This window comes from Mesorhizobium sp. LCM 4576 (assembly GCF_001854815.1).
Lineage (GTDB): Bacteria > Pseudomonadota > Alphaproteobacteria > Rhizobiales > Rhizobiaceae > Mesorhizobium > Mesorhizobium plurifarium.
The window spans coordinates 1-43,872 of record NZ_MDDT01000068.1 but is presented as its reverse complement, the minus strand read 5'-3'; the positions used below and the strand labels follow the sequence as shown (position 1 = coordinate 43,872).

The 43,872-nt window shown below is 63.4% G+C and carries 54 protein-coding genes, 1 pseudogene and 1 riboswitch; of the genes and pseudogenes, 31 read left to right on the top strand and 24 right to left on the bottom strand.

Translation table 11 applies throughout. From position 1 onward, the window contains the following. Positions 1-270 precede the first annotated feature (270 nt). Entirely contained in the window at positions 271-2,184 is a 1,914-nt protein-coding gene (locus tag LCM4576_RS31205; RefSeq protein WP_244510965.1) for a bifunctional diguanylate cyclase/phosphodiesterase, read from the bottom strand. Positions 2,185-2,623: 439 nt separating this feature from the next. Between LCM4576_RS31205 and LCM4576_RS31200 the strand changes: the two genes are divergently transcribed. The 3 genes from LCM4576_RS31200 (at position 2,624) to LCM4576_RS31190 (ending at position 4,857) form a co-directional block, all read left to right on the top strand. Next, positions 2,624-3,772, top strand: coding sequence for an amidohydrolase (locus tag LCM4576_RS31200; RefSeq protein WP_071036220.1), 1,149 nt, complete (start codon positions 2,624-2,626; stop codon positions 3,770-3,772). 37 nt (positions 3,773-3,809) lie between these two features. After that, positions 3,810-4,367 carry a DNA-3-methyladenine glycosylase gene (locus tag LCM4576_RS31195; RefSeq protein WP_071036219.1) on the top strand — a complete coding sequence of 186 codons (558 nt, stop codon included), beginning with the start codon at positions 3,810-3,812 and terminating at the stop codon, positions 4,365-4,367. A gap of 130 nt (positions 4,368-4,497) precedes the next feature. Continuing rightward, positions 4,498-4,857 (top strand): hypothetical protein, encoded by a 360-nt coding sequence (locus tag LCM4576_RS31190; protein ID WP_071036218.1) that lies wholly within the window; start codon positions 4,498-4,500, stop codon positions 4,855-4,857. Between the two features lie 21 nt (positions 4,858-4,878). Here LCM4576_RS31190 and LCM4576_RS31185 read toward each other — a convergent pair whose 3' ends face one another. Together LCM4576_RS31185 and LCM4576_RS31180 are read right to left on the bottom strand one after the other, a co-directional pair. Next, positions 4,879-5,490 (bottom strand): dihydrofolate reductase family protein, encoded by a 612-nt coding sequence (locus LCM4576_RS31185; RefSeq protein WP_071036217.1) that lies wholly within the window; start codon positions 5,488-5,490, stop codon positions 4,879-4,881. A gap of 1 nt (position 5,491) precedes the next feature. Further along, on the bottom strand, positions 5,492-6,022 hold the full coding sequence (locus LCM4576_RS31180; RefSeq protein WP_071036216.1) for a cupin: 531 nt from the start codon (positions 6,020-6,022) through the stop codon (positions 5,492-5,494). A gap of 79 nt (positions 6,023-6,101) precedes the next feature. Here LCM4576_RS31180 and LCM4576_RS31175 point away from each other — a divergent pair, with 79 nt between their 5' ends. Continuing rightward, positions 6,102-6,635 (top strand): hypothetical protein, encoded by a 534-nt coding sequence (locus LCM4576_RS31175; protein WP_071036215.1) that lies wholly within the window; start codon positions 6,102-6,104, stop codon positions 6,633-6,635. Here the strand turns inward: LCM4576_RS31175 and LCM4576_RS37860 are convergent. From LCM4576_RS37860 to LCM4576_RS31155, 5 genes are all read right to left on the bottom strand, one after another. Next, the gene (locus LCM4576_RS37860) at positions 6,609-6,863 is read right to left on the bottom strand and encodes a zinc-binding dehydrogenase (RefSeq protein ID WP_071073032.1); all 255 of its coding nucleotides are present in this window, start codon (positions 6,861-6,863) and stop codon (positions 6,609-6,611) included. The genes LCM4576_RS31175 and LCM4576_RS37860 overlap by 27 nt on opposite strands. A gap of 26 nt (positions 6,864-6,889) precedes the next feature. Next, positions 6,890-7,285: a cupin domain-containing protein gene (locus LCM4576_RS31170; RefSeq protein WP_071036214.1), complete on the bottom strand. Its 396-nt coding sequence runs from the start codon at positions 7,283-7,285 to the stop codon at positions 6,890-6,892. A gap of 349 nt (positions 7,286-7,634) precedes the next feature. After that, positions 7,635-7,967 carry a hypothetical protein gene (locus LCM4576_RS31165; RefSeq protein WP_127235462.1) on the bottom strand — a complete coding sequence of 111 codons (333 nt, stop codon included), beginning with the start codon at positions 7,965-7,967 and terminating at the stop codon, positions 7,635-7,637. 154 nt (positions 7,968-8,121) lie between these two features. Then, positions 8,122-8,868 (bottom strand): SDR family oxidoreductase, encoded by a 747-nt coding sequence (locus tag LCM4576_RS31160; protein ID WP_071036213.1) that lies wholly within the window; start codon positions 8,866-8,868, stop codon positions 8,122-8,124. A gap of 32 nt (positions 8,869-8,900) precedes the next feature. Beyond that, positions 8,901-9,362, bottom strand: a complete 462-nt coding sequence (locus LCM4576_RS31155) for a VOC family protein (RefSeq protein ID WP_071036212.1) — start codon at positions 9,360-9,362, stop codon at positions 8,901-8,903. Between the two features lie 132 nt (positions 9,363-9,494). Between LCM4576_RS31155 and LCM4576_RS31150 the strand changes: the two genes are divergently transcribed. The 13 genes from LCM4576_RS31150 (at position 9,495) to LCM4576_RS31090 (ending at position 20,456) form a co-directional block, all read left to right on the top strand. Continuing rightward, positions 9,495-10,382 carry a transcriptional regulator GcvA gene (locus tag LCM4576_RS31150; RefSeq protein ID WP_071036211.1) on the top strand — a complete coding sequence of 296 codons (888 nt, stop codon included), beginning with the start codon at positions 9,495-9,497 and terminating at the stop codon, positions 10,380-10,382. Positions 10,383-10,918: 536 nt separating this feature from the next. After that, positions 10,919-11,158, top strand: a complete 240-nt coding sequence (locus LCM4576_RS31145; RefSeq protein ID WP_041009317.1) for a hypothetical protein — start codon at positions 10,919-10,921, stop codon at positions 11,156-11,158. Positions 11,159-11,355: 197 nt separating this feature from the next. Continuing rightward, on the top strand, positions 11,356-11,658 hold the full coding sequence (locus LCM4576_RS31140) for a DUF982 domain-containing protein (RefSeq protein ID WP_071036210.1): 303 nt from the start codon (positions 11,356-11,358) through the stop codon (positions 11,656-11,658). A gap of 27 nt (positions 11,659-11,685) precedes the next feature. Continuing rightward, positions 11,686-11,970 (top strand): DUF982 domain-containing protein, encoded by a 285-nt coding sequence (locus LCM4576_RS31135; protein WP_071036209.1) that lies wholly within the window; start codon positions 11,686-11,688, stop codon positions 11,968-11,970. A 338-nt stretch (positions 11,971-12,308) separates the two neighbouring features. Continuing rightward, positions 12,309-13,307, top strand: coding sequence for a L,D-transpeptidase (locus LCM4576_RS31130; RefSeq protein ID WP_071036208.1), 999 nt, complete (start codon positions 12,309-12,311; stop codon positions 13,305-13,307). 144 nt (positions 13,308-13,451) lie between these two features. Then, positions 13,452-15,890: an FAD-dependent oxidoreductase gene (locus LCM4576_RS31125; protein ID WP_071036207.1), complete on the top strand. Its 2,439-nt coding sequence runs from the start codon at positions 13,452-13,454 to the stop codon at positions 15,888-15,890. 52 nt (positions 15,891-15,942) lie between these two features. After that, positions 15,943-17,052: a mandelate racemase/muconate lactonizing enzyme family protein gene (locus LCM4576_RS31120; RefSeq protein ID WP_071036206.1), complete on the top strand. Its 1,110-nt coding sequence runs from the start codon at positions 15,943-15,945 to the stop codon at positions 17,050-17,052. Positions 17,053-17,169: 117 nt separating this feature from the next. Continuing rightward, positions 17,170-17,493, top strand: a complete 324-nt coding sequence (locus LCM4576_RS31115; protein WP_041010895.1) for a DUF2934 domain-containing protein — start codon at positions 17,170-17,172, stop codon at positions 17,491-17,493. A gap of 138 nt (positions 17,494-17,631) precedes the next feature. Then, positions 17,632-17,949: a helix-turn-helix transcriptional regulator gene (locus tag LCM4576_RS31110; RefSeq protein ID WP_071036205.1), complete on the top strand. Its 318-nt coding sequence runs from the start codon at positions 17,632-17,634 to the stop codon at positions 17,947-17,949. Beyond that, complete coding sequence (locus LCM4576_RS31105; RefSeq protein ID WP_071036204.1) at positions 17,946-18,431, top strand: SRPBCC family protein; 486 nt, start codon at positions 17,946-17,948, stop codon at positions 18,429-18,431. Before LCM4576_RS31110 ends, LCM4576_RS31105 begins: the two co-directional genes overlap by 4 nt. Positions 18,432-18,515: 84 nt before the next feature. Next, positions 18,516-18,929, top strand: coding sequence for an MAPEG family protein (locus LCM4576_RS31100; protein ID WP_040980342.1), 414 nt, complete (start codon positions 18,516-18,518; stop codon positions 18,927-18,929). 82 nt (positions 18,930-19,011) lie between these two features. After that, positions 19,012-19,296, top strand: a complete 285-nt coding sequence (locus LCM4576_RS31095; protein WP_040980340.1) for a hypothetical protein — start codon at positions 19,012-19,014, stop codon at positions 19,294-19,296. Positions 19,297-19,508: 212 nt separating this feature from the next. After that, on the top strand, positions 19,509-20,456 hold the full coding sequence (locus LCM4576_RS31090; protein ID WP_157901250.1) for a S1/P1 nuclease: 948 nt from the start codon (positions 19,509-19,511) through the stop codon (positions 20,454-20,456). Between the two features lie 83 nt (positions 20,457-20,539). Here LCM4576_RS31090 and LCM4576_RS31085 read toward each other — a convergent pair whose 3' ends face one another. Next, the gene (locus LCM4576_RS31085) at positions 20,540-21,403 is read right to left on the bottom strand and encodes an AraC family transcriptional regulator (RefSeq protein WP_157901249.1); all 864 of its coding nucleotides are present in this window, start codon (positions 21,401-21,403) and stop codon (positions 20,540-20,542) included. Between the two features lie 505 nt (positions 21,404-21,908). Between LCM4576_RS31085 and LCM4576_RS31080 the strand changes: the two genes are divergently transcribed. Then, on the top strand, positions 21,909-22,634 hold the full coding sequence (locus tag LCM4576_RS31080) for an outer membrane protein (protein ID WP_083361586.1): 726 nt from the start codon (positions 21,909-21,911) through the stop codon (positions 22,632-22,634). Between the two features lie 190 nt (positions 22,635-22,824). On the opposite strand, the gene LCM4576_RS31075 is transcribed toward LCM4576_RS31080, so the two are convergent. Together LCM4576_RS31075 and LCM4576_RS31070 are read right to left on the bottom strand one after the other, a co-directional pair. Then, positions 22,825-23,046 (bottom strand): hypothetical protein, encoded by a 222-nt coding sequence (locus LCM4576_RS31075; RefSeq protein WP_040980336.1) that lies wholly within the window; start codon positions 23,044-23,046, stop codon positions 22,825-22,827. A 254-nt stretch (positions 23,047-23,300) separates the two neighbouring features. After that, on the bottom strand, positions 23,301-24,323 hold the full coding sequence (locus tag LCM4576_RS31070) for a permease (protein ID WP_083361589.1): 1,023 nt from the start codon (positions 24,321-24,323) through the stop codon (positions 23,301-23,303). Between the two features lie 104 nt (positions 24,324-24,427). On the opposite strand from LCM4576_RS31070, the gene LCM4576_RS31065 reads away from it, so the two are divergent. Then, a complete protein-coding gene (locus LCM4576_RS31065) occupies positions 24,428-25,270 on the top strand; it encodes a LysR family transcriptional regulator (protein WP_198540343.1) in 843 nt (280 codons plus the stop codon). 49 nt (positions 25,271-25,319) lie between these two features. On the opposite strand, the gene LCM4576_RS31060 is transcribed toward LCM4576_RS31065, so the two are convergent. Genes LCM4576_RS31060 through LCM4576_RS31045 form a run of 4 tightly spaced genes read right to left on the bottom strand, consistent with a single transcriptional unit; the run spans position 25,320 to position 28,002 of the window. Continuing rightward, complete coding sequence (locus LCM4576_RS31060) at positions 25,320-26,507, bottom strand: MFS transporter (protein ID WP_071036200.1); 1,188 nt, start codon at positions 26,505-26,507, stop codon at positions 25,320-25,322. After that, complete coding sequence (arsC, locus tag LCM4576_RS31055; RefSeq protein ID WP_071036199.1) at positions 26,508-26,921, bottom strand: arsenate reductase (glutaredoxin); 414 nt, start codon at positions 26,919-26,921, stop codon at positions 26,508-26,510. It abuts the gene before it with no gap. Next, positions 26,918-27,616, bottom strand: coding sequence for an MIP/aquaporin family protein (locus LCM4576_RS31050; protein ID WP_041009297.1), 699 nt, complete (start codon positions 27,614-27,616; stop codon positions 26,918-26,920). The genes arsC and LCM4576_RS31050 overlap by 4 nt, the downstream gene beginning before the upstream one ends. A gap of 35 nt (positions 27,617-27,651) precedes the next feature. Continuing rightward, on the bottom strand, positions 27,652-28,002 hold the full coding sequence (locus LCM4576_RS31045; protein ID WP_071036198.1) for a helix-turn-helix transcriptional regulator: 351 nt from the start codon (positions 28,000-28,002) through the stop codon (positions 27,652-27,654). 42 nt (positions 28,003-28,044) lie between these two features. Here LCM4576_RS31045 and LCM4576_RS31040 point away from each other — a divergent pair, with 42 nt between their 5' ends. Together LCM4576_RS31040 and LCM4576_RS31035 are read left to right on the top strand one after the other, a co-directional pair. Then, positions 28,045-28,566, top strand: a complete 522-nt coding sequence (locus LCM4576_RS31040) for a DUF6428 family protein (protein WP_071036197.1) — start codon at positions 28,045-28,047, stop codon at positions 28,564-28,566. A gap of 286 nt (positions 28,567-28,852) precedes the next feature. After that, positions 28,853-29,320, top strand: coding sequence for an isoprenylcysteine carboxylmethyltransferase family protein (locus LCM4576_RS31035; protein WP_071036196.1), 468 nt, complete (start codon positions 28,853-28,855; stop codon positions 29,318-29,320). A gap of 3 nt (positions 29,321-29,323) precedes the next feature. On the opposite strand, the gene LCM4576_RS31030 is transcribed toward LCM4576_RS31035, so the two are convergent. Both LCM4576_RS31030 and LCM4576_RS31025 read right to left on the bottom strand, forming a co-directional pair. Next, entirely contained in the window at positions 29,324-29,596 is a 273-nt protein-coding gene (locus LCM4576_RS31030; RefSeq protein ID WP_071036195.1) for a PilZ domain-containing protein, read from the bottom strand. Positions 29,597-29,742: 146 nt separating this feature from the next. Continuing rightward, positions 29,743-30,318: a histidine phosphatase family protein gene (locus LCM4576_RS31025; protein ID WP_071036194.1), complete on the bottom strand. Its 576-nt coding sequence runs from the start codon at positions 30,316-30,318 to the stop codon at positions 29,743-29,745. Positions 30,319-30,403: 85 nt separating this feature from the next. Then, positions 30,404-30,547: riboswitch (adenosylcobalamin (AdoCbl) riboswitch) on the top strand. Between the two features lies 1 nt (position 30,548). Here LCM4576_RS31025 and LCM4576_RS31020 point away from each other — a divergent pair. The 5 genes from LCM4576_RS31020 (at position 30,549) to LCM4576_RS31000 (ending at position 34,243) form a co-directional block, all read left to right on the top strand. Further along, positions 30,549-30,758 (top strand): CbtB domain-containing protein, encoded by a 210-nt coding sequence (locus LCM4576_RS31020; protein ID WP_040980324.1) that lies wholly within the window; start codon positions 30,549-30,551, stop codon positions 30,756-30,758. 47 nt (positions 30,759-30,805) lie between these two features. Continuing rightward, positions 30,806-31,546 carry a CbtA family protein gene (locus LCM4576_RS31015; RefSeq protein WP_071036193.1) on the top strand — a complete coding sequence of 247 codons (741 nt, stop codon included), beginning with the start codon at positions 30,806-30,808 and terminating at the stop codon, positions 31,544-31,546. 159 nt (positions 31,547-31,705) lie between these two features. Then, positions 31,706-32,179 carry a hypothetical protein gene (locus tag LCM4576_RS31010; RefSeq protein WP_052457633.1) on the top strand — a complete coding sequence of 158 codons (474 nt, stop codon included), beginning with the start codon at positions 31,706-31,708 and terminating at the stop codon, positions 32,177-32,179. 64 nt (positions 32,180-32,243) lie between these two features. After that, positions 32,244-33,191 carry a DMT family transporter gene (locus tag LCM4576_RS31005; RefSeq protein ID WP_071036191.1) on the top strand — a complete coding sequence of 316 codons (948 nt, stop codon included), beginning with the start codon at positions 32,244-32,246 and terminating at the stop codon, positions 33,189-33,191. A 152-nt stretch (positions 33,192-33,343) separates the two neighbouring features. Beyond that, positions 33,344-34,243, top strand: a complete 900-nt coding sequence (locus tag LCM4576_RS31000) for a DUF1259 domain-containing protein (protein ID WP_071036190.1) — start codon at positions 33,344-33,346, stop codon at positions 34,241-34,243. A 167-nt stretch (positions 34,244-34,410) separates the two neighbouring features. Here the strand turns inward: LCM4576_RS31000 and LCM4576_RS30995 are convergent, their stop codons facing one another. From LCM4576_RS30995 to LCM4576_RS30985, 3 genes are all read right to left on the bottom strand, one after another. Beyond that, the gene (locus LCM4576_RS30995) at positions 34,411-35,742 is read right to left on the bottom strand and encodes a cation diffusion facilitator family transporter (protein WP_071036189.1); all 1,332 of its coding nucleotides are present in this window, start codon (positions 35,740-35,742) and stop codon (positions 34,411-34,413) included. Positions 35,743-35,752: 10 nt separating this feature from the next. Then, positions 35,753-36,010, bottom strand: a complete 258-nt coding sequence (locus LCM4576_RS30990; protein WP_071036188.1) for a metal-sensing transcriptional repressor — start codon at positions 36,008-36,010, stop codon at positions 35,753-35,755. A gap of 100 nt (positions 36,011-36,110) precedes the next feature. Next, positions 36,111-36,935: a Ku protein gene (locus tag LCM4576_RS30985; RefSeq protein ID WP_071036187.1), complete on the bottom strand. Its 825-nt coding sequence runs from the start codon at positions 36,933-36,935 to the stop codon at positions 36,111-36,113. A gap of 365 nt (positions 36,936-37,300) precedes the next feature. Between LCM4576_RS30985 and LCM4576_RS30980 the strand changes: the two genes are divergently transcribed. Further along, positions 37,301-37,636, top strand: a complete 336-nt coding sequence (locus tag LCM4576_RS30980) for a hypothetical protein (RefSeq protein ID WP_131803328.1) — start codon at positions 37,301-37,303, stop codon at positions 37,634-37,636. A 29-nt stretch (positions 37,637-37,665) separates the two neighbouring features. On the opposite strand, the gene LCM4576_RS36155 is transcribed toward LCM4576_RS30980, so the two are convergent. Further along, positions 37,666-37,815, bottom strand: a complete 150-nt coding sequence (locus tag LCM4576_RS36155) for a hypothetical protein (RefSeq protein ID WP_116398052.1) — start codon at positions 37,813-37,815, stop codon at positions 37,666-37,668. A 248-nt stretch (positions 37,816-38,063) separates the two neighbouring features. Between LCM4576_RS36155 and LCM4576_RS30975 the strand changes: the two genes are divergently transcribed. Both LCM4576_RS30975 and LCM4576_RS30970 read left to right on the top strand, forming a co-directional pair. Further along, positions 38,064-38,246, top strand: a complete 183-nt coding sequence (locus tag LCM4576_RS30975; protein WP_041010878.1) for a hypothetical protein — start codon at positions 38,064-38,066, stop codon at positions 38,244-38,246. A gap of 61 nt (positions 38,247-38,307) precedes the next feature. Continuing rightward, positions 38,308-38,688, top strand: coding sequence for a YkvA family protein (locus LCM4576_RS30970; protein WP_071036185.1), 381 nt, complete (start codon positions 38,308-38,310; stop codon positions 38,686-38,688). Between the two features lie 536 nt (positions 38,689-39,224). Here LCM4576_RS30970 and LCM4576_RS30960 read toward each other — a convergent pair. After that, positions 39,225-39,446, bottom strand: a complete 222-nt coding sequence (locus tag LCM4576_RS30960; RefSeq protein ID WP_041009275.1) for a hypothetical protein — start codon at positions 39,444-39,446, stop codon at positions 39,225-39,227. A 1,085-nt stretch (positions 39,447-40,531) separates the two neighbouring features. Here LCM4576_RS30960 and LCM4576_RS30955 point away from each other — a divergent pair. Together LCM4576_RS30955 and LCM4576_RS30950 are read left to right on the top strand one after the other, a co-directional pair. Next, entirely contained in the window at positions 40,532-41,935 is a 1,404-nt protein-coding gene (locus LCM4576_RS30955; RefSeq protein WP_071036182.1) for a sensor histidine kinase, read from the top strand. After that, positions 41,932-42,576: a response regulator transcription factor gene (locus LCM4576_RS30950; RefSeq protein WP_071036181.1), complete on the top strand. Its 645-nt coding sequence runs from the start codon at positions 41,932-41,934 to the stop codon at positions 42,574-42,576. Before LCM4576_RS30955 ends, LCM4576_RS30950 begins: the two co-directional genes overlap by 4 nt. 116 nt (positions 42,577-42,692) lie before the next feature. Here the strand turns inward: LCM4576_RS30950 and LCM4576_RS36670 are convergent, their stop codons facing one another. Then, complete coding sequence (locus LCM4576_RS36670; RefSeq protein WP_071036180.1) at positions 42,693-43,250, bottom strand: hypothetical protein; 558 nt, start codon at positions 43,248-43,250, stop codon at positions 42,693-42,695. Between the two features lie 371 nt (positions 43,251-43,621). Continuing rightward, positions 43,622-43,872 (bottom strand): annotated as a pseudogene (locus LCM4576_RS36665) (hypothetical protein); the annotation flags it as partial.

Genomic DNA, 43,872 nt, shown 5'->3' with positions numbered 1-43,872 from the left:
CAAGCCGCCAGGCCCCATTACCTTCCGCCACGGCCTTCAGTACTTCCAATCCATCGCACGGGGCTGGAGCCTACGAGATGTGTGAATCGCCTAGCATGAAATGGGGGAGAGGTGGCTCGGCGCGCAGCGCCGAGACGGAGAGGGGGAGCGCCCTATGCGATTACGCCCGACATCGGAGCGCTTCCCACCACCCGGGCGCTCCACGTGGCTAACCCTGCCCTCTCGCCGCTGCTTGCCAGCCGAACTACGATGAATGCCCGCGCAGGCAAGTCACGCGGCGTTGCCGCTGCGGGGATTGCGCAGCGGCTCGAAAATGATCTCAGCGGCAGCGGCGTCGAAGGCGAGCGCGTCGGGCATGGGGAGTGCTGCCGAGAAAAGATAGCCCTGCCCGATCATGCAGCCCAGCGAGCGCAGGATCATGCGGTCGGCGTCGGTCTCGACGCCCTCGGCCATCACCTCGATGCCGAGCGTCCGGCCGAGGCCGATCACCGCCTCGACCACCGCCTGGTCCTCGACGGATTTCGCGAGGTCGCGGACGAAATCCTTGTCGATCTTAATCTTGCGGATGCGCCTGTCCTTGAGCGACACCAGGGTCGAGAAGCCGGTGCCAAAATCGTCGAGCACGATCGATATGCCCGCATCCGCCAGGCGCCCGACCTTTTCGTCGACCCGGTCGCGGTCGACCGGCGCCTCCTCGGTGATCTCGATCTCGAGCATCGCGGCGGGCACATTCCTCGCCTTCAGGCCGGTCAGGATCATGTCGTCGACATTGCCGGCTTCGAGCTCGCGCGGCGACAGGTTCATCGCGACCCGGACATCGCGGCGTCCGTCCCTCACGAGCTCGCCGATCATGGYGCAGCAATTGAGGCACACCGTCTCGGTCAAAAGCGAAAGCAGGCCGGTTTCGCGCGCGGCGGTGACGATCTCGGGCGGCGAGATGGCGCCRTGGACGTCGTGATGCCAGCGCAGCAGCGCCTCGAAACCGACGACCGCGTTGGTGTCGAGCCGCACCAGCGGCTGGAACCAGGAACAGAGGGCTCCGTTTTCAATAGCCCCACGCAGATCGCGCTCGATGCGGTTCTTGCGTTCCAGCGCGGCGTCCAGCCCGGCGTCGAAGAGGCAATATTCGTTCCTGCCGCCGCGCTTGGCCGCGTAGAGCGCGAAATCCGCCTTGAGCAGCATCTCGGTCAATCGCGGCTTTTCCGACTGGTAGATGCCGACCGAGGCGCCGACGCGCACCGAATTCAGCTCCGGATCCGGATTGGCGATGGCGGCGATGATGGCGGAGGCAAGCTCRCCGGCCGCTTGCCGCGACCTGCAGGCGGAAAAAAGCAGCACGAACTCGTCGCCGCCGATACGCGCGATGGTGGCACCCGCCGGGGCGTGACCCTCGATCCTGCGCGCCACCTTGACCAGAAGATCATCGCCRATGGTGTGGCCATAGGTGTCGTTGACGGATTTGAAGCCGTCGAGGTCGATCAGCATTGCGACGAACGGGCCGTCGGACAGCCCGAGCCTGGCGATCGCCTGCTCCAGCCCGTAGCGGTTGAGCAGATTCGTCAGCGGATCGCGCCTCGAGTTGCGCTCCATCTCGGCGGCGAATTCGCGTGCCTCGTATTTGAGACGGCTCGTCTCGCGGAAGCGCGATTGCCCGAGCATCGCGCTCCTGATCATGCCGCCGAGGAAAAGCAGGATGGTGAAGGCGAGCACGTAATTTTCGACGCCGCCCTTGGYCAGAACGCAGCCGGCGGCGGTGAGGAGCGGCAGGGTGATGAAATTGATCGAAGCCGGCGCGTAGCAGGTGCCGTAGGTGACCGAACCGGCCGAAATGCCGGCAAGCACGATGAGATAGAGCGGCGCCTGGCTGGTCGTGTATCCGTCGCTCAGCAGCGCCAGAAACGACCAGGCGATCCCCGAGGCAAGCGCCAGCGCGCCATAAAGGGAAAGCCGGGCGCCCACCGCCTTGGGCCTGTCGTCGGCCGCGCCCGATTGGGCGACGGCAAGCACCACGCGCGCGCCGTTTATCGAGGCGATCGCGATAAACCACAGCATCGCGGCAAGGCCGCCGCCGGACAACAGTTGCACCGCCAGGATCAGGGCCGCGAGCACCGTGCCGATGGGCATCGAGATGAAGACGCCCTTGCTCAGATCCGCAAGCCGGTCGCGCAGGATGCCGGCTTCCACGGCTCCGCTCCTTCCCTCGGAAGAGGGAACCGCAACCAGCCGCTCGCCATGCTTTTCCATGACCCTAGTCGGTAGGCGAGCGGGATGAAAATCGTGTTAAGGATTTCAGCGGTTTACGTCGCATTTTCCGATTAAGTCCGCCCGACGCCGGGAGCTGTGGGAAAACCGGGCGGCTGCTCCGTATCGAGACGGACCATCGGACAACGGTTCTGGACCTTTGCGGAGCGCTGCGGGATGGACAGGAAGAACTGTACGCGCAAAAAACGCCGACATGGAACCTTTTGGCCCATCCCCCGACCTGCCGCAGRTGAAGGTGGTCAGATAGGGCGTTGATTTTGCGGAGGCCAATGGCCTATCCGAATTGATCGCCATGGCACGGCGCGAGAAAAACCCTGTCGTGTTTGTGTGACCGGAAAAGCCCAACCGGAGGCCCCAACCCATGACCCTGACCAACCGCGACCTCATCGAGTTGACCGAATGGCGCCGCAAGCTGCACCGGCAGCCGGAAATCTCCAACGAGGAGGAAAAGACGGCGAAGGAGGTGRTGGACTTCCTCGCCGATACCGGTCCGGACAAGGTGCTGACGGGGCTCGGCGGGCATGGCGTGGCGGCGGTCTATGACAGTGGTAAGGCCGGGCCGACGGTGTTGTTCCGCTCGGAGCTCGACGCGCTGCCGATCGAAGAGCTTTCGGGTGTCGAGCATAGCTCTCAGGTGCCGGGCAAATCGCATATGTGCGGCCATGACGGGCACACCGCGATCCTGGCGGCGCTCRGCCGGCAACTCGGACGCGAGAGGCCGGCGCGCGGGCGCGTCGTCTTGATGTTCCAGCYGGCGGAGGAAACCGGCAATGGCGCGGCCGGGGTCGTCGCCGACCCGCGCTTTGGCGAGATCCAGCCGGACTTTGCCTTCTCGCTGCACAATCTGCCGGGCGTGCCGTTCGGCGAGGTGCGGCTCAAGGCAGGCACCGTCAACTGCGCCTCGCGCGGCATGCGCATCGTGCTCGAAGGCAAGACCGCGCATTCCTCGATGCCGGAAACCGGCATCTCGCCAATGCCGGCGGTGAGCGAGCTGATGCCGGYGCTGYCCGCGCTGGGGCGAGGYACTTTCACCRATGAGGATTTCGGCATGGTGACCGTTACCCATTGTTCGATGGGCGAAGCCGTGTTCGGCATCGCGCCCGGCTATGCGGAAGTGTGGGCGACGCTGCGCACCCGCCGCGATGAGCGCATGGCCGAGCAGGTCGCCGCCGCGGAAGCGCTTGCCGCGAAGATCGCCGCAAAGCACGGTCTCTCGGTGCGCTTCGACTATCACGAAATCTTCGTCGCCAGCGTCAACGCGCCGGACGCGGTGGAGCATCTCAACCGCGCGCTCGACGAGGAAGGTGTCTCGCGCAGCGAGGAAATGCTGCCGATGCGCGCCTCGGAGGATTTCGGCATTTTCGGCCACAATGYGAAGTCGGCGATGTTTTTCCTCGGCGCCGGCGAGCGCCATCCCTCGCTGCACAACCCCGACTATGATTTCCCCGACGACCTGATCCCGATCGGTTCGCGGATTTTCATGCGCACGGCCCGCAATCTGCTGGGTTGAACGCCGATGATGGCCTGTCCAATAGACGCCAGTCGCCATGCCGCTTAGCGGCGGGCCTGATTTCTTCGCCCGCGACGCGCTCGTGGTGGCACGCGCGCTGATCGGGGTCAGGCTTGGGCTCGCCGGTGTCGGCGGCATCATCGTCGAGACCGAGGCGTACCGGCCCGACGATCCCGCATCGCACAGCTTTCGCGGCCGGACGCCGCGCAACGCCCCGATGTATGGCGCCCCCGGCACCGCCTATGTGTACCGCTCCTATGGGCTGCATTGGTGCCTGAACGCGGTGTGCCTGCCGGGCAGCGCGGTGCTGATCCGCGYGATCCAGCCGCAATCCGGCATCGCCGCGATGCRCAAGCGGCGCGGAACGGATGACGACAGGCTGCTCTGCTCCGGTCCCGGCAAGCTTTGCCAGGCGCTGGGTATCGACGCCTCGCACAATGGCCTCTCGCTCACCGCGCCGCCCTTCGAATTTGCTCGATCGCAGACCGATCCTGCCGCTATCGTCAGCGGACGCCGGATCGGCCTCACAAAAGGCGTGGAAGCCGAGTGGCGCTTCGGCCTCGGCGGGTCGGCCTATCTCAGCCGCAGGTTCTGAGCGGGCTATCGCTGCCCACAGCTCATTCGCCCGGCCCTGTCGCGAGCCAGACGGGCGTAGTCCAATCGGCAGGCTTGTGAGAAGACGCGTTCCGTGTACTGTCCGCCCTGAATTAGCAGGGACTCAAATGATGAGAATTGCGGTGGTTGTCGCGCTGAGCGCGGCAGTGGCTGGATGTGCGTCCTCTCCGGTCGACTATAGCGCCTCGCTTTCGCAGCAGGATCCGAAATGGGCATCACCGGAATGCCAGCAGGCCCGCACGGCGGCTTCGGATTACGCCGCCCGCGAGAAGGAGCACCCCGGCTGKGGTTTCGGCGTGCTGGTTGGCCCCTACAGCATGGGGCTCGTCGCCGCAGCCAAGGAGCACGAGCAGCAGCAACGGCGGCTGCTCGCGCGCCAGATACATCTGCAGTGCTCGAGCCAGCCGCTGCCGAAGGAACTGGATTTCGACCCATCGACCTATGCGCCGAAGAAGACACATTATCCGTAGGCGCCAGGCCGCAGCCCGGTCTTACTCCGGCCVCTCCGCGGCATCCTTGCCGTCGAATGCGTAAGTGAGGATCGCCACGCCCGTCGTGGTCGCTATCTGGCTGGACAGCTTCAGCGCCGAGGGCGCCTGTCCGGGCTCGAAAAGGCGCGAGCCCGCGCCCAGCACCAGCGGGTGGACCATCAGCACCAGCTCATCGACAAGCCGGTGCCGCATCAGCGCGCGCAACAGCTTGCCGCTGCCGAACATGACCAGCGTCTTGTCGTGACCTTGCTTGAGCGCGCGCACCCTCTCCGCGGCATCGCCGGCAAGCAGCGTCGAATTTTCCCAGCGCGCTTGATACGCGGCGTCATGCGAGGCGACGAATTTCTGCGCGCCGGTCAGCGCCCTGGTCATCGGACTGGCCGGCTRCCTGACGACCCAGCCTTCGAATAGGTCTTCATAGGTCGTCCGGCCGGCGAGCAGCGACCAGCTGCCGGCCATGGCGCGGCCGATGACCTCCTGCATCTGCGGGTCGCTGCCCGGAATCCCCCAGCCGCCATGTTCGAAACCGTTGCGCGTGTCTTCATCGGCACGTGCCGGCGCCTGGAAGACACCGTCCAGCGTCAGATGCTCGATAGCGACGATCCTTGCCATTTCAGCTTTCGCTCCATGCTTTCAGCAGCGGGCCGTCGCCGCCATAGAGCGGATCCTTGTCCGGCCGGCCGACGGTCGGGATGGTGCGCATCGCCTCGGCATGCTGCTCGGGACTCCGGCACAGGTCGTATGTGCCGAAAGGCGGATAGGCGCCGACCACCAGAAGGTCGGCCGAGCCGGACAGGCGCTGGTGACCTGTGCCTGCCGGCAGCACCGCCACGTCGCCCGCCTTGACCTCGAGCACCTTGCCGTTGTCTCCGCCGAAGCGGAGCTCGGCGGCGCCGCGCGCGATACCCAGCACCTCGTGGATGCGCGAATGATAGTGGACGAAGCTGTAGATGCCGTTGCGCCAGCTGTCGCCCCAGCCATTGGCGGCGAAAACATCCTCGAAGACGGCAGCCGGATCGACGTCGTCCGGCAGCGGCACCGCGCCAGGATAGACGAGCATCGGCCAGCGCGGGTGGTTGGGCACCAACCCATCATCGGCGAAGCGGAAGGTTAGAGGCTCCTGTTTGTCGACGAGTTGCGCCATCTTTGCCGCTCCTGCAATCTTACCGTCTGGTCTAACGGGTTCTTGCGCGTTTTGCTCCGGTCAGCCTAAGGAGATCACGATGACTGCATTTCGCCTTTCGACGATCGGCTTTCTTGCCTCAGCACTCCTGTCGCCCCTTTGCGCCGGCGCCACGGCGGCGCCTGCGACCGCTGACGCGGCGCTTGCGAAGAACCTCTATACGCTCTGCCGGCAGATGAAGAACGACGACACGATCCGCCCCTATTCGCACGAGCTTTACGGCGGTACGGTCAAGGCGTTCAAGAAACTGTTTCCAGGCGCCAAGGGCATGCCGGCGGAATCGGAACTGCAGACGCAGGCCAATTACCGCTGCATGAACGGCAAGGTGCTGGCCTGTTTCGTCGGCGCCAACCTGCCCTGCGCGAAAATGAACGCGGCCCGCGACAACCCCGGCGCGGACGAGTTCTGCAAGACCAACCCCAATGACGACATCGTACCAGCTTTCGCGACCGGTCACGAAGCCGTCTATTCCTACAAATGCGCGAGTGGGAAGGCGGTGGTTACCGGTAATTCGTGGGCTCTCGACAAGCGCGGCTTTGCCAAAGACCTATGGACCGAAGTGCCTCCGCACTGAGGCGGGCCTGTCAGGCGACCCGACGACTCCCAAGAATCGTCGCGCRGTAGCGCACTTGCCGCCAGGCCGCGAGCAGGCCAGCGCCTGGTCGAAGGATTCTCCCGTACCGACGCATTCCAGCACCGAATCCGCGCCGATGTCATTGGTCAGTTCCTTGATGCGCGCAATTCCTTCGGCGACTTCCTCGCAACGGACGTCGCCGGGCTTGTGAAGAATGGTTGCGAGCATTTCCTGCTTTCCTTTCGTCGATCGGGTCAGGCGCCGTAGTCGGCGTCGCTGACATGTTCCAGCCAGTCCACGACCTTGCCGTCCTTGACCTCCTGGAGGGCAATGTGGGTCATGGCGGTTTCGGGAGACGCGCCGTGCCAGTGCTTTTCGCCGGGCGCGAACCAGACGACGTCGCCGGGCCGGATTTCCTCGACCGGGCCGCCCTCGCGCTGCACGCGGCCGAGGCCGGAAACGACGACCAGCGTTTGCCCCAGCGGATGCGTATGCCAAGCGGTGCGGGCGCCGGGCTCGAAGGTGACCTGCGCGCCCTGCACGCGCTCCGCGTCGAAGGGATTGAAGAGCGGATCGATCCGCACCGTCCCGGTGAACCAATTTGCCGGACCTTTGCCGGAAGGCCTCGAACCTGCGCGAAGAATGTCCATGATGATCTCCTTTTGCGTCCTCAGATGCGTTCTATCTGAAACGGCCTGCCGTCGGGCCCTCCAGTCGTTTCGCTGGCGGTTATATAAATCACCGGCACTGTCCGGATTAGCCGTTGCAATCTGCATGGACTTATCCGCATTCGGCTCGCCGGCACGCCCAAGTGAACCAGCCGATCACCGACTATAGGGGCAACTGGCGATCCGGGCTGCCAACCAACGTGGCCTGCCGCTTCGACACAGGCGAGGCGCGGGAAATCATGGACYATTTCGGGTACGCGCAGGCCGAGCGTCCGGCGGGCTATTGACCCACCAGACCTAAACGCAAGCGAGTGCTGCGTGGGCGTTGGGRCTAGCGCGGGAGCAGCCGCGAGACCTTGAGCCGCGGCGCGAAGAAGCAGCGCAAATAAGGCTGGTTGGTTATGACGTAGTGGTTCTCGCAGATATGGTATCGGCCGTCGGGCGATTCCTGCACGCGGTCCGGCGGGATGTTGAAGCCATCCGGCAGATAGACATAGCCGCCATCTGCCCTGGATTGCACCGAGGACTGCGGTATGGGGCGGCAGTCCTTACCGCCGCAACACTTGAAGTTCGTTACCGGATCGACCTTGTTTTCGTACCAGTCATGGGCGTTGGCGCCTGTCGCGGCGGCAAGGCACATGGCGGCAACGATGACCCTTCGCATGGCATTCCTCGACGAGGCGGAGGCATTGCTCATTCGAGCGTCATGTATATTAGCGTTCCGCGGGAAACGCTACGTTCAGCGAGGGTCTGGCGGGGAGGCTGATGGAAGGCGATGGGCGAAGCCGGATCCTCAGACAGAGGTCCGGCCTTTCCGATCACACCAGCCGCTGGCCGCCGTCGATATGGACGGTCTCGCCGGTCATGAATTCGTTCTGCATCAGATAGAGATAGGCCGGCGCAATGTCGGCGGGCCTGGCGATCCTGCCGGCCGGGATCCGGCCGCCCATCTGCTCGAAATAGCTTGCCTTGGCTTCGCCGACGATCTCGTCCCACATCTCGGTGTCGACCCAGCCGGGCGAGACGATGTTGACGCGGGTCGGCGCGAGTTCCAGGGCCRGCGCCCGGGCGAAATAGGTAAAGGAACCGGCGACCGCCGAAACCACCGAGCCGCCCGGGACCGGCGGACGGTCCTTGTTGATGCCGGAGGTGAAGATCATCGAGCCGCCCGTGTTCAGCGTGCGCACGGCGTGCTTGGCCAGCATCACCGCGCCGATCAGCTTGCCGTCGACGAAGCCGCGCACGAAATCCATGTCGGTTTCGCCGATCGGATAATTGGGCGGCGGCGTGCCGGCCGTCGCCACCAGATGAWCGAAGGAGCCGGCTTGCTCGAACAGGCGGGAGACGTCCGCCTCATTGGCCATGTCGGCGGCGACGCCCGTCACGCGCCCTGCCCCGCCCAGACGCTTTTCAGCAGCCTTCAGCTTGTCCGCCGAACGGCCGGCGATCACCACCTCTGCACCGCTTTCCAGTGCAGCCGCCGCGACGCCGAAGCCGATGCCGGAACTGCCTCCGACGACAATGATCTTCTTTCCATTGAGTGAAGTCATAGGGAGACTGGTCATGGGTCTTCTCTGTCCTTGAGTGATGCGGGAAATCAAGCGCGGCCGGCGTGGGCCGCTTCGATGTCGGCGAGGATGATCTTCCTCATCGAGTACATCGCCTGTCGCGCCCGGTCGGCTTTTACGCGGTCCGGGTCGTTCATCAGGCGCAAGGCCTCACTCGGGATGACCTGCCAGTAGACGCCGAACTTGTCCTTCAGCCAGCCGCAGGGCTGTTCCGAGCCRCCGCCGGCGGTCAGCGCGTTCCAGAAATAGTCGGTCTCCGCCTGGTCCTTCGTCTCGATGTAAAGCGAGATGCGCTCGTTGAACGGCGGCACACCGCCGGCGTTGAGTGCCGTAAAACGCTGGCCTTCGAGTTCGAAGTCGAAGATCGCGTGYGGCTTGTCGGTGAACTCGATGGTTTGCAGTGCGCGGYTGTTCCTGAAAACGGACAGATAGAAGTCGCGCGCGGCTTCTGCGTCCAGGTTGAACCAGAGGAAGGGATGAACGGTGGCCATGATGTCCTCGCAGGCTTGCCCTGAAGTGAGCGTTGATCACAAATTCTGTGAGGATTTTTGGCTGGAAAAAGCTCGACGGACAAACCAAAGTTTGGCAAGTATTTGTTACCATAGCTCACAAATGACTTCGCCATGACCCGCAGACTGCCGCCGCTCAACGCCTTGCCGGCCTTCGAGGCAGCCGCACGGCATTTGAATTTTTCCAGGGCCGCCGATGAGCTCAACCTCACGCATGGCGCGATCAGCCGGGCGATAAAACATCTGGAGGATCAGCTCGGCGTGCAGCTCTTCGAGCGCGCGACGCGTTCCGTGCGGCTCACCCCTGTCGGCGAGCCTTATGCGGTTGCCGTGCGCGAGGCGCTCGACCAGGTCGCACTGGCGACGCAAACGGCGACCTCGCGCCATTCCGGGTCGACGCTCAACGTCAGCACCTCGGACGGCTTCGCCGGAAAATGGCTGGTGCCGAGGCTCTATCGTTTCCACCGCGCGCATGGCGATATCGATGTGCGCGTCTCGACTACCGGCAGGCTGACCAATTTCCGCGGCGACGGCATCGATGTCGCGATCCGCTACGGCGCCGGCCACTATCACGGACTGACCTCGGAGTTCCTCACCGGCGAGGAGGTGTTTCCGGTCTGCAGCCCGAAGCTCTTGGAAGGCCCGCATCCGCTCAAGCACCCGCAGGACCTCAAGCACCACACGCTGATCCGCGACGGCTACCGCATCGACTGGGCGGCGTGGCTTGCYAGCGCCGGCGTCGAAKGCGTCGACCCCAACAGCGGGCTCACCTTCGATTCCGCCACCTTCGCGGTGGAATCGGCCGTACAGGGCGAAGGCGTGGTTCTCGGCCGCACCATGCTGGTTTCCGCCGATCTCGCCACCGGCAGGCTGGTGCGGCCGTTCGATCACGCGCTCAAGGCGGTATCCAGCTTCTATCTGGTCTATCCGCCGGAAGCGATCCGCCAGCGCAAGGTAAAGGCGTTTCGCGACTGGCTGTTCGAAGAGATTAGTCCGCTTTAACGGGCGGGCTCCGGGCAGCTGAAATTCGGACTGAGACGGCATCGCGAACTACATGGTCGGGATTAACGACGAGCGGGAGCTGGCGGAGCTTCCGCGACGGCCACCACGCGGACAACCCCACAGCAACAGTGAAGCAACGCTAGGCCCCGCGATGAAACCTTCGACGATCTTTCCAGTTCGGTTGACAGGAGGATCCTTGAAATGACTGAACCCGGTGAAGGCAGTTCCCATGGTCGAATTGACGACAAGCAGCTCGTCATTCTGCTGAAGCAAAAAACCGGCATCTCCGACGCTCAAGCCAGGAGGCTGATAAAGGCCGTCGGGCGCGACCGACCGGCGCTCCTGCGAGAAGCACGGATCATAAGGGCGCGTGTTCAGACGTCCGCTTCAGGCCGCRCGTGACCGGCTGAATGCGGCGGATGCTCTGCCGGACTCCGCGGCGGTGAAGGCATTTGGCGACTGGCGGTTTCGCAGATCGAGYCGGCTGAAGCAAACTCGTCGGAATCCCTCGCTTGCGAAGACGTGCCGATTGCGCGATGCTCGGCAAAATGGCTGGCGATTATCTGGACCACAAACTGGAATGCCCGTTTTGCGGCACCATCCGTCTGCAAATCCCGGCCGATGCCCAACCCACAACGCCGATCCATTGCGCCGAGTGCGGCGCATATCTCGGTACGTGGGATGAGCTTCAAACCGACTTCGAGCAGCAAGGCGGTACGGACGGCGTGTTCCGGCTGGACAAGGGGCGTATTCAAAAGCTCAATCCCAGTCGCTGACGTGCCGCCGCCGACGGCCCGGATACCGACTCATCGACTGATCGCGGGCAGAATGTTGGGCCTGCGAAATAGGACATGACGGCATCCGCCAAGTCCTTGACGGCTCGAATTCATAAACCCATATCGCAGTGAGGCGCGGACCGCTGCGATCCCCGCCCCTTTCAAACTCAAATTGTTCGTTCGACTTGGAGGACCTTATGAACGATCGGATGTTCGACAGCCCTGTTTTCGTCAAGAGCGGAAACAGCCTCATCCAGGAAATCGCCTGCCTCGAAGACGCCCTGGAATTTCTCTATGAATGGCCCAAGAACCGGCGCGGACCGATCTATGAAACGGCGCTGCGCGCCTGCCAGCGGGCATTCGACAGCGGCTTTCCGCTGATGGCCGCCAGGGAGGCATTTTGCGGTTTCGCCAAGTCCGCCAAAATCCAGGAAGACGTGAGCACCACCCTGCCCTGGATGATCGGCAAGGGCGCCAAGGSCGGCGGGCTGACCGCCTAACTTCATCGCGGATCGAGGACGTTCGCGATGCTTGCCAAACCGTTCGAAAAGCCAATCCGCGTCTGGGTAGGAATGGGATTTCCGCGCCAGTTGAACACTGTGGTGGATGCCTATCAGTTTGTTATCGACTGGTGCGGTAACAGCCCCGAGCAGAAGGCCGCGATCCGTGCTTGCAGGGCCGCCCTGGCCGGAGATGTGGATGCAGAAACAGCGAGGGGTGTTTTCGTCGCCTTTGCTCGCAAGAAGGACATCCTCATCGAGGATGGCGCCATTCCTCCCATCTTCGGAAGCGCTCAGCCGAAGCATGTCTGATGTGACCGAGGCGGCGGGCAACGCCGCCTCCTTCTTCCGACAAAAAGCCAGCTTGGATAGTTGACGCCCAAATGGAGGCAACCGACGGCGCGGGCGGGGGGCGTTGGGGAGCCGCCGGTTACCAGGACTGGGGGCCATATAATCGGGCAATGCATAGGCCCTTATGCGATAGTGCCACTTATGCGCGTTCTTGGGAACTGCTTTCCAGCTTAAAATTCAAACGTATATGGCGGAAAGCGCATATCACGATGACCTTCGTGTGCTCCCCGCGACAGGAACCAGATCGGACGTGCCGCGTCTTAGAGGCAGGTCCTTGTCGCGGTTGCGGAGTGACGTCGATGATCAGGCTCCTTGTTGTCATCTGGGCGGCGCTCGCGCTCGCGTGCGGTGTCGCGCAGGCAGCGAGACTGGAGCCCGACGCCGTCAATCAGGCGCAATTCAGCGAAGGCGAACCTAACGGCGTCAGCCCCATGCTGCTCAAGGCGCAGGTGCTTCTGGATCGCGCCCGCTTCTCCCCCGGCCTGATCGACGGCCGCGTTTCTCAGAATTTTACCAAAGCCGTCGCGGCCTTCCAGGCGGCGAACGGGCTGCCTTCCGACGGGAAGCTTACGCGGGAGACCTGGGACAAGCTCGCAGCAACTTTCGCCGGCCCTGTGTTGACGACATACGACGTCACGGCCAAGGATGCGCGCGGCCCCTTCACCAGGCACATTCCGGCCCGCATGGAGAGCATGGCGCATCTCAAGCGCCTCGGCTACCGCAACGCGCGCGAGAAGCTGGCGGAGCGGTTCCATGTCAGCGAACAATTGCTGAGGATGCTCAACCTCCGCGCGGGATTCAGCAAGGCCGGCACGACCCTGGTGGTGCCCGATGTCGGCCGCAGCGATCCGCCTTCACAGATTGCCGGCGTCGAGGTCGACAAGGCATCCMRCCAGGTGYGCGCGCTCGATGCGTCGGGCAAGGCGATTGCGGTCTACCCCGCTTCGATCGGCAGCGAGGAGAAACCGGCGCCGAGCGGCGCAGCCGAKGTCAAACGCGTGGTGCATGATCCGACCTATCACTACAATCCGAAATTCGCCTTCAAGGGGGTGAAGACCAAGCGCCCCTTCACCATCGCCAAGGGACCCAACAATCCGGTCGGATCGGTGTGGATCGACCTCTCGATCGAGAGCTACGGCATCCACGGCACGCCTGACCCGGGCAAGATCGGCACCACCTTCTCGCATGGCTGCATCCGGATGACCAACTGGGACGCCGAGGACCTCGCCGCCATGGTCAAGCCGGGCACGAAGGTCGACTTCAAGGACGAGGCCGCACAAGAGGGGCAAGCTCAGTGACTGCCGCCGCTCACAGCCCGGCACACAGACCGCTGCATAAATCCAACTTATCATGACCCCTAATTTTTGAAGACGTTACAGCGCCAATCGCCGCCTGTAGCTTCGACTGCGATCTTYCTCAGCTCGGTCGGAATTGGTGGTTTGATGYAGACACATGCGCGGGTGGTGATCGTTGGCGGAGGATGCGTCGGCGCGGGTATCCTCTACGGTCTGGCCAAGCGCGGCTGGACCGATGTGGCGCTGCTGGAGCGCACGCAGCTCACCGCCGGCTCGACCTGGCATGCGGCGGGGCTCATCCCCTCCTATGCCCGCAACATCAATGTCGGGCGCATGATCAACAAGACGATCGAGATCTATGAGGGCCTGGAGGCCGAAACCGGGCAGYCGGTGGGCTGGCACAAATGCGGCCAGTTGCGCATCGCCAATTCCAGGGACCGGCTCGACGAGTTCAAGAGCTATATGAGCGTCGCCGAGGTGCAGAGCATGCGGGCGCAACTGCTGACGCCCGACGAAGYGCGAAAGCTCTGGCCGCTGCTCGACAACAAGCAAATGCTGGGCGCGCTCTATCATCCGGATGACGGCCATATCGCGCCGGCCGACGTCACACACGCCATGGCCAAGGGCGCGCGCGACCTCGGCGCGAAAGTCTATCTCAACACCGAGGTCACAGGCTTCAAGCGGACGCCTGGCGGCGAATGGCTGGTCGAGACCAACCAGGGCGACATCACCTGCGAGCATGTGATTTGCGCCACCGGCAACTACGCGCGCCAGACCGGCGCGCTGCTCGGCCTCGATATCCCGGCGATCCCGATCCTGCATCAGTACTGGATCACCGAAGCAGTGCCGGAGGTGGTGGAGCGCAAGCGTGCCGGCCGGCCCGAAATGCCGATCCTGCGCGACGAGGGGTTCGAAGGCTATCTGCGCGAGGAAGGCGACGGGCTGATGTTCGGTCCCTACGAGCGCACCGCCAACCTGAAGCTGTTTGCCGAGGATGGCGTTCCCTCCTGGTTCGGCGCCGACCTGCTGGAAGAGGATTTCGAGGCGGTGTCGTGGAACTGGGAGCAGGCCTTGCGGYTGGTTCCGGCGCTCGGGCGCGTCGGCATCAAGGCCAATGTACGCGGTCCCTTCCAGATGACGGCGGACGAATTGCCGCTGATGGGACCGGCCTGGGGCCTGCCCAATGTCTGGCTCGCCGAAGGCGTGCCGGGCGGCATCCTTTGGGGCGGCACGATCGGCTATTATCTGTCGGAGCGGATCGTCGAGGGCGGCAACAGCCTCGACACGTCTGACCTCGACCCGCGCCGATTCGGTGACTACGCCAACAAGGAATGGACGCGCGAGAAGGTGCGCGAGGCCTGGGGCACTCATGCGGAGCAGAAATATCCTGGGCAGGACATGCCCGCCGCACGGCCGCAAAAGACCGCACCCTCCTATGACCGGCTGACCGAGCTGGGTGCCGTCTGGGGCGTGCTCAATGGCTGGGAGATGCCCAACTGGTTCGCGCGCGACGGGGTCGAGGCCAAGGACCAGTATAGCTGGCGCTGGACGCCCAAGGGGAACCTCGTCGGCGAGGAGGTGCTGGCGGTGCGCAACGCCGTCGGCCTGGTCGAGATGACGCCGATGACCAAGTTCGAGGTGTCCGGACCGAACGCCGCCCGATGGCTGGACGGGATCATCGCCAACCGCTTGCCTTCGGTCGGCAAGGTGACGCTGGCGCATCACCTAACCGCTGGCGGCGGCGTGCAGGCGGAATATATGGTGGCGCGTCTCAGCGAGGACCTGTTCTACCTGATCTCGACGCCGCGCGCGGAGCGCTGGAATTTCGACGATCTTTCGAGACTGCTTCCCGCCGACGGCAGCGTGAGCCTGAAGAACGTCACCAATGATCGCGGCTGTTTCACCGTGGTTGGCCCCAAGGCGCGCGAGGTGCTGCAGCCGCTGACCGAGATCGACCTTTCCAACAAAAGCTTCCCATGGTTCGGCGTGAAGACCGGCAACGTAGCTCTGGCCACCGACGTGCGGCTGCTGCGCGTCAACTATGAAGGCGAGCTGGGCTGGGAACTCTACCATCCCCTGCCCTACCAGCGGCAATTGCTCGACGCGATCCTGAGAGAAGGCGAAAAGCAYGGCATGCGGCTGGTCGGCCTGCACGCGCTGGAATCGCTCCGGCTCGAAAAATCCTATCGCGCCATGTATCGCGACATGAACCCGGAGCTCAATGCGCTGGAGAGCGGGTTGGAGCGCTTCATCCGCCTCGACAAGGGCGACTTCGTCGGCCGCGAGGCTGTGCTGAAATACAAGGAGCGCAACGACCGGCGCCGCTCGGTGACGCTCAGGATCGACACCGACGGTGCAAGCACGCTTGCCCATGAAGGGCTCTATAGCGACGGCAAGCTGGTCGGGCGCATCACCTCGGGAGGCTATGGCTACGCGCTCGGCCATGACGTGGCGCTGGCGTTGCTGCCCGAACGCTTTGCCACGCCTGGCACGAAGCTCGACGTGGCGATCCTGGGCGAATGGAAGGTCGCGGAGGTGGTTCCGGATTCACCTTACGATCCGACCTCCGCCAGAGCGCGGATGTAAGACGGGCCGYTTGAGGCCTCGTTGTCCATGYATTCCTCGAGGGGAGCCGGGTATGCGCATCGATCGGATCAACGTCTATTCGGCGCAATTGCCGGTCAAGAGCGGCGTCTACCGGATGGCCAGCGCCGATGTGGAGGCGCTGGACTCGACACTTGTCGAGATCGTGACCGATGACGGCTTTGCCGGATGGGGCGAGACCTGCCCGATCGGCCCGGTCTACCAGCCGCATCATGCGCTCGGCGCCCGCGCCGCGATCGCCGAAATCGCGCCCGGGCTGATCGGGCAGGACATCGCGTCGATCAGGCTGTTGGCCAAACGCATGGACGAACGCCTGAACGGCCACGGCTACGCCAAGGCCGCCTTCGACATGGCCTTTCTAGACCTGCTCGGCCAAAAGCTCGGCGTGCCGATCTCGACGCTTTTGGGCGGCGCGCTGACCGATCGCGTGCCGGCCTATTATTCGCTGATTGTCGGCGCGCCGGACGAGACGGCCAGGATCGCCGCCGACAAGGTCAAGGCCGGCTATCCGCGCCTGCAGGTGAAGATCGGCGGGCGCAATCTCGACGAAGACGTCGCCGTGGTCCACAAGGTCTGGGAAGCRGTTGGTTACGGAGCGCGCATCGCGGTCGACGGCAACCGGGGCCTGACAGTGGYCGCCGCGATCCATCTCGACCGGCTCTRCCAGGCGATCCCCTTCGTCTTCGAGCAACCTTGCAACACCATGGACGAGATCGCGACGCTGAAGGGCCGCGTGACGCATCCGGTCTATCTCGACGAGAGTACCGAGGACCAGAACGCGGTGCTGAGGGCAATCTCGATGGGCATCGCCGACGGCTTCGGTTTCAAGGTCACGCGCCTTGGCGGCCTTACCAAGATGACGACGGTGCGCGACCTCTGCGCCATCCGCTCGCTGCCGCACAGTTGCGACGATGCCTGGGGCGGCGACATCATCGCGGCGGCCTGCGTGCATCTGGCCGCAACCGTCGAGCCGCGCCGCATGGAAGGCGCCTGGATCGCCCAGGAATACATCAAGGGCCATTTCGACCAGAAGCATCCGGTGATCATCAAGCAAGGCCACATCGCCGTGCCGAAACGGCCAGGGCTCGGCGTGAAACCCGAGCCCGGCATGTTCGGCAAGCCGRTCGCCATTTACGGGCCGTAACCCTACGCGCAAAACCTGCGCGGTGGAGGTCCGGATTTGTGCCGGCGATCACTTCGTGAACGGTTCGGATCGTTCCGCCCTGTCCCGCGTTCCTGTGACACGCAAGGAGGAACTGCGATGGACGACGATCGGACCGAGAAGATCAGGCAGCGCGCCTATGAGATCTTTCAACGCGAGGGCGGTATCCTCGGCAACCATGAACGGCATTGGCATCAAGCCGAGCTGGAGATCGACCGCGAGGCGGCGCTGCCGCTGACGGCGGGCGATGCGCTGCCCGAAACGCGCGAGGTCGACAGCACGGATGTGCTGACGGTGGAAGCGCTTGCCATGCGCACCGGCATCTCGGGCGACGAGGCGCAGGAGCTGCTCGACCGGCTGGGCAACGACCGCGCGGCGATCGAGCAGGCGGCGCGGAATCTCAAGGCGAAACGGCGCAGCTGACAGGTCGGCAACCAACCTATCTGCGCTCCACGGCGAGGACGCCGGCATGCCTCAGGGCACGCTGCGTGGCGTCTGCGCGCGGCGTGCCCTCTCCATCCGGGTTGACAGGGCAAGCCCACCGCCGTAGCTTTCGCGTTAGTGATCACTAACGCGAAATACTGGACGGCGCTCGGCGATCCGACACGGCGCACGATCTTCGAACTGCTGGTCGACCGTCCCTCTTCGGTCAGCGGGCTCGCCAGCGTGCTGCCGGTAACAAGGCCGGCGGTCTCGCAGCATCTGAAGGTTCTCAAGGACGCCGGGCTGGTGGCCGACACGCGCTCGGGCAAGGARCGCATCTACCGGATCGACCCGGATGGCCTGGCCGCGTTCCGGGCCGAGATCGACCAGTTCTGGGTGAAGACGCTCRCAGCCTACGCGCAGCTCGTCGAGCAACCGAAGGAGGACGAAACATGATCAAGCAACCGGCACCGGCGCCCGTGAAACACTCAGTCGTCGTCGCGGCTCCGATCGCGCGTGCCTTCAAGGTGTTCACCGAGGATTTCGGCAATTTCAAACCGCGGGAGCACAATCTGCTCGCCGTCCCGATCGCGGAAACGATCTTCGAGCCGCGGGTTGGCGGCCACGTCTACGATCGCGGCGTCGACGGCTCARAATGCCGCTTCGCCCGCGTGCTCGCCTACGACCCGCCGAACCGGYTGCTTCTGAGCTGGGACATCAGCCCGCGCTGGCAGATCGAAACGGACCTCGCCCGCACCAGCGAGTGGGAAGTCCGCTTCACGGCTGAATCGGAAAACCGCACCCGCGTCGAAATCGAACATCGCCATATCGAACGGCATGGCCAGGGCTGGGAAGGCGTGCGCGGCGGGGTCGACAGCGATCAGGGCTGGCCGCTCTACCTGCAGCGGTACCAGGCGCTTTTTGCCCAGGCCGCCTGACAGCGCGGCCTGACGGCAGCGCGCCCTGCATCGAGGAGCGGCGCGCAACCCAAGCGGCCACAGCGATCGGAAGGAGCGAAGAAAATGGAAGCCTATTGGTTGAGCACCCTCGGCGTRCTCGCGCTCTGTCTCCTGTCGGTGGCGCTGGCGGTCTATTCCGGCTCGTCCAAGGGATTTGCYGGCAAGCTTTCGGGTCCGGTCATTCCCGCGGACGACGACAACCCGCTCTACCGGATCGACCGCGTCCACATGAACTCGGTCGAGGCGCTCGCCCCCTTCGTCGTGCCCGCGGTGCTGGCGATGATGGTCGGCGTCGGACCGTTGACGCTCGCCGTCCTTGTCTGGGTTCACCTTGCGATACGCTTCGTCCACATGGTCATCTACCTACGCGGCGGAAACGCGGCCAAAGGCGGCAGCGTCAGGACGATCCTCTATGTCTCGGGAGCGCTGGTCACCCTTGTCCTCATCCTCGTGACGGGGTGGGCAGCGCTTCGCTGAGCAGCGCTCGCTTTTCGCTTTGTCGGCGGAACCCTTGACCCGATCGGAGGTTCATCCCCTGTACAACCACAGGAGATGCGCCATGGACCACACCAGCCACGTCAGACTGACCAATGCCGAGCTAACCCCCGACATCCTCGAAGGCGCGACCATCTATGGTCCGGATGACGAGAAGATCGGCTCGGTCGACCACCTGCATGGCAGCCAGGTCGTCATCGATGTCGGCGGCTTCCTCGGCATCGGCGCCAAGCCGGTGGCCGTGACCGCCAGCCAGCTCGATTTCATGCGCGACGAGGACGGCGACGTGCATGCGGTCACCAGTTGGACAAAGGATCAGTTGAAGGCGATGCCGGAGCATCGCGACTGAAGCGCTCGTCACTGTGAATGAAGGAAGAGCCCGGGCTGGACAATTCGCCGGCCCGGTTTTCTTGTGCGGGCGCGGCAAAGTGTTCGCCGGCCGCCGAACATAAGAAAATCGCTTACCTCAGCCGCCTCACAATCTCGTTAGTGAGATTGTTCATGTCCGTGTCACAAGTCTCCATTGTACTTTCCGGATCGAACCCCGGAGGAGGCAAGGCGATGACGTGGAAAGCCGCGGCGGCATTTTGCTTGGCGACAACGGTGACGGGTGGGGCGATGTGCGGGCAGGCGATGGCCTGGGGCCAAGAGGGCCATGCGGTGATCGCCGAGATCGCGCAGCACAGGCTCAGCCAGAACGCCTATGACGTGATCGAGCAGCTTTTGCGCTCGCATCTGAAGCTGAAGCCGCCGGCCACCGCCTCGATGGCTTCGGTGGCGAGCTGGGCCGACGACTATCGCGCCGACCACAAGGAAACGTCGAACTGGCATTTCATCGACATTCCGCTGGCATCGAAGCCCGGCGACGCGGCCGCCAGCACGACCGCCTACGACCCGGCGCGCGACTGCAAGGACAATGCAAGCTTCGGCGTCTGCCTGATGCGGGCRCTGCCGGCGCAGGAGAAGATCCTGGCCGATCCGGCAAAAAGCGACGAGGAGYGCTGGCAGGCGCTGGCCTTCGTCATCCATCTGGTCGGCGACCTGTCGCAGCCGCTGCATTGTGTCGAGCGCCTGGACAACAACCAGGGCGACCAGGGCGGCAATACGCTGACGGTGAGCTTCAACGTCTACCGGCCGAAGCCGGACGGCTCGACCTATCGCGACCTCACCACCTTCCATGCAGTGTGGGATTCAAGCCTGATCCTGTTCAAATACTATGACTGGGGCAAGGTGGCGCTCGACCTCGAGACCGACGTCATCCCGCATCTCACGCTGATGCCGGCTGCCAACCAGACGCCGGAAAAATGGCTGGCCGAATGCCACGGCAAGGCGGAAGACGCTTATCGCGCGCTGCCGAAGGGCACGGTGATCAAGTCCGACAACCCGCACGCGGTGATCCTCGACCAGGCTTATTTCGACACATTCTCGCCGGTCGCCATCCAGCAGCTCGCGCTCGGYGGCCTGCATCTGGCCGCCGTGCTCAACGAGACGCTGGCGGCGGACAAGTAGGCGACTGCGCGTAGAGATCAGGCTGCGGGCAAACACACCGATGCGGCACCGGGCGAAGATGTCGGCAACCGCCGCCATGCACTTCAACTGTTTCCGGCCTTCTCGGTCAAGGCACGAACTTCCGTCGGCGTCATGCCGTAGCGCAGCCGGAACTGCCGATAGAAGGTGGACGGCTCATTGAAGCCTACCTCAAAGGCGATGTCGGCGATGCGCCGCAGCAACTGCCRGCGATCGGTAAGGCAGCTGTGGACATAGGCGAGCCGTTCGCCGTTGACATAGTCGGAAAAGCTTGTGCCCTCTCCGRCAAATAGCTGGCGGACATAGCGCTCGCTGATGCCGAACCTGCGCGACACCTGGCTGACATTGAGCCCGGGATCGGTGAGATTTCGGGCGATGTGCTGCTTGATGCCCGCGAGCCTGGCCGCGCGGACACCGGGGGGATGCGTATGGGCCTCCATGCCACCGAAAGAAACGGCAAGAAGATCGGTGATGTGGCGGGAAGCGAGAGGCGCGAGCGTCTCAGGCCCCTCCATGTGCAGAAGTGACCAGAGGTAATCGAAGAGCAACCGGTGTGCAGGGAGCGTGAGGCCGAGACTGTCGGGACGCACATCGTCGAGGTTCTTCACCAGCGGGGCCAGCAGCGAGCGCTTGAACTGAAGCGCCATGGTCCATTGCGAATCCTCGCTGGCGACCGAGTAGCGGCRGTCCATCGGGAAGATGGCGGCGGTGCCGGGATCGGTGCTGAAGTCGCCGCGCCCAGGCATGGTGAAGCGGTAGCCGCCCTTGTTCCAGGACAGGATGATATCGTCGTTGCCGTCGGCCATCAGGGCGCTGTTGCGCTCCCAGACCATGGGAGAGACGGTGCCCTTGGTGAGATTCATCTCAGGCAGGATCAGGGTGCGGGCCGAGAATCTGAGAGGCGTGTCGGCACGCGGCGTGATGTCCAACCGCATTTGGATGCGACCGTAGAAATCGCGAATGAACTCGTCCCGATGATCTTCGGGAATGTCGTCCGCCGAGAATGTAGCCACCCGATCAGCGCTCGGCATCGTGCTCCCTGTCGAAAACTCCCTGGGGTTGGACGGCGCCTGCCCGCGATTGGCGTTTGCCTGCCCGCTGGCGCTTGGGAACCATCATTTCCGCCCTGGTTCGAGCCTATCCAAAATGGTCTCTCAGCTTTCTGAAAATGAGTTAGGTGTGACAAATTTGCAAGACTGAAATTCTGGAACAACAACTGTTCCGTTATTGCAATTTTGACTTCCGTATTCGCCACACGCACCTGGATTTTCTCTGGTAGCGCTGCGTCGAAGGGGCGGTACTCGATTTTCACGTCCGCAGTGAGCGGACATGTCTTCGCAAATTGGCTGACGGCCCCGGAGACCCGCTCATGCATGAGCGGGAAGGAATGTGGACGCAATTTTTGAATTGGCAATCCAACGAGGAACGTATCCGATGAAGATCATACCCACGTCCATGGCCGCCATGGCGATCGTTCTTGCCGCCGGCAGCGCATTCGCGGCCGATGCGCTCGCCCCGGAAGCGGCACCGACGCCGCCGGTAGAGGAGAGCTTCAACTGGACGGGGCCCTATTTCGGCGGGTTCGGTTCGTTTRCCGTGGGCGACATGAACCTCAACTCGCGGCAGATCTTTGCCGACGGAAACCCGCCGCCGATCAACGGCGCGTTCGAGATTTCCGCGAGCGGCTTCCTCGGCGGCATCCAGGCCGGCTATGACTGGCAGTTCGACAACCGCTGGGTGATCGGTGCCGTGGCGGACATTGCCGCATCCAGCTATGGCGCTTCGGTCACGGCCTCGGTGGACGGCGCCGAGATCTTCAATGGCGAAGTGGACGTCAAATATCTCGGCACCGTGCGCGGGCGRCTGGGGCACGCCTGGGACCGCACGCTCATCTACGGCCATGGCGGCCTTGCCTTCGGCAAGACCGAGCAGACGCTGACCGTTGGCGGGACGACCGTCTTCAACGAGGAGCAGACACGCGCCGGCTGGACGATCGGCGCAGGTCTCGAGCACGCCATCACCGATCGCATTTCCTTCGGCACCGAGTATGCCTATGTGGACCTTGGCTCGAAGCAGATCCTCGACAATGGCGAGGGGCTGACGATCAAGGACGACGTAGCCTTCCACACGCTGAAGGCTTTCGTGAATTTCCGTTTCTGAGCGCCTCGCGATCTTTCCGATTCGCCACTCGCTTTGAGTCTTGTTCGATGCATGTCGCYCAGCCAAACCACGGCGCATTTTAAGCGACATGCGTCGACTGGTGAAAAGACGTGCAGCGGAAGGCAGTCCCGACGAAGAAAAAAGCCCGCTCCGGCATGCCGAAGCGGGCGCGGATTTTAGGACAGCAAGCTTACTTGCAGTCCTTGAGCATCTTCAGCGCCTTTTCGGCATTGGCCTGGGACGTGTAGGCCTTCGTCCCGGCGTCGGTCAGTTTCTTGCCGTCGGGCTTGGTGGAAACCACCGAGCATTTCTTGGTGGTGGTGTCCTTTGCCACCCAATACTGCGTGGCCGCAAATGCCGGCACGCTGAACAGCGCAACAACCGAAGCTGCAACCAAAACCTTGCGAATCATAGCGTTCTCCCAAGTTGAATGCGGTTCGACCCGTTCATCCGGGAGTGCTGTTGCCCGACAAGTGGATGAGCGAACCGAGCCGCCGGCCAGCCGTATCGTGAACCGGCCACCAGGGGCAATTTACAAAAATGTAAAGTTCGGCCGGGCTGCAGGGCCGTGAGACGAAGCTATCGGCGCACCACCGCGAGAAGACAGGCGCAGAGCCCCACATTGACCGTGGCGGCAACAGCGAGAGCGATCAGGACGAGATTGCCTCACGAAAAGAATGTCCAGAACACCTGGAAGACATAGCCAATGACCAATGATCCAGAAGCCGCGAGCGCAACGAACAGGGCGATGGTCGACGGCCTAAGAACCAAAGCCACAGCCATAACACCCCAAATGCTCACCGCACCCCCTGAAACAAGAAGCGCCATTGCCGCGCCGGGTGACATRCCAAGAGCAAGCAGACCTTGAACCAAAGGCAATGCGGCAAGGCCATCGAGATACATCGGCGCGCCGACCAGCACCGCAAGGGGGATGGCATAAGGAGAGTTCACTCCCACATAAGCGGTAAGGACATTGGACGGTAGAAGATCGCGCAGCAGGAACTCTGCCGAAAAGGCAAATGTCAGACACATCACAACGGYTCGCGTGGTGGAAACGAGATTTTCACCAAATGCACGCATGCGCGCCGGGTCGCGCCAGATCCTGAAAGAAACACCCGTTGGGAAGCACGCGCTACACCGTCCATCTTGCCTAATGCGTGATGCTCGCAACGGGTTTTGGACCATCTGCATGCGAGCCAACAGAGCAGTCACCGTACCCGAAAAGACCCCCAGCGCGAAGGCCGCAACCAGCTTTCCAATCGCGAATCCAGGACCGAGCAGCGCCCAGGTCGCGGTGAGCATGGTAGGGCCGGTAACGGGCGAGGAAAGCCAGAATGCCATAATCGGCGCAAGCGGAACGCCAGATGCAAGGAGTCCGGTCGTGAGTGGCAGCACCGTCACGCCGCATACAGGTATCACTGTGCCGATCGCAGACGCGGTCAAAACAGTTGCGACAGGCCGGCCCTTGAACCACCGCGCGGTGATATTCGCCGCTCCACTGGCCGCAACCCACGCTGAAATGACCAGCCCGATTGCAATCATCAACGCGACATCCATGAAACTCTGCAGGACGAAATGGACCGTCTCATAGACCCCTTGTGGCCACGTGAGCGCGACGACGAATGCCGCTGCAGCTGCGGTCACCAAGACAAGTTGCTTTCGTTGAAGCCTCGGAAGCGCGACGATCATGGCAGTACTCCCTTTGGTAGCCATCGATAGATCGCCATCTTCCATATGTGAAACGAATAGCTTAAATATCAGCTATGAGTACGGACGATGGGAAGAGCGCTCAGTTGGACAGCGAGTTGCTGCGCACGTTCCTCACGGTAGCCAAGGCGGGGAGCCTGAGTGGCGGCGCAGCTCGGCTGTTCCGGACTCAGTCCGCAGTCAGCCTTCAAGTGCAGAAGCTTGAGAACGCCATCGGGCAGCGTGTATTCGAAAGGCATGGCCGCGGGGTCGTCTTGACTGCTGCCGGCGAGCGGTTGCTGCCCGTCGCCCGCGACGTTGGCGAAATGCTGAACCAGGTAGTAGCCGATCTGCGTGGAGCGCCGGTCGAGGAGGAGATCCGCCTCGGCATACCCGAGGAGTATGGCGACACGGCTCTACCGTCTATTCTGGCCACCTTCACGGAGYAGGAGCCGACGGCGCGAATTTTTGTGCGATGCAGTTCGAGCATGGAGTTTCCGCGAGCGCTTGCTGCCGGCGAATTGGATCTCGCTCTGCACTCGCCGGAGCACGTCTCAGCGGACGACGTCGTTGTTCATAGCGAGCGCGCCGTGTGGGCCGGCTCTGCTTTCCACAGTGTCGAGACCCGGCGCCCCCTGCCTGTGGCGTTGTTCGATAAGGCTTGCTGGTGGAGGGAACGCTGTCTGGATCTTCTTCGGAAATCCGGACTGGACTATCAGATCGTTTGCACCAGTCAGAGCGTCTCGGGGATTCGGGCCGCGATCGCTGCTGGGGCCGCGGTCGGCGTACTGCCACAAAGCACGCTGACGGATCGGATCAGGATGTTGGTCGATGAGAGGCTGCCCCAGCTGGGCGAAACGCATCTGGTGCTCAGCGGCTCATCGACGGTTCCCCGACGGCTAGCAGACAAGTTGGCTGCGATCATCTTTCGAACGTTCGAAAGAAAGTGAGGCCGTTTGAGCGGCCTACAATTCCATGGGTTTCGTGCGTGCTGGAGAATCATCTGCGCACGACCRCCACAAGACAGGCGCAAAGCATCACATTAATAGTCGCCGCCAGCGCAAGCGTCGCCAACATAAGCGTCCCGTCGCCCATGCCAAGAAGCAGCGCACCGATCGAAGGAGCTGCCGCCTGGACGATGAGGCTGGGCGTCGCGAGCTTGCCCATCAGCGCCGCGTATTGCTGCGGGTCGAACAGCACCAGCGGCAGCGCGCCGCGCGCGATCGTGTGGATGCCGTTGCCGGCGCCGTAAAGGATCAAAGCGAGTGCAACGAAGGTCTGGCTCGCCAGGAGCAGCCAGATCCCGGCCGCGAGCAGCGATACGGATGTCAGCATCGTCCAGATCGGATGGTGCCGGTTGCGGCCGATCAGCAGCTCCGCCACCCGCGCTCCAACCTGTGAAGGGCCGACCAGGGCRCCAAGGCCGACGGCGGCCGCAAGGCTCACGCCGCGCAGTTGCAGCAGCGTCAGCAGGTGGACGGAGAGCATGGATGCGATCATCGCGGCCAATGTCAGGATGGAAGCCAGCAGAATGAACCGTGCCCGCGTCCTGCCCGCGGTCGACGCCTCCTTCGACCTGTCTTTCGTTGGCGCGGGCGCCGCGGGCGGAGACGGCGGTATCATCCGGAGATGGAGCGGCAAGCAGATCGCCAGATGGATGGCCGCGTAGGAGAGGCAGGCGATACGCCATCCGCCATGCTCGACCAGGAAGGCGCTGAGCGGCCAGCAGACCGTGCTTGCGAAACCGCCGAAGAGCGTCAGGTTGGTGATGGCGCTTCRCGCGCCCTGTCCATAGAGGCGGCCGAGCGTTGCGAAACCGGCATCGTAGAGGCCGCTCGACATGCCCAGCCCCATGAGCAGCCAGGCAATCAGGTAAAGGGGATAGGTGGTTGCCGTCGCCAGCAGCGAATGCGCTGCGGCCAACAGCAACGAGCTCACGGCAAGCACGGGCCGACCGCCATGGCGCTGGATCAGCCGCCCGGTAACGGGAGAGACCAGCCCGGCAAGCAGCAGCCCGCAGGACAGCCCGGCAACGACCGACGCAAGCGACCAGCCGGTATCCCTGGCAATCGGTGCGGCAAGAACGGCGGGCAGATAGTAGGACGATCCCCAGGCGAGGATCTGTGTGACGCCGAGAGCCGAGACGAGGAGATGGCGGCTGCGGGCGAGCGGTGCCGTGGCTTCCAATCAGACTTGCCCCGGCCCGTAGGCGACCTTCYCGCCGTCCTCCTTGACGAACTCGTGCACCGGATTGTCGAGCAGCGGCAGTACCGCTTCCGAAGGCCGGCACAGCCTCGTGCCCTTGGGCGTTTCGACGATAGGCCGGTTGATCAGGATCGGATGGGCGAGCATAAAATCGATCAGCTCGTCGTCGCTCCATTTCGGGTCGGCGAGGCCTAGTTCGGCGTAAGGCGTTCCCTTTTCCCGCAACAACCCGCGCGGGTTGATCCCCATCGCCGCGATCAGTTCCAACAGCCGTTCGCGACTCGGCGGCGTCTTCAGATACTCGATCACCACAGGTTCCTCGCCGCTTGCGCGGATCATGGCGAGCGTGTTGCGCGAGGTGCCGCAGGCGGGATTGTGATAGATCGTGACCGTCATGGCTCTGCTTTCAGTGGCTGGTGTTGCTGAACGGTTTCGGGCTTGAGCAGCCAGCCCATCAGTGCCAGCGCGATCAAGGCGCCGGCCAGCTCGGCGGCAATGAAGCCTGGCAGATCGACCGGCCTGATGCCGGAAAAGGTGTTGGTGAGCGAGCGCGCCACGGCGACGGCGGGATTGGCGAAAGACGTGGACGCCGTGAACCAATAGGCCGCCGTGATATAGAGCCCGACCAGCCACGGCACGGCCCGTCGCTCGAAACGGAGGCCGGCGAGAATAACGGCGACAAGGCCGAATGTCGCGACCACYTCCGAGAACCACTGCGCCGGTCCGGCACGCAGCTTGGTTGCGACCTCCAGCATCGGCAGGGCGAACATGAGGTGCGCCGCCATCGTGCCGGCAATGCCGCCGGCGACCTGCGCGACGAGATAGGCAACGAGATCGCGGGCTGGCAGCGACCGGTTGAGGCGGAACACCAGCGAAACGGCCGGATTGAAATGCGCGCCGGAGATCGGGCCAAGGACGGTGATCAACACCACCAGCATGGCGCCGGTCGCAAGCGTGTTGCCAAGCAGCGCCAGCGCTGTGTCATGCGTCAGCGTCTCGGCCATGATGCCGGAACCGACGACCGTCGCCACCAGCAGACCGGTGCCCAGGGCTTCAGCCGCGAACCGGCGCGGAAGATCAAAAATGTTCATCGATCAGCCTTGCGTTGGGCACCGGGGCGCGTCGATCACTGCCGCGTCCCCTCGCCCGGCCGGCAGCAAGGCGCCGCAAGCGCCGGCGCGCAGATTTCCGGGCGGCCCGAGCAGCAATCCTCCATCAGGAAGCGGATCAGCCCGGACAGCGCATCGTACTCGGCACTGTAGACGATCGAGCGGGCATCGCGCCTCGCGGTCACGAGGCCAGACCGTTCCAATTCCTTGAGATGGAAGCTGACATTGGAGGGCGAGACCTCGACTTGTTCGGCGAGGGAAYCGGCGGAAATGCCTTCCGGTCCGGCGACGACCAACAGGCGCAACAGGCRCAGGCGTGTTTCCTGCGACAGCGCGCCAAAGGCGATCAAGGCTTGACGTTCATCCACGTTTCAATAATCCTTGAAATATTGAAATGAGGAATAGCCGACATGCTCTCTTCTGACAACCGGAAAAACGTCACCCCGGTCGACCCCTCCGACCTGACCATCGGCGATCTCATGGCGGCGCTGGCCGATTGCAAGGACAAGCCATTGGTGTTCCGCTACGGCGGACGGGCGGTGAAGCCGGGCTACCATGTCACCGAGGTGAAGGCGGGAAAGTTCGCGGCGCTGGATTGCGAAGCGAATCCGGAATCATGGTCGGAGATATTCGTCCAGCTATGGGACGTGGACGAAGGCGGCCCGGTCCATATGCCAGCCGGCAAGTTCGCCGCGATCATCCGCAAGGTTTCGGACCATGTCGCTCTCGATCAGGCGGCGAAGCTGACCTTTGAGGTCAGTGACGGCGTCCGCCCCATGGAGTTGCACCGGGCGGCTCAGCCAAGCGTCGTTGGCGGTGTCATCGAGGTCGAGCTGACGCCACGACCGGCAAGCTGCAAGCCGCGCGACCGCTGGCTGAAGGAACAGAAGGCGGCAAGCCAGCCATGCTGCGGGGCGAGCCGCTGTTGCTGATCCTGCGAATGGTGCCGCGTGACGCCRCTTCAGAACCGGATCATGCCGTTGGCCTGCAAGAGGTAGAGGCCCACGACGACGATGGCGATCAGCGCCACCCAAACCGCTGTCCTGCTCACGCGCGAATTCCCCGTTAACCGGCAGCCATGAACGCGCACCGCGATTGCGTTCCCCTGTRCCGGGTCGCACGTCGTCCCGGGCAGGATCAAATCACGAATTGCTGAGTGGCGTGCGGCCATGCATAGTGGCTGCGATGGCGCCTGGTTGAGAACCGGCGAGATTGGCCATGGACGACAAAGCGGACAATCCGGGGGTCGCGGTGTTCCCGCCGCTGCTCTTTCTCGTGGCGCTGATCGCGATGCTCGCGCTGCGCTATGTCTGGCCGCTGGCGATTGGTGGCCGGCCGCTCACCATTGTGCTCGGCATCGTGCTGGCAGCACTTGCGATTGCGATCATAGCCTGGGGACGCTCGACCATGTTGCGCGGCGGTACCAATGTGAACCCGACATTGCCGACCACCGCGATCCTCACCAGCGGCCCGTTCGGCTTAACCCGCAATCCGCTCTATATCGGCCTGATGGGGCTGCTTCTCGGGATCGGCCTGCTGTTTGACACTTGGTGGGCCGTCATCGCCCTCGTCGCGAGCTTCCCCATCCTGCATTATGGCGTGGTGCTGCGCGAGGAAACCTATCTGGAGCGCAAGTTCGGCGAATCCTACCGCTCGTACAGGGCGAGCGTGCGCCGCTATCTTTGAGTGTCAGTCCTTCGGCGCGTTGCTGTAGAGCGCCACGCCAAGGCGGTCGTTGCGCCGCCACCGCACCAAAGCGCGATAGGCCATGTCGTCGGCTGGAACCTCGAGCAGGAAGCGTTCCGGGATGTCCATACCGGCGGCCACGCGCAATTCCGCGCCCTGCTCGTGCTGATTTCTGACCGAACAGCCGATCCTGACGCCATTGGCAATGATCGTGGCTTCCTTGAGCACGAATTCGCGCACATGAAGGCGGCGCTCGGTCTCGGGATATTCGGCCATAGGCGACGGACTCCTCGGGCGAGGCTCTCCTCGCCACGGGGCTGCACCCTAGCAGCGAGGCGTTTCCGTTCCGTTAGCGATCGCTGAAACGGCGGACTTCGCCTTCGCCGGCGACCGCTCGTCGCCAGGCAAGCGCTTTTCCAGCGCTATCTCGCGCCGGCCATCACCCCGCTCGCATGCAGCACCCAGCGATGGCCGTCGCCGCGGAATTCGGTGTGTGACAGCGGCTCGATGTCGATCTTCCAGACGGCGGAGAGCGGCGCGCCCAGCACATGCACGACGGCGGCGCGGATCGGCACGGCATGGGTGAGCGCGATGGTGTGGCCGCCCTCGCCGGCCAGGCGCTCCATCAGCGCCGCGCCACGCAAGGCGACCGCGGCAAGCGACTCGCCGCCATGGGGCGCGGCGTCCGGATCGGAAAGCCAGGCCGCCATGCCTTCTGGGTCCTCGGCCTGCACCTCCTCGAAACCTTTGCCGGCCCAGCGTCCGAAATCCTGCTCGGCAAGCAACGGCTCGACCGTCGCGTCCAGGCCGAGCGCCTCGGCCGTCCGCCGTGCGGCGAGCGCCGGACTCGTCCAGACGCGGTCGGCCCGGCGCAGCGACGAAGCCATCGCGCCGGCGCGCTTGAGAGCGCTCGGCTCCGGCGCCTCGTCCTTCGGAAAGCAGCCCTTGCGCGTGCTCTGCGTCGCGCCGCTTGCGATCATCGTCAGGCGGGCGAACATCCCAAAACTCCGTGGTCCAGTGAAATTTCAGCCGCGCGAGGCCGCGTTGGCCATTACATGTCGTTGACAGGCGAACGAAGTGCTGACAAGTGTTTTAGCGCTATACGGGATTGGAAGCCGGTGCGAGTCCGGCACGGTCGCGCCACTGTGATCGGCACAAGCCGAAAGTCAGGCCTTATTCCVCAGCATTGTTCGATCAACGGGACGCAGTATCCCAAGGGAGGTCAAATATGTCCGACACCACTTTCGCCCCCAGCTACGGTCCGGTTGCGATTCCGGTCCGCGAGCTTCTGCCTTGGGCCATCTTCGCCGGCCTGATGCTGATGCTGATGCTCTATTTCGTCGGCGCGGAAGAAGGCGCGACCTCGCTGATCCGTGGCACGGCGGTGCACGAATTCGTGCATGACGGCCGCCACCTGCTCGGCTTCCCCTGCCACTAAAGCGGTTCAGCATCGCTGAACCCGCTTTCGACAAAGGGTTCTTGAACATGGTCGGAAAACTCTTGCTGCGCGGCATGCTTGTCGGGCTGGTTGCAGGGATTCTGGCATTCGCCTTTGCTCGCGTCTATGGCGAGCCGCAGGTCGATAAGGCGATCGCCTTCGAGGAACAGCAGGCCCAGGCCACCGGCGAGGCGCCGGAACCCGAGATGGTCAGCCGCGCCACGCAGGCCGGCATTGGCCTGGCGACCGGCGTGCTGATCTATGGCGCCGCCCTTGGCGGGCTGTTCTCGCTGGTCTTTGCCTATGCCTATGGCCGGCTGGGCTCGCTCGGCCCGCGCGGCACCTCGGCGCTGATCGCGCTGCTCGGCTTCCTGGCCGTGATCGTGGTTCCGAGCCTCAAATAMCMGGCGAACCCACCGGCTGTCGGYAATGCCGAGACAATCGGTTACCRCACAGAGCTGTTCTTCATCATGATCGTGGTGTCGATCGCGGCGATGGTGGCGGCGGTCGGCCTGGCGCAACGGCTGTGGAACCGGCTCGGCGCCTGGAACGCCTCGATCGTCGCGGGCCTGGCTTTCCTCGTCGTCTTCGCGCTGGTGAAGGCGGCGCTGCCCGACATCAACGAAGTGCCGGAGACCTTCTCGGCGACGGTGCTTTGGCAGTTCCGGGTCGCCTCGCTCGGCATCCAGCTTGTGCTGTGGACCGTCGTCGGGCTCGGCTTCGGTGCGGTTGCCGAACGCGTGGTCGCGGTGCGCGACCAGCGCAGCCCTGCCCGCCGCTACGCCTGAAATCCGATGCGTTGGCCGCCACGGTTCCGCGCCCTGGCGGCCAATTTCTTTTTGGCGACCCTTTTCGCCCTCCTCCTGGCAGCCCCGGCCCAAGCCCATAGCGGATCTTCCGCCCCTCCGCCTCCCGGCATCCAGATCCCCAGCCTCACCCATGGCCAGATGGCGGTGATCGCGCGCTATCGCGGCGACATTCTCGCACTCGCGCAAGCACAGACGGTGACCGATCCGACCTTCCGGCGGCTCTACAATCACGGCAACCTGCAATACACCTACTGCCTTTGGGGCCTGATGCCGGGCAGCCTCGGCGATGAGGAGAGCCCGTTCAACGAATGCAGCCACGCCTATCTCGCCACCGCCAAGGCGCTGCTCACCTACATGGCGACGATGCCGTCGGCAGCGCATGGGGCGAAGGCGTTGATCTCCGACATCGATGCCGAGATGGTGCGCAGCGGCGCGTCCTGGATCCTGTGCCAGTTCAGCGGCGAGACCTTCAGCACCGGCGCGGTGATCGAGCCGCGCTGGCGGACTGTGTTCTTGCACCTGCCGAGCCTCGCGGTGCTTCTTGCGACCACCGCAGCGCTGATCGCGGCCAGTTGGATGATCTTCGGCAGACCGCGGCCCCGCACAGCCTAGCCGCGGGCCTCGTGCTGGCGTAAGCACGRCAATTGTCCGGCTCCCGGATTCGCAGTCGCCAGCCATGTTCGCCCCCGAAGCCTTCGCCGTCACCGCCGCCTTGTGCAGCGCGCTGAGTTCCATGTTCCTCAGCGAGCTCAAAGGCCGCGTTCCCCTCCTCCAGCTTGCCCGCTGGCAGATGCTCGCGACCTTCGTGATGACAGGCTCGGTGTCGCTGGCGATCGGCGGCTGGCACACGATCGGACCAAGGGAGTTCTGGCTGCTCGCCGGATCGAGCTTCGCCGGCATCAGCATCGCCAGCACGACCTATTTCGCCACCATCTATTCGGTCGGCCCGCGCATCACGGCGCTGCTCTTCTCGCTCACCTCGCCTTTCGCGCTGGCGCTCGGCTATCTCGTGCTCGGCGAAACCATCAGCCGCTGGCAGGCGCTCGGCGTGGCGCTGGTGCTTGCGGGCATCGTGCTCGCCATCGGCATGCCGCGGCGCTTCCTCAAGCGCGGCGACCTGGCGCCGGCGATGCCGGTCGTCACCCCTTCCACCGTGCCGGTCAGCACTGTGCCCGGCCCGCCGCTCACCGGGCGCCTCGGACCAGGCATCGTGCTCGGCGTGACGACGGCGCTCGGCCAGGCGATCGGTACCCTTTTGGCGCGGCCGGCCATGGCTGCTGGCGTCGAACCCTTCACGGCCATGGCGCTGCGCTCGGGCCTCGCCGTGATCCTGTTCGTCGCCCTTGCCGCGACGCCGTTCGGCAGGGGCAAGCGGGAGGCCGCCCAGTTCGGCACGGTCGGGCTCGCCGTGCTGTCCGCCTTCGTCGGCACCTCGCTCGGCATGTCCTGCCTGATGGCCGCGCTGCGCACAGGCAATGTCGGCATCATCTCGACGCTGTCCTCGATGACGCCGGTCATCATCTTGCCGATGGTGTGGCTGCGCAGCGGRCAAAGGCCGACCGCGGCCGCCTGGGCCGGCGCGCTGTTGGCCATCGCCGGCACGGCGCTGATCAGCGTGCGGTGACGCGTTGCGCATGAGGCTCGCGCCGAAAGGGAGAAAAACACGCAAGCCGGCGGCCTGATGACCGAGCGCATCACAATTGCGCGAGCGTGACGGCATCTCGGAATGGCAGACGTTTTCCATTTGGGCGCCTGGGCTGAACACAGGAGCAAATCATGCGTGGAAAAATCATAACTGGCCTCGCGTTGGCAGCCTCCCTTGGAATTGCCCAACCCTCGCTTGCCGCACCCGACTGGAAAGCGGTAGCGCAGGCGCTCGGGAAATCCGGCCAAGAGGTGCCAGGGGGCATCTATCGCGTCGGGCTGCCTCGTTCGGACCTGAAAGTCACTCTCGACGGCTTGGAACTCAAACCAGCCTTGGCGCTCGGTTCGTGGCTCGCATTCAAGCCCATGGGCGATCACGACGCCATGGTGATGGGCGATCTCGTCTTGACCTTGCCCGAGATCGACCCGGTGATGATGAAACTGATCGAAAGCGGCATCGAGATCACGGCTCTCCATAATCACCTGCAGAGGGCCCAGCCGGAGACGATGTACATGCACGTCCTGGCGCACGGCGATCCGGAAAAGTTGGCTACGGCGCTGCATTCGGCGTTGCAGCAAAGTGGAACGCCGCTTTCGGACGCACCGGCGAGCGCCGCCGCTGCTTCGAAAGCGATCGATCTCGACACGCAAACCATTGACAAGACGCTTGGCCACAAAGGCAAGGTCAACGGCGGTGTCTATCAGATCAGCATCCCGCGCGCAGAGACCATCAAAGACGATGGCATGGATGTGCCCGATGCAATGGGCTCCGCGATTRCCATCAACTTCCAGCCCACCGGCGGTGGCAAGGCCGCGATCACCGGCGATTTCGTTCTGATCGCATCCGAAGTGAACCCGGTGCTACGAGCTTTGYGGGAAAGCGGGATAGAAGTGACCGCCGTGCACAATCACATGCTCGACGATCAACCCCGGCTGTTCTTCATGCATTTCTGGGCGAATGACGATGTCGGGAAGTTGGCCAAAGGGCTGAAGCTGGCGCTCGATCAAGCACACCTCAGGACGRGTAGCTGATCTTCGACGCAATCCCGGCGGGATTCCGAAGGGCCGTTACGCTGCATCGGTCCGTTTGGCGTCAAACAGCCCAGCTACGAGGCGGAAGGYGAACATCGACGCCGCGCGCCCTTAGTGTTGCGTTATCGCCAGGTAGATTTCGCGCTGGTACTCAAAGAGTGCCTATATCATCCATTCGCGTGCTCATGGTGGTGGCCTTCAGGCTCGGCCATGGCAAAGGGCAGATCCTCGCTGTCGGAACCCGCAGCCAGTTGCAGCCTGGCGCTGAATTCGTGCGGCTCAGCCGGGGCGACCAGACTTTGCAGGTAGTGATGGTCGCCGCCGACCGGCGACAGCGGCAGGCTTTCGACCGCGCCGTCCRCCCTTTCGATGGCGACGTTCGCCCGCAGGCCCTCGGCGTGACGCGACAGGCGCAGCCGCATGCGCTCGCCCTGCGGCGTGTCGACGATCTCGAGCAGCCCGCTGGCGAGCTTGCCGGAGACCAGGAACGGATCGGGCGCATGATGGTGGCCCCCTTCCGTCCGTGGCTCGGCAAAGCGCACCGTGGCGACGTCGAGCGCGGGAATGTGCGCGGAGAGCTCGGCCTTGAGCGATGCGGCGATGTTGTTCGCGGCGGCGAGCAGCAGCCCATCATTGACCGCGATTTCCACGTCGACATGCAGCTTGTGGCCGAGCCAGCGGGCCTTCGCGTCGACCACCCTCTCGATCCCGACGACATGGTCGGCGGCATGATGAATCTCGCCGACGAGGCCGGGCTCGACGCCGTCCAGCATGCGCGTCAACACCGAGCGCGCCGATTGCCAGACGATGYCGAAGATAGCGGCGGTGATGATGAGGCCGATGATCGGGTCGGCCAGCGGATAGCCGAGCCAGAYGCCGAGCGCGCCGGCAACGACGGCAAGACTGGTGAGCCCGTCGGTGCGGGCGTGATAGCCGTCGGCGATCAAGGCCGCGCTGTTGATCTGGCGGCCGACGCGGATGCGGAACACGGCCACCGCCTCGTTGCCGAGGAAGCCGATCACGCCGGCCGCGGCGAGCCAGCCCAGGAACTGCACCGGCTGCGGGTTGAACAGGCGGTTGACGGCTTCATATCCAGCCACAAGCGCGCTCGCCAGGATGATGAGCACAATGACGATGCCTGCCAGGTCCTCGGCCCGGCCGAGACCGTAGGTGAAGGTGCGGGTCGGCTTTCGCCGCACCAGCACGAAAGCGATCCAGAGCGGAATGGCCGTGGTCGCGTCGGCGATGTTGTGGATGGTGTCGGCAAGCAGCGCCACGCTGCCCGAAGCCATGACGACGACGATCTGCAGGGCGGCGGTGATCGCCAGGATCACGAACGACCACTTGATCGCCCAGATGCCGCGATCGGTGGTGGCGATGGTGGCGTCGATCACGCCATGCGTATGGCCGGGCGGTCCGTGGCCATGCCTCCCATGGTCATGCCCGCTATGGTCATGTCCATGCGTGCCGAAGCCGAACCAGTCCAGAATTTTTCCCACATCAACCGCCTCACAAATATTTGGTGAGCTGCTTCAGCTCCTTGAGCGTGTCCCTGGTCGGCTCGCCGCCTTCGACAAGGCAATGCTCCATATGGTCGTGGATCAGCTCGCGCTTGGCGTTGCCGACGGCGCTTTCGACGGCGTGGAGCTGTTGGGCGAGATCGAGGCAGGAGCGGCCTTGCTCGAACATGGCGAGCACGGCGGCGAGATGGCCGTGCGCGCGCTTGAGCCGGGCGATGATATCGGGATGGGAGCTGTGTATCGTCATGCCGCAACCTATCCCCCAGGGTAGGATGTGGCAAGCGATGCATCGCAAATCCGACGGAGGGAACGGATGACGCGGCTTGGACGATTATCTCCAGTCTTGATCAAGCAGACTTGCGGACGGGCTTCGTCTTCGACGGAGCCTTGATGCCTTCCTTGGCGAGGCTCTTCTTCAGCACCGCAGCCAGATCGATGACGTTTTCCTTCGGCTTGGGTGCGGCCTTCGGCAGCTTCTTGCCCTTGCGTTTGGCATCGATCATCGCGATAAGCGCATCCTCATAAGTGTCCTGGAATTTCGACGGGTCGAACTTCGTTACCTTCTTGTCGATCAGGAGCTCGGCGATCTCCAGCAGGTCCTTGTCGTATTTCGGCGACTTCAGATCCTCGAAGACGCTTTTCTCCGAAACCATCTCGTTGTGGGTACGCAGTTCGGTGAGAAGCATGCCMTTGTCGAAGGGCTGGATCACCACCTCGCGGCCGCGCTGGTAGAGCACCACGCAGGATCTTGCAGCGACCCGCTTCTCCTTCATCGCCTCGCGCAGCACACTGAAGGCCTCCAGGGCCGCGCCGTCGGCGGGAATGAGATAATAAGGCTTTTCCAGGTAGCGAGTATCGATGTCATCCAAGGCCACGAACTCATCRACCTCCAGCGTATGTGCCGAAGTAAGCTTCAGCTTCTTGATCTCGTCGGGYTCGATCTCCACGAAATCATCCTTCTCTAACTCGAAGCCCTTGGTCTGATCTTCGGTCTCGACTACATCACCCGTCTGCTCGTCGACATAGGCGCTTTTCACCGGCAAGCCGTCCTTACGGTTCAGGATCTTGAAATGAACCTTTCCGGCTTCGCTGGTCGCGCCGACCAGCTTCACGCCGCACGAGACCGACCCGACCTTCAGAAAACCCTTCCAAACCGCGCGTGGCGCAACCATATGCCGCCCCTGTTGTCGTTGTGATCACAAGGAACATCTGGCGGCCCGCGTGGTTCCGCGCGGGCCAAGCCACAGCACCTCGGTGGGCAAGACGGCAGGCATATGCGAACGGTGCTCGGCCTTGCGGTCGATCGAGGCACGCGCATCACCTTCCCGATGCTGTTGATGGCATCGCCCGGCATGGCGACTGAACGCAGTATCTGCCGCACAATCTGGCTTCAGGTGATCGGCCGGGCCATAGCGGCAGGTAGCTCAGAGGCAACCAAACACTTGTTTTCTCGTTTATTTCAGCAGCTGCCGGCGCCGTCATGTCGACAGCAATTGGCTCCCGGCCAACAACCGCACGGAGCAGAAAGGAGGCCGCAATGATACGGCCCGTTGTTGAAATAGGGGACAGGGTGGCAGTGGTCGCGACGGTGACCGAGCGCGTCAAGGATCGCGTGACGCTGACGCTCGACGGCAACAGCCATAGTTATTCGATGGTCGAGCCCAACGCCAAGGTTGGCGACAAGCTCAGGCTCGAGGGCGAGGTCGTCCATGTCGATGACGACCTCGGCCGCACGACCGTGCAGGTGCTGGGGCGCGTGAGCGTCGACACCAAGTCGGTCGAGATGATCACGCGACGTTGCGACCTCGACCATATCGGCTCCAATGTGCCTGGCCACCCGCGCCCACGCACCCCGCCGAGACCGCATGGATGACGCGATCGCCACCACGTCGCGAAAACTAACTAGTGCCGCTTGAAATACTGCACTTCGCGTTCGTGCTTTTCGGCCGCTTCGCGCGACTTGAAGGTGCCCAGATTGCGGCGTTTGYCGGTCCTGGGATCGATCTTGCGCGAATAGAGCCGATATTCGCCCKATTTCAGCTTGCGGATCATGGGCGCCTCCTTATGAACCAAGACTTTAACCTGACCGGGACCGTCGCGGTTCCAGGCAGGGCGTCCCGCCCCCTTTTGCGGCCCGGCCGAAAAAAGGCGCCGCTGTCGGTGAACCATTTCACGGACGCAAACGGCCAAATGTCGGAATCGACGCCGCAACGACACGATTTGGTCGGATTATTTGTATTCAAATGACTTTGGCGACGTTATGCGGATGTCGCTGACGTGCCGGATCTGAGGAGGGTGAGATGGTTACGGCGAAGCTTCACGGCGTTGAACTCGTCAGAGGCCAGAAGTGGACGGTGCGTGTCACCGCCTACGGTACGACGCTCATCTTCCCCTTCGAAGCCGAGCAGCATGCGCGCTCCTATGCCGACGGCCAGGCCTTCCGCCTCGGCGTCGAGGTTGTGGAACTGAAGGATTGCGCCTGAGAAGGCCGAGCTCTCGATCGCCACATGGCCTGAAGACCCRCTCGCCCGTATATAGGGCCGCATGTCTATGCTCGATATGGCAAAGCAGTGGGCGCGCAAGATCAGGCGCGATGTGGTGGCGCTCTGGATCGCCGCCCGCGATCCGCGCGTGCCCTGGTACGCAAAAGCCACCGCAGGCGCCGTCGCGGCCTACGCGCTGAGCCCTGTCGACCTGATCCCGGACTTCATCCCGATCATCGGCTATCTGGACGACCTGCTGATCGTGCCTGTCGGCATCATGCTCGCGGTCAAGCTGGTCCCAGCCGATCTGATGCAGGAATTCCGCGAAGAGGCCATGCGACGCGAGAAGCCGGTGAGCAAGGCCGGACTCGCCTTCATGATCGCGCTCTGGGCCTTGGCGGCAGTGGCCCTTATCTGGCTGTTCTGGCCGAAGYCGRYTTAAAGCATGTCTCCCGAAAGTGGGAACCGGTTTCGGGGCAAAGACATGTGTAGAATCAAAAGCCCAAAGCGCAGGGAGCGAATCTGAAAGATCGCGACACGCTCTAGGCGCTTCAGCCGGCATGACCGCGCATGCGCCAGCAGCGCCTTACTTAACATATACATTAGCCGTGCCTTGTATTTTTTGCAAATCAGGACCATGCTAGTGAGACGCGCGAAACGACATGCGCAACGGGTGGGTCAAAAAGGGTCAAGCGTGATGGRGTTCGCAGTCTGCTAYGACCACAGCAGTTTCGATCTGGCGCGGTCGATCTTCCTCGATGTCACGGCATTCTTCGCACTGATGGCGCCATGGGCGATCGCGCGGCTGGTCRAGATATCACGCGGGGATGGCGCAGCCCGGCTACAGGCGGCCTGAGGCTGAAAGCCGCAAGGACCTAAAGCGCGTCGCGAGCCTTCAGATTCGCTCCATGCGCTCTTGGTTGTTGATTCTGCGCATGTCTTTATCCCGAAATCGGTTTCCACTTCGGGAGACATGCTTTAGCCGTCGCGGACGACCTTTCGGATCGGCAGGTCGCCGAGCAACGCCGAACAATCGATCTCCTCCTGGAAGTGCGCCTGCGGATCGAGCACCAGCCACGAAGCGTGGGTGCGAAGATCCTTCAGCCTGGCGTTCTTTTGTGCGCGCGCCAGGCGCTCGGCCTCGGCAAGCGAGGCCTGAAAAGGTCTTTCGGCCTTGTGATGATGAGGGATCCTCGACATCGCGGCGGAAAACGCGCCTGCCCGCCTTTCGTTCCGCGCTAGAATGCCGGCCCCGCGCATCCGTTAATTGCGCCGTGTCTCGAAGGATATCGGACGTGGGAGGCCGAATCGACGGTTGGGGTAGCCCGGCCTGCCTTGGCGGTAAAAGAGTACGGCTCTTTGACAGRCAGGCCGGGCTGAAGCGCCGACCATTGGGTTTCCTTGGGGGGAGCCGGCGCAGGGATAGAGTGTCTACTTCCCGTTGCGCCCGCAATTGTTGCTGAGGTCCTATGCGCCAACGCAATGGTCCGACCGGCGGCGTCAATGAAATCCATCCGGCGCCGGAGCGCCCGAACGTCAGGCCCGCGTGGGACGGCTGCCTTTTTGCAGTGTACTTTTGACGAAAAGCTCGGCGTGCCGCGCCCATTCCGCTTCCACGACACCGTTCTCACGAACAGACCGCTTGAAAGCCTCCCGCAACGCCTCGAGCTCAAAAACCGACAGCCGCTGATTTCTTTTTTTCTTGTCTGTWCCGGCGTCCATAATGCGTTGCCAAGACCCCCAAGGTTTTAGCCCGTTATATATGCGGCGGTCGTTCAGACCATCAACAGCTTGGCCCTGACTTCTTTTGGGGGCAAGTTTTGCCGCGACTCCAGCGGCTTGTATCGGGATGGAGCGGCCGATGGGACGCGGCGTTGCGAGCGGGCGGCCGATGGGTGAAGCGCTATATGATTGGAACTACAACGAAGGGCGGATGACGGTAGACGGCCGGCATCCATCTCAAGGCAGCGCTATATCCACCGAAGCATATGTCTTTTGATGTGGACCTCGGGCCTAAATGGTGATTGTCTCGGCACGTAGAGCCGCAAGAGATGATCCAGATCCAGGTGGCAACCGGCCCGCGTCTTCCCCGTCAACAGGAGTGGCGCGGGCTTTTGCCGTCGGGAAGCATGAGCAACCTTCCCCGGCCGCGAATCGGAGCCGCCCGCCGGTGCGGGCCGGCAAACCGCCCGCCATTAACCTTCCCTACGGGCACGGACCAAGGTCGGTGTCGCAATTGCCTGCCCTCGCCTATACTCTCCTGGACGGGTGGGTGAGCGGTGCCGATGTTTGGGAGGTATTTAAAACGTCTTGCACGAATCTGGAGCGGGCTCTCGCTTGCCTGGCAGTTCGTGATCGCGGGCGGCATCGGCCTTCTGGCGGTGATGYTCGTGGTCGGACTGTGGGTGACATCGCAAATCCGTGACGGCGTCCTGCACAATTCCGCGGCCACCACCGCGCTCTATGTCGATAGCGTGATCGCGCCGCTGCTGCCCGACATGCGCAAGAGCCAGGAGCTGGACGACACCGTCAAGCGGGCGCTGGACGAGACGCTCGGCCAAGGGGCCCTTGGGAAAAGGCTGGTCTCGTTCAAGCTTTGGCGGCGCGACGGCACGATTCTCTATTCGAAGGACGCCAGCCTCATCGGCAGGCAGATCAAGCCCAACGTCAATCTCGTTGCCGCTTTCGCCGGCAATGTCATGGTCAGATACAACTCCAACAGGCTCGCAGACGAGGAAGACGAGAAAGAACGGTCGATGGGGGTCCCGCTGCTCGAGATCTACAACCCGGTGCGCGAACCCTGGTCGGGCGAGGTCGTGGCCGTGTCTGAATTCTACGAATTGTCCGGCGATTTCGAGGAATCGCTGCACTCGGCCCTGTTATGGAGCTGGCTGGTGGTGGCAGGCGCCACGGCGGCGGCGCTTGCCCTGCTCTCTGGCATCGTATTCCGGGGCAGCCGCACCATCGTTACCCAGCAGGCGGCGCTCGAGGCMAAGGTCGCGGAGTTGCAGGCGGCGCTGGCGCAGAACTCGACGCTGCGGCAGCGCGTTCAGCGCGCCTCGCGCCGCGCCGCCGCCATCAACGAGCGTTATCTGAGGCGCATAGGCGCCGACCTGCATGACGGGCCGGCGCAACTCGTGGCGCTCGCCGCGCTCAGGATGGACAGCCCGGCGCTGGTCGATCCGACCACGTCGAGCACGCTGCGCGAGGCCGAGATCGCCGGCATCCACAAGACGCTCGGCGAAGCGATGCGCGAGATACGCGGCATCTGCAACGGACTGGTGCTGCCGCAAATCGAGACACAGGCCATCGCCGACATCTTGCGGCTCGCGGTGGCCGAGCACGAGCGGCGCACCGACACCAAAGTGTTGCTAACCCTACCGGAGCGCTTGCCGGAACTCGGCACCTCGGAAAAGATCAGCATCTATCGCTTCGTGCAGGAAGGCCTGAACAACGCCTTCCGGCACGGCAAGGGCAAGGGCCAGCAAGTCAGGGCCACGACGAAAGGCGGCAAGCTTCTCGTCGAGGTTGCGGACAACGGCCCGGGCTTCGATCCGGCCCGAAGCGAGGGCCTTGGGCTTGCCGGCCTCAGGGAGCGTATCGAAAGCATAGGCGGACAGTTCGAAACGCTGACCGGCCCGGGAGGAACAAGACTGGTGATCACCTTGTCTGTCGAGGAGCAACCGTGAGCACGTCCATCCGCATCGCAATAGTCGACGACCATCCCCTGTTTCGCGAGGGCGTGGCGCGCAGCCTCGGCGAAATAGGCGGCTTCGAACTCGTGGGCGAAGGCGCCAGCGCCGAGGACGCCGAAAGGCTGGCGCGCACCAGCACGCCCGATATCCTCCTGCTCGACATCAGCATGCCGGGCGGCGGTCTCAATGCGCTCGCCGGCATCCTTTCAACGATGCCCGAGCAGAAGATCGTCATGCTCACCGTGTCGGAGACCAATGCCGACGTGGCCCAGGCGCTGAAGGCCGGCGCGCGTGGCTATGTGCTGAAAGGCGTCGGCTCCAAGGCGCTGGCCGAGATCCTGCGCGACGTCGCCAACGGCCAGAGCTACGTATCGCCGAGCCTCTCGGCGAGGCTGCTTTCCGACCTTCTGCAGCCCACCGGCGGCAAGCCTGATCCGCTCAGCCAGCTCACCGGCCGCGAGGCCGAAATCCTGAAACTGGTCGCGGAGGGGCTGAGCAACAAGGAGGTCGCCGCCCGACTGTCGCTGCAGGAGAAGACGGTCAAGCATCACATGACCAGGGTGCTGGCCAAGCTCAATGTGCGCAACCGCACCGAGGCGGCGCTGCTGATGCATGAGGCGAGGGAAAGGAACTGAGGAACTGAGGAACTGAGGAAGAATTAACGAAACTGGAGAGCCAAGAGGGACTCCTCTCTTCAATTTTTCGATTTCTTCAGCTCCTCAATTTCTCCAGTTCCTCAGTTCTCATCCCCTCACAGGTTCAGCAGGCGCGACACGTCCTCCTCCGTCGCCTGCCGCTCGATGATGGTGCGGCCTTGCGCGTCCATCATCTCGAAACGGCCGTTCTCGACCTGCTCCTTCATGCCGTTGCGATGAATGACGGTGACCTTGTCGCCGTCGATGGAGAGCGTGTCGCCGGTTGCGGCATTGGTGTAGCTGTTCTTGCCGCCGGGATTGGTGTTGCCMTTGCCGCTGTTGTTGCCCGGCCCGGCATTGGGGTTGCCGCCGCCGGCATTGCTGTTGCCGTTGTTGCCTTGGCCATTGCTGTTGCCGTTGTTGCCGCCATTGCTGGAATTCGAGCCRCCGGCCGAGCCGGAATTCGAGCCACCGGCGGAACCCGAATTGCCGCCGCTGCCGTTTCCGCCACTGCCGTTGCCGCCTCCATTGCCATTGCCGTTACCGGCATAGGCGGCGGATGCGAGCTTGGTCATGCAGCCCGGCTTCACCAGACAGGGCGCGACGACAATCGACAGCGCGGCAACGACGCGCAGCATAAGGTGGGCAGGCCCTTTGCAGGCTGGTTGGTGCATTCGGTCCTTTCCTGCGGGTCCGTCTCGGCATTGCCGAAGTTCCGCTCACGGGAAAGGCGCAACGGAACCAGTGTCTTGGCCGGCAAGGATTCACATTCCGGCAGAAGACGAAAGCGGCCCACGACCCATGCCCCGACCGGTCGGACCATTTCCGCCGGCATGACTGACCAATGTCGCAGGCGGCGGGACGTCGCCGGGTTTTAAAAAATTACCCCCGCACGAAGGCGGGGGTAAGGTGAGTAGCCAAGTTCTACCGCAAGACGATCAGGACCGCAGAGACGAAGCAAAAGGTGGCAACCTGATTTTGCAGCGCTGACCTTCGGTCCCTTAAGATCTAATCCCGATAAAACCTCGCTCTCACAAACTCTATCTCACAAACTCTTCAGGCGATTGAGATCGGCCATGGTGGCCTTGCGGTCGACGATGGTGCGTCCGTATTTGTCTTCCATCCTGAACCGGCCGTTCTCGATCTTCTCCTTCATTCCATTGYGGTGCGTGACCTGGATTTTGGTGYGGGTGGCCTCAACCTTGTCGCCCGTCAGGGCGTTCACATGATCATCGACATCGGCGGTGCTTGCCGCGCTGGCGCTGCTGTTCTTGCCGCTGTTGCCGTTTCCGTTGT

Bases quoted from the DNA above. Each gene is read 5' to 3' on its own strand.
- LCM4576_RS31180 (WP_071036216.1), bottom strand. From the start codon at position 6,022: ATGGCGCAACTCGTCGACAAACAGGAGCCTCTAACCTTCCGCTTCGCC.
- LCM4576_RS31175 (WP_071036215.1), top strand. From the start codon at position 6,102: ATGACTGCATTTCGCCTTTCGACGATCGGCTTTCTTGCCTCAGCACTC.
- LCM4576_RS31170 (WP_071036214.1), bottom strand. From the start codon at position 7,285: ATGGACATTCTTCGCGCAGGTTCGAGGCCTTCCGGCAAAGGTCCGGCA.
- LCM4576_RS31165 (WP_127235462.1), bottom strand. From the start codon at position 7,967: ATGCGAAGGGTCATCGTTGCCGCCATGTGCCTTGCCGCCGCGACAGGC.
- LCM4576_RS31145 (WP_041009317.1), top strand. From the start codon at position 10,919: ATGCTCGGCAAAATGGCTGGCGATTATCTGGACCACAAACTGGAATGC.
- LCM4576_RS31135 (WP_071036209.1), top strand. From the start codon at position 11,686: ATGCTTGCCAAACCGTTCGAAAAGCCAATCCGCGTCTGGGTAGGAATG.
- LCM4576_RS31115 (WP_041010895.1), top strand. From the start codon at position 17,170: ATGGACGACGATCGGACCGAGAAGATCAGGCAGCGCGCCTATGAGATC.
- LCM4576_RS31095 (WP_040980340.1), top strand. From the start codon at position 19,012: ATGGACCACACCAGCCACGTCAGACTGACCAATGCCGAGCTAACCCCC.
- LCM4576_RS31075 (WP_040980336.1), bottom strand. From the start codon at position 23,046: ATGATTCGCAAGGTTTTGGTTGCAGCTTCGGTTGTTGCGCTGTTCAGC.
- LCM4576_RS31040 (WP_071036197.1), top strand. From the start codon at position 28,045: ATGCTCTCTTCTGACAACCGGAAAAACGTCACCCCGGTCGACCCCTCC.
- LCM4576_RS31035 (WP_071036196.1), top strand. From the start codon at position 28,853: ATGGACGACAAAGCGGACAATCCGGGGGTCGCGGTGTTCCCGCCGCTG.
- LCM4576_RS31030 (WP_071036195.1), bottom strand. From the start codon at position 29,596: ATGGCCGAATATCCCGAGACCGAGCGCCGCCTTCATGTGCGCGAATTC.
- LCM4576_RS31025 (WP_071036194.1), bottom strand. From the start codon at position 30,318: ATGTTCGCCCGCCTGACGATGATCGCAAGCGGCGCGACGCAGAGCACG.
- LCM4576_RS31020 (WP_040980324.1), top strand. From the start codon at position 30,549: ATGTCCGACACCACTTTCGCCCCCAGCTACGGTCCGGTTGCGATTCCG.
- LCM4576_RS31010 (WP_052457633.1), top strand. From the start codon at position 31,706: ATGGCGGTGATCGCGCGCTATCGCGGCGACATTCTCGCACTCGCGCAA.
- LCM4576_RS30990 (WP_071036188.1), bottom strand. From the start codon at position 36,010: ATGACGATACACAGCTCCCATCCCGATATCATCGCCCGGCTCAAGCGC.
- LCM4576_RS30980 (WP_131803328.1), top strand. From the start codon at position 37,301: ATGATACGGCCCGTTGTTGAAATAGGGGACAGGGTGGCAGTGGTCGCG.
- LCM4576_RS30975 (WP_041010878.1), top strand. From the start codon at position 38,064: ATGGTTACGGCGAAGCTTCACGGCGTTGAACTCGTCAGAGGCCAGAAG.
- LCM4576_RS30960 (WP_041009275.1), bottom strand. From the start codon at position 39,446: ATGTCGAGGATCCCTCATCATCACAAGGCCGAAAGACCTTTTCAGGCC.